We start from the raw sequence: 54,764 nt of genomic DNA on the forward strand, positions 1-54,764 counted from the left end.
CTTCTGCCAAGGTCCTCATGACTCGCGTGCAGTGCCGCGGGAATCCGCCCCGCGAGGGCGGGTGACTTTTCTCTGACGCGCCAGAGAAAAGTCACCAAAAGAGGAGCGCTCAATGCAATCCGCACTCGAGCGGGATGAGGCGCTCGCAAGCTCGAACCGGGCCGCACCCCGAAGCGAACCGCTGCGCTCTCGCACACGACTTGTGAAGAGCGCCAGCGATCGGACCTTCAAGCCAGTTAACGCCGGCTGCACGCCGGGCTCATCAGCAAATACCGAACAGCCGCGTCGCCCGAGCGACGCTGCATTGGGCTGTTTTGATGAGCCCGGCGTGCAGCCGCGCGTCGGACGGGCTGCTGGTACCCGGCCGCCGGGACGGACTCCCGGCAATGCACCGAGCAAAAGGCACAGCCGCAAAAGCAACCCACCCTACAGCGTCGTGCTGCGCTTCCTCGCCATCGGCGGGTTCTTCGCAAAGTACTTGGCGATGCCTGAGGCCAGCGCGTCCACGAGTTCGTCCTGATAGTCCGGGTCGCGCAGCTTCTTCTCTTCTTCCGGATTGGAGATGAAGGCCGTCTCGACCAGGATGCTCGGGATGTCTGGCGCCTTCAGCACCGCAAAGCCGGCCTGCTCGACCTTGGCCTTGTGCAGCTTGCCGATCTTGCCGATCTGGCCCAGCACCTCGCCGCCGAGCTTGAGGCTGTCCTTGATCTGCGCCGTCGTGCTCATGTCGAGCAGAGCACGCAACACATTGGCGTCCTTGGTGGCGGCGCCGACGTTGACGCCGCCGACCAGGTCGGCCGCGTTCTCGCGGTTGGCCATCCAGCGCGCGGCGGCACTGGTCGCGGCGCCGTCGCTGAGGACGAAGACCGAGGCACCGCGTGCCTGCGGCGTGAAGAAGGCATCGGCGTGGATGGACACGAACAGATCGGCCTGCACGCGGCGCGCCTTGTGCACGCGGTCCTGCAGCGGCACGAAGAAGTCGGCATCGCGCGTCATCAGCACGCGGATGTTGGGGTTGGCCTGGAGGCGCTTGCGCAGCTTGAGGCCGACGGCCAGCACCACGTCCTTCTCGCGCAGCCCGGAGGGGCCGACGGCGCCGGGGTCCTCACCGCCGTGGCCGGGGTCCAGCGCAATGATGATGAGACTGTCGATCTTGGGCTCGGGCGCTGGCGCCGGTGCCGGTGGCGGCGCGGGCTTGGAGGCGGCCACGACCGGCGGCGGCAGAGGCGCCGATGCGACCGGGGCCGGTGCAGGCGGGCGCTCGATCTTCTGGATCAGATCGCCCAGCGCGTCGTTGACGGCGCTGGCCGCGGCCGCGGCGCGCTGGGCCGGGGAGGGCGCGGCAGCCGTCGGCGGCTTCTTGTCGCGCTCCTGCGCCAGGGCCAGCAGCGGGTCGGCCTCGAACTTGGGGTGGAGGTCGAAGACGAGGCGGTGCTTGTAGGCGGCCACCGGCGCCAGCGTGAAGATCTGCGGCGCCACGGGCTGGCGCAGGTCCAGCACGATGCGCACGACGGTGGGCGTGTTCTGGCCGACGCGCACGCCGGTGATGTAGGGGTCGTCGGCCTTGACCTTGCCGATCAGCTCGCGCAGCCCCGGGCTCAGCTCCAGGCCTTCGATGTCGATGACGAGACGGTGGGGCGAGTCGACGAGGAAATGCTTGACCGCCAGCGGCTGGTCGGACTCGATGGTGACGCGGGTGTATTCCTGTGCCGGCCAGACGCGCACGGCGACGATGCTGGCCTGGCTGGTCGCGGCCAGCGTGTCGGGCGCCTGCAGCAGCAGCGCGACGAACCCCAAGGTCTCCCGACGCTTCATGCCAGGGCCTCGACGAGCTTGGCCATTCCCACCACACGCACGTGGCGGCTGTCGTCGGGCATCAGCTCGATGAAGAGCTGCAGGTCAGGGGGCGGCAACTGGCCGGCCGCCTTCTCGGGCCATTCGCAGAGCTTGAGCCCCGGCGCGGCGAAGACGTCGCGAAAGCCGGCATCCTCCCATTCGCGCGGGTCGCCAAAGCGGTAGAAGTCGAAATGGCTTGCCGTCATGCCGCCAGGCAGCTCGTAGCTCTCCATGACGGCATAGCTCGGGCTCTTGACCCGGCCCGCGACGCCCAGGGCGCGCAGCAGCAGGCGCACGAAGGTCGTCTTGCCGGCACCCAGCGGGCCATGCAGTTCGATCAAGGCGTTGGGGGAGGGGAGCAGCGCCGCCGCGAGTGCGTCGGCGGTGACTTGGGCCGCGGCCTCGTCGGGCCACAGCAGATCGGTTTCTAGAATCGCAGACAAATGCAAGAGGTCCCGTCCACTGTCGATGCCGCCGCGCTGTTGATGCGTTTGCGCGGTTGGGCGCATGAGCTGGGATTCTCACAGATCGCCGTGGCCGGCGTGGACCTCAGCAGCGCCGAGCCCGGTCTGCAGGCCTGGCTGGAGGCCGGCCACCACGGCCGCATGCACTACATGGCCGCCCATGGCCTCAAAAGGGCGCGGCCAGCCGAGCTGGTGCCGGGCACGCTGCGCGTCATCACGGCGCGCATGGACTATCTTCCGGGCAGCACCGAGCCGGGCTGGCAGGCGGTCGAATGGGTCGGGCTGGCAACGCCTGAGCAAGCCCAGATCTCGATCTATGCCCGCGGCCGGGACTATCACAAGGTGCTGCGCCAGCGGTTGCAGAAACTGGCCGAGAAGCTGGAGGCCGAGGTCGGCCCGCTGGGCTATCGCGTCTTCACCGACTCGGCGCCCGTGCTGGAGGTGGAGCTGGCCGCGCGCTCGGGCCTGGGCTGGCGCGGCAAGCACACGCTGACGCTGCATCGCGAGGCCGGCTCGATGTTCTTTCTCGGCGAGCTCTTCATCGACCTCGACCTGCCGCTGACGGAGGCGACCAGCGCCCATTGCGGCGAATGCCGGGCCTGCATCGACGTCTGCCCGACGGCGGCGATCACCGAGCCCTACCGCGTCGACGCGCGGCGCTGCATTTCCTATCTGACGATCGAGCACGACGGCGCCATTCCCGAAGAGCTGCGCCCGCTGCTGGGCAACCGCATCTACGGTTGCGACGACTGCCAGCTGGCCTGCCCCTGGAACAAGTTCGCGCAGCCGGCCGTGCTGGCCGACTTCGACGTGCGCCCGGGCATGGCGGGAGCGCCGATTGCCGCGCTGCTGGCTTGGGACGAGGCGGAGTTCCTGCGCCGTACCGAAGGCTCGGCCATTCGCCGCATCGGCTTTACACGCTGGCAACGCAACCTCGCCGTCGCGGCGGGCAACGCGTTGCGCGTTCGGGACGATGCCGGCCTGCGCGCGGCTCTGGTGTTGGCGGGGCAGGGGGCCGATGCGCTGGTGGCCGAGCACATTGCCTGGGCCCTTTCCGCCCCGCCGTCATCTGCCGAATTGCCTGCCGCGTTATCGTCCGGCCCGTCCGTTGGAGCCCTTGAATGATGTCGTCCCTCCGCCGCCCCTTCGTTTCCTTGGCTGTCCTCGCGCTGGCCACCGCGGCCTCCCTGCCTGCCCATGCCGTGCGCTACGACGGCCAGGACTTCCCCGACACGCTGCAACTGGATGGCAGCACGCTGGCCCTGAATGGCACCGGCAAGCGCCAGGTGGCCATCTACCCGCTCTACCTGGCGGCGCTCTACCTGCCGCAGAAGGCGAGCAGCCCCGACGCGATCTACGCCCAGGCCGGCCCCAAGCGGCTGGAGATGCGCATCGTCATTCCGCTCGTGAAGGACGTGTCGACCCAGGAGTTCGTCAAGGCCATCAGCAAGGGCGTCAATCGCAACTCCACCGAGGCCGAGAAGGCGGCGGTGGCCGAGCGCGTGAAGCAGTTCAACACGGCCATTGCGGAGGTGGGGCGCGTGAAGAAGGGCGATCTGCTGCACATCGACTACCTGCCTTCCCATGGCGGCACCGTGCTGTCGGTCAACGGCAAGGTCTGGGGCAAACCCGTCGAGGGCCAGGACTTCTACACGGCCTTCCTGAAGGTTTTCCTGGGTGACAACAACAGCGACGCGAGGCTGCGCATCGGCCTGCTGGGGCAGTCGTCCTGAACTAGCATCGCCCCACCAACCAAGGAGACCGACCCCATGCAACGCCGTTCCGTCCTCCAAGCCGCCGCGCTCTCCAGTCTCAGCCCCTTGAGCCAGCTCTCCTGGGCCCAGGGCTACCCGACCAAGCCCATCCGCCTGATCGTGCCGTTCGCACCGGGTGGCACGACCGACATCATTGCCCGCATCGTCTCCGAGCGCATGAACGCCATCCTGGGCCAGACCATGGTGGTCGACAACAAGGCGGGCGGCGGCGGCACGGTGGGCGCGACCGAGATTTCGCGCGCAACGCCGGACGGCTACACGCTGGGCGTGGCCACGGTGTCGACGACGGCGTCCAACCCTGCCATCAACCCCAAGATCGCCTACAACCCGCTGACCGACTTCACGCCCGTCATCAGCATCGCGGCGACGCCCAACATCATCGCGGTGCACCCGAGCTTCCCGGCGCGCGACTACAAGGGCTTCGTGGCCGAGCTCAAGAAGAACCCGGCCAAGCACAGCTATGCGACCTCGGGCACCGGCGGCATCGGCCACATGCAKATGGAGCTGTACAAGACGCTCGCCGGCGTCTTCGTGCTGCACATCCCTTACCGCGGCGCCGGCCCGGCGCTGAACGACACGGTGGCCGGCCAGGTGCCGATGATCTTCGACAACCTGCCGTCGGCCTTGCCCTTCATCAAGGACGGCCGCCTCATCCCCATCGTCGTCGCCGCGCCGCAGCGCGTGGCTTCGCTGCCCAATGTGCCGACCTTCAAGGAAGTCGGCCTGGAGCCCGTCAACCGCATGGCCTATTACGGCATCCATGCGCCCAAGGGCCTGCCGCGCGACATCGTCGACAAGATCAATGCCGCCGTGCGCAAGGCGGTGGAGCTGCCCGACGTCAAGAAGCGCATCGAGGACACCGGCTCGCTGATCGTGGCCAACACGCCCGAGCAGTTCGCGGCCCAGATCGCGGCGGAGTTCGATGTCTACAAGAAGGTCGTGGCGCAGCAGAAGCTCAAGCTTGATTGACCTGAAGCCCCTCGTCCAAGGAGTACCTTGGCCGGGACCGCTCTGTGGCCAACGGCCGCAGAGCTTCGGCAGGCACATGCCGCCCACTGGGCGCCACGTGTCCGGCCGAAGCCCCCGAGGGGACGGCGATGCTTGCCGGATTGACCGGCAAGCACATCGCCATGGCGGGCCGGCTCGGGAGCGGCCCAGCGCTCGGCCCGAATACCTGGTGCGCCATGCCCGTTGATTCCGGTATCGAGGCTTTTGTCGAGGCGCTCTGGCTGGAAGACGGCCTCAGCGCCAACACGCAGGCGGCCTACCGCCGCGACCTGGCCGCCCTGGCGGCCTGGCTGGCGCCCACCGAGCTGGATGCCTGCAGCGAGCTCAAGCTGTTCGAGTACGCGGCTGCCAAGCCGGCGGGCAAGTCGACCAGTGCCAACCGGCGGCTGTCGGTCTTCAAGCGCTATTTCCGCTGGGCGCTGCGCGAGGGGCGCATCCAGGCCGACCCGACGCTCAAGCTGACGGCCGCCAAGCAGCCGCTGCGCGTGCCCAAGCTGCTCAGCGAGGCCCAGGTCAGCGCGCTGCTGGAGGCGCCCGACGTCGACACGCCGCTGGGCCTGCGCGACCGCGCCATGCTGGAGCTGATGTACGCCAGCGGCCTGCGCGTGTCCGAGCTCGTCACGCTGAAGAGCGCCCACGTCGCCTTCAAGGACGCCGTGCTGCACGTCACCGGCAAAGGCAGCAAGGCCAGGCTCGTGCCCTTTGGCGAGCATGCACGCGACTGGATGGCGCGCTATCTGCGCGAGGCGCGTGCCGCCATCCTGGCCGGCCAGAGCAGCGACGACCTCTTCGTGACGGCCCGCGGCGCCGGCATGACGCGGCAGATGTTCTGGACCCTGATCAAGCGACACGCGCTGGCGGCCGGCATCACGGTGCCGCTGTCGCCGCACACGCTGCGCCACGCCTTCGCCACGCATCTGCTCAATCATGGTGCAGACCTGCGCGCCGTGCAGCTGCTTCTGGGGCATGCCGACCTGTCGACGACGCAGATCTACACCCATGTGGCGCGGGAGCGCCTCAAAGCCTTGCACGCCGAGCACCATCCGCGCGGCTGAGTGTTTTCCCGCGGGCGGGTTGCACCGAAGCTTCGATCGTTTCGTTGGTTTCAAACCTGTCGGCAGGCCACAACACCCGCCCTCGCGACCCCTGCTGCGAGGGGCAAACTCCGCCGCCATCACAAATCAGATTCACGGAGTTCACCCATGCACGCCACCCGCCTGCTGCCGACCGCCCTCGCAGCCATCACGCTGTTTGCCACCGCCTCTGCCATCGCCCAGGAGACTGGCAGCCTCGAGCGCGTGACCGTCATCGGCTCGCGCAAGAGCCTGCCCGCCGCCTCCAGCACCGACACCCTGGTGCCCGTGGACATCTACTCGATGAGCAAGGCCACCGAGGGCGGTGGTCAATTCGACCTGGCGCAGACGCTGCAATACCTGTCGCCGTCCTTCAACTCGACGCGCCAGACCGGCGCTGATGGTGCCGACCTGATCGACTCCGCCGCGCTGCGCGGCCTGGGCTCGGACCAGACCCTGGTGCTGGTCAACGGCAAGCGCCGCCACACGGTGGCCCTGGTGAACCTGTTCGGCGCGCGCAACCGCGGCGCGACGGGCACCGACATGAACTCCATCCCGCTGCTGGCCATCGACAACGTGCAGGTGCTGCGCGATGGCGCGGCCGCCCAGTACGGCTCGGACGCGATTGCTGGCGTCATCAACATCCAGATGAAGAAGAAGGCCGGCTGCGAGGCCGTGGCCGGTTTCGGCCAGTACTCGGCCGGTGACGGCAAGAACTACCTCGCCAGCGCCTACTGTGGCGTCAAGCTGGCCGGTGGCACGCTGGGCATCACCGGCGAATGGCAGGACCGTGGCCGCTCCAACCGCGCCGAGGCCGACAACCCCCGCATCATTGGCGACACCAAGGTCACCAACAAGACGGTCTACCTGAACGGCGAGTTCCCGCTGACGTCCGACGACAAGCTCTATGTGACGGCCGGCGCCCAGGACCGCGATGCGTCCTCCGCGGCCTTCGCCCGTGGCGGCATCGGCTCGGACGACATCCCCTCGCGCAACTCCGCAGCGATGTACCCGAACGGCTTCGTGCCCTTCATCAACGGTGACATCACCGACCGCTATGTCATCGTCGGCTGGAAGTCCACCTTCGCCGGCTGGGACACCGACCTGTCGCAGACCTATGGCAGCAACAAGCTGCGCTACAACATCAGCAACACCATCAACGCGTCCATCGCCAACAAGGACCTGCTGGCGGGCGGCAAGGGCGTCAGCGCGACACGCTTCGACGCCGGTGGCTTCGGCTTCAGCCAGGCGACGACCAACCTCGACATCAGCCGCTTCTTCCCCGAGCTGCTCGGCGGCAGCAACATCGCCTTCGGCGCCGAATACCGCCGCGAGAAGTACGACATCGTCGCCGGCGAGCTGGGCTCCTACAACGACGCCGACGGCGTGGGCTTCGGCGGCAATGCCGGCAGCCAGGGCTTCCCGGGCTTCCAGCCGGCCGATGCCACCAACCGCAGCCGCAACAGCCAGGCCCTCTACGCCGACTGGGAAGCCAACTTCACGCCCAACCTGACCGTTGACGCGGCCGTCCGCTCCGAGCACTACAGCGACTTCGGCTCCAGCACGACCGCCAAGCTGGCCGGCAGCTACAAGTTCGGCAGCGCGGTGCTGCTGCGCGGCGCTGCCAGCACGGGCTTCCGCGCGCCCAGCCTGCAGCAGCTCTATTTCTCGTCCACCTTCACCGACTTCATCAGCGGCAAGCCGCTGGACGTGGTGCTGGCCCCCAACGGCAGCAAGATCACCACCGCCGCCGGCGTGCCCAACCTGAGGCAGGAAAAGTCCAAGAACTACACGCTGGGCGTCACGGTCAAGCCCAGCAGCGACACGGCGTTCACGGTCGACGTCTACCAGATCAAGATCAAGGACCGCATCGTGCTGTCCGGCCGCTTCGACGAGGACAACTACCCGGCGCTGGGTGCCATCCTGCAAGGCCTGGGTGTCGGCCAGGCGCAGTTCTTCGTCAACTCGGTCAACACCAAGACCGACGGCGTGGACCTGACCGCCTCGACCCGCGCCAAGCTCGGCGGCGGCACGCTCAACACCTTCCTGGCCCTCAACATCAGCCGCACCAAGGTCACCGGCGTCAACGCGCCGGCGTCGCTCAAGGGCTTCGAGGACGTGCTGCTGTCCGAGCGCGAGCGCCTCTTCATCGAGCAGGGCGGCCCGCGCGCCAAGGCCACGCTGGGCTTCGAGTACTCCGAGGGCGCCTGGACGGGCGAGGCCAAGATCATCCACTTCGGCAGCCAGACGCTGGGCACCTTCACCGGCACGGCGGGCGGCGAGCCCAATGCCTACTACAAGCCCAAGACGTCGATGGACCTGGGCCTGACCTGGCAGGCCACGCCGGCGCTCAAGCTCAGCATCGGCGGCAACAACGTCTTCAACGTGAAGCCGACCAAGCAGAACGACTTCGAGACCGACAACGGCTTCATCTACGACAGCGTGCAGTTCGGCCTGAATGGCGCGTCCTACTTCGCGCGGATGCACTACCGGTTCTGAGTCAGTCGCTGACAATCCGGGCGGATGGACCACAGCTTCCTCTCCGCCCTGATCCTGCTGCTGCTGGTGCTCGACCCGCTCGGCAGCCTCCCCGTCTTCATCCCCATCATGCGTGCGGTGCCCAAGGAGCGCCGCACGCGTGTGGCCTTGCGCGAGGTGGGCATCGCCTTCTGCGTGTTGTTCGCCTTCATGTTCCTGGGCGACAGCTTCCTGCAGGTCATGCACCTGTCCGAGCGCTCGCTGGAAGTGGCCGGCGGCGTCATCCTGATGATCATCTCCATCCGCATGATCTTCGGCAGCTCGGGCGAGTCGGCCTATGGACTGGAGCCGGGCAAGGAGCCCTTGATCTTTCCGCTGGCCGTGCCGCTGCTGGCCGGGCCCTCGGCCATGGCCACGGTGCTGCTGCTGGCATCACGCCAGCCTGACCGCATCTACGCCTGGATTGGTGCACTCAGCGCCGCGCTGCTGGTGTCCGGCCTCGTCCTCGTGCTGGCGGACCGCATCCGCAAGCTGCTGGGTGACTCGGTCGTCTCGGCCATCGAGAAGCTGATGGGCCTGGTGCTGACCGCGATCGCGGTCGAGATGGTGCTGGCGGGGCTGAAGCGCTACTTCATCGGCGGCCTGTGATGCCTCCTGGGTCGGGCTTTCTCCCGACCCGCCCCGCCGCAAGCCGGGCTTATTTGCCCTTCAGCTTGGCTTCCTTGCCCTTGGGCATGACGGATGTCATCGGCGCCACCGGGCGATCCGAGCCCGCCGCCTTGCCGGGGCCGGTGTCCTTCTTGGGCTTCTTCGCCATCTTGTTGCCGCGTTGTTCAGTGTTTGCCATCGGTCCCTCCTGGGTTGGTGAAAATTTGAACTATGCCTCAGCCTCGACCCGCGCACGAGCCGCGCTGGCCGCCCATTCGCTGGCCGTGACGTCGTAACGCTTGCAGTCCATGTCGTACCAGCGGCCCAGGCCGACGAAGCGCATGCCGATCTTCTCCATGACGGCGGAGGAGGGCGTGTTCTCCGGCTGGCAGACGGCGCAGACCAGCTCGGGCTTCAGCGTCTTGAAAGCCCAGCCCACCATGTGCCGGGCCGCCTCGCTCGCATAGCCCTGGCCCCAGGCGTCCTGGCGCAGCCGCCAGCCGGTCTCCAGCGGCCCGGCCGGGTCGCGGTTCAGGTGCTGGATGCAGCCGGTGCCAATCAGGTCGCCGTTGTCCTGACGGATGAAGCCCCACCAGGAATAGCCGAGCTCGGCCCAGCGGGCCTTCACGCGGTCGATCATGGACTGCGTATCCGCCGGCGTGTCGGGGCGACCGGTGATGTAGCGCATGACGACCGGATCGCTGTTCAGTCGGTGCAGCGCATCGAAATGGCTGTCGTTCAAGGGCTCGAGCCGCAGCCGGGGGGTGATCAGAACCGTCATGGAGCAAGGTGGGTGGTGTGGCGGAGCGCCGCATTCTGGAGGGAGCGATTCTCACGATTCGAAAGTCACTTTTCAAATGGTGAAAATCACGCATGCTGCACCGCCGCATGATTTCTCATTATGGTGAATTGCCTTTCGTGATTTGAAAATACAAACGCAACTCATTGTTTTGTAAAGAGAAAGTTTTTTGTCTTATATAAGACTCGGGTCTTCACAAGGCGGGGCTCAAGGCCTAGTCTTGCGGCATCGGTTTTCGATGTTTCAAAGGAGTACTGCATGACCCGCCTCACCCGTGACCAACAGATCGCCGCCCTTGAAAAAGACTGGGCCGAGAACCCCCGCTGGAAGGGCATCACCCGCGGCTACAGCGCCGCCGACGTCGTGCGCCTGCGCGGCTCCATCGAGATCGAGCACACGCTGGCCAAGCGCGGCGCCGAAAAGCTCTGGGGCCTGGTGAACAGCGAACCCTTCGTCAACGCGCTGGGCGCCCTGACCGGCAACCAGGCCATGCAGCAGGTCAAGGCCGGCCTGAAGGCCATCTATCTGTCGGGCTGGCAAGTCGCCGGTGACGCCAACAGCAATGGCGAGATGTACCCCGACCAGTCGCTGTACTCGGTGGACTCGGTGCCCAAGGTCGTCAAGAAGATCAACGCCACCTTCCAGCGCGCCGACCAGATCCAGTGGAGCGAAGGCAAGGACGACATCGACTTCTTCGCCCCCATCGTGGCCGACGCGGAAGCCGGCTTCGGCGGCGTGCTGAACGCCTTCGAGCTGATGAAGGCCATGATCGAAGCTGGCGCCGCGGGCGTGCACTTCGAAGACCAACTGGCCAGCGCCAAGAAGTGCGGCCACATGGGCGGCAAGGTGCTCGTCCCCACCCGTGAAGCCGTCGCCAAGCTCGTCGCCGCCCGCCTGGCCRCCGACGTGATGGGCACGCCCACGCTGCTGGTCGCCCGCACCGACGCCGAAGCCGGTGACCTCGTCACCGCCGACATCGACGACAACGACAAGCCCTTCTGCACCGGCGAGCGCACGGTCGAAGGCTTCTACCGCACCAAGAACGGCTTGGACCAGGCCATCAGCCGCGGCCTGGCCTATGCGCCCTATGCCGACCTGATCTGGTGCGAGACCGGCAAGCCCGACCTGGCCTTCGCCAAGGCCTTCGCCGACGCCATCCACGCCAAGTTCCCCGGCAAGCTGCTGGCCTACAACTGCTCGCCGTCGTTCAACTGGAAGAAGAACCTCGACGACGCGACCATCGCCAAGTTCCAGCGCGAGCTGGGTGCGCTGGGCTACAAGTTCCAGTTCATCACGCTGGCCGGCTTCCACAGCCTGAACTACTCGATGTTCGAACTGGCCCACGGCTATGCCCGCCACCAGATGAGCGCCTTCGTCGAGCTGCAGGAGAAGGAATTCGCCGCCGCCGAGAAGGGCTTCACCGCGGTCAAGCACCAGCGCGAGGTCGGCACCGGCTACTTCGACGCCGTCACGACGACCATCGAGGCCAACGCCTCGACGGCCGCCCTGAAGGGCTCGACGGAGGACGAGCAGTTCTTCGACGCCAAGCACGGTTGATTAGTCAGAGCGTCAACTCCTGACCTTTGTGGCCCGCTTCGGCGGGCCTTTTTCTTTGTCATCTGCGCGTCATACTTGCGTCACAGACTGCGCGCCATGAACACAACAACAAATACAAAGTTCAGTCTCGCGTTCCGGCTCGGCTCCTGGTGGGGGCAGCGGCGTGAAACCAGCCGCCGTGAGGCCTTGCGCAAGTGCTGCCCACCGGCCACCGTCGCGGCCGAGCAGATTCCTCCCGCCATCCGCGCCGCCTGGGCCCATCACGCACCCGACGAATTACCTGGCCTTGCCACCGACGACGGTGCCTGGCTGCGCTGCTCGCTGGGCCTCGCGCAGTTCTTCGAGGCCTGCCGACTGCAACGGGAGCAGGGGGCTTGCGCCCTGCCCAGCAAGGCGGCCGATTCGGTCTGGCATGTCTGGCTGAAGCTGGACCCGGCCGGGTTGGCGGACTGGCAGCAGCGCTACTTCGGCCGTGTCGTCGAGCACCGCGAGGGCGCGGAGCTGGGGGCTCCCCTGGAGGACTGCCTGGCTCGCTCCTGGACGGGTGCCTGCCGCAGCGAAGGCCTGGAACTGCTCGGACCCAAGCTACCGCTGCTTTTTGCCCTCGACGGGCTGCTGCGCCTGCCCACGGGCTGGGCTTACGGCTATCAGCAGGGCACGCTGGCGCACCGCCAGATCGATGGCTTCGGCAAGCCCAGCGGGGATGTCGTGATGCACGCGGCCATGGGCGGCGCCGCCCTGGTGGCCCTGGGCCTGGTCACCCAGTCGGAGCTGGCGAGCGCGCTGCGCCGGCGCCAGAGCAGCGACAGCGGCAGCAGCTGCGGCAGCAGTTGGAGCTCGGACGCCGGCAGCAGCTGCGACACCAGCAGCTCGGACGGCGGCGGCAGCAGCTGCGGGTCGAGCTGCGGTGGCGGTGGCGGCGACTAGCGCCGGGCGACCTGGAAGGTCCCGACGGCGCCGTTGAGCGTCGCCGCCTGCTCGCGCAGGCTTTCGGCCGCGGCCGTCGATTCCTCGACCAGCGCGGCGTTCTGCTGCGTGACCTGGTCGAGCTGGGCGATGGCGATATTGACCTGCGCGATGCCGTCGGACTGCTCGGCCGTCGCGGTCGTGATCTCGCCCATGATGTCCTTGACGCGCTGCACGGCGCCGACGAGCTCGTTCATGGTCTTGCCCGCCTCGGCCACCAGGCGCGAGCCGGCTTCCACGCGCTCGACGCTGCTGCCGATCAGGCTCTTGATCTCCTTGGCTGCATCGGCCGAGCGGCCGGCCAGCGAGCGCACCTCGCCCGCCACGACGGCGAAGCCGCGGCCCTGTTCGCCGGCGCGGGCCGCCTCGACGGCCGCATTCAGCGCCAGGATGTTGGTCTGGAAGGCGATGCCGTCGATGACACCGATGATGTCGGCGATCTTGCGCGAGCTGGTGTTGATCTCGTCCATGGTGTTCACCACCTGGGCCACGACCTCGCCACCCTTCTGGGCGACGCTGGCGGCCGACACGGCCAGCGAATTCGCCTGGCCGGCCGACGCCGCCGAGTTCTGCACGGTGCCGGTCAGCTGTTCCATGGCGCTGGCCGTCTCTTCCAGGCTGGAGGCCGCCTTTTCGGTGCGCGCGCTCAGGTCCTGGTTGCCGCTGGCGATCTCGGCCGACGCGGTGCCGATGGACTCGGCCGAATCACGGATGCTGCCGATGGTCTGGGCCAGCGTTTCGCGCATGCGGCGCAGCGTCGTCTGCAATTTGCCGATCTCGTCGGAGCGCGCCGTCTGACCTTGGCCCGAGCGCATCAGATTGCCGTCCGCGACGCGCTCGGCCAGCTCGTTGGCCGCCGCCAGCGGCACCGTGATGCTGCGCGTGATGGTCCAGGCCGCCGCCACGCCCAGGGCCAGCATGGCCAGGCCGAAGCCCAGCAGCAGCATGCGGCCGTTGCCGTTGGCGGCGTCGATGCCGGCCGCGGTCTGGTCGATGGCCTTGCGCTGGTAGTCCAGGAACTCCTGCATGCGCGCCAGATAGACCTTGGAGCCGGGCACGAAGACGTCCATCAGCAGCTTGTCGGCGGCCTCGGCCTGGCCGTCCTTCTTCAGCTTGACGATCTCGTCGCGTGAATCGATATAGACCTTGCGCGCCTTGCCGACGGCGTCGAACAGCGCCTGCTCCTCGGGCGAGCGGATCAGCGTCTTCAGCTTGTCCTGCATCTCGCTGGAGGTCTTGGTGGACAAGGCCTGGTCGTCCTTGAACAGCTCCACCAGGGAGGCGTCGGAGCTCTTGGCGATGGCCATGGTGCGGCGCACGCCGGAATTGATGTTGCGGTTCCAGTCGGAGATCAGCCTCTCCTTGGCCAGCGGCTCGTCCATCATCTGGCGCGTGGCCGCGGCCGTCGAGGCCAACCGCCACGAAGCCAATGCAATCACGCAGGCGGCCAGCGCCAGCACCAGCGCAAAACCGGCTGCCAACCGTTTGCCGATGGATAGCTTGTTCATGATGTCTCCAGTCCTCTCATCTCTATGTCGCGCAGGCGCGCGGGCAACAGGGGATGCTAGTGCGACGTTACAAGCCGTGTCGGCTTCAAACTGGGACTTCGGTCACGCTCCCTGCGTTGAAAACGATGTTCAGCGCGAGGCCGCCAGCAAGCTCCGGTACTCGTCGGCGGTCGCGATGCGCGGATTGGTCTTGTGGCAGTGGTCGACCAGCGCGCGCTCGATGATGCGGTCGTCCAGGTCAGGGCCGACATCCATGGCGGCCAAGCCTGCCGGTAGGCCGAGACGGGCGTTCATCACCGTGATGGCATTGGCCACCGCGTCGGCATCGCTGCCGGCCAGGTTCATGGCCTGGGCCAGCCGTTCGATGCGCCGGTCGCGCCGCACGCTGTCGGCCTCGGCGTTGAAGCGGATGACGGCCGGCAGGAAGACGGCGTTCAAGGTGCCGTGGTGCAGGCGCGGGTTGAGGCCGCCCAGCGCATGGCTCAGCGAATGCACCGCGCCCAGGCCCTTCTGGAAGGCCATGGCGCCATGCACGCTGGCGCACATCATGTCCATGCGGGCGTCGCGATCCTGGCCGTCGCGCGTCGCGCGCTCGATGGACTGCCAGCCGCGGCGCAGGCCCTCCAGCGCGATGCCGTCGGCCGGCGGATTGAAGGCCGGCGCGAGGAAGGTCTCGATGCAGTGCGCGATGGCGTCCATGCCGGTGGCGGCCGTCAGGGCGGGCGGCAGCTTCAGCGTCAGCGCCGGGTCGCAGATGGCGGCCTTGGGCAGCAGCTCCCAGTTGTGGAAGCCCAGCTTGCGGCCGTCATCCACGATGAGGATGGCGCCGCGCGCCACCTCGCTGCCGGTGCCGGCGGTGGTCGGCACCGCGATCAGCGGCAGCACCCGGGGGCTGATGTTGACGGCGCCACCCTCGATGGTGGCGTAGCTCTTCAGCGGCCCCTCGTGCGTGGCGGCGATGGCCACGCCCTTGGCCAGGTCCATGCTGGAGCCGCCGCCAATGGCGATGAGGCCGTCGCAGTCGAACTCCCGGGCCACCGCCACCGCCAGCCGCACGGCGGCTTCGGTCGGGTTGGCGGGGGTGCGGTCGAAGACGGGTGGCTTGACGTCGAAGGCCGCCAGGGCCTCGTCCAGCACGCCGGCAGCGCGCACGCCGGCATCGGTCACGACCAGGGGGCGGCGGATGCCGATGCGCTCGCATTCGGCAGGCAGCAGCCGGCTGGCGCCGAACTCGAGCTCGATGCGGGTCAGGTAGAGGATCTGGGCCACGGCGCTTTCTCCACACAATGTCTTTCCTCATGGTAGTGCCGCATGTCTAGACTTGCCGTCATGCGTGCGACTACCTCGACCCTGCTGCTCTCCCTCGTTCTCGCGGCCTGTGGCGGCGGTGGGGGAGGGGGCGCATCACCGCCGGTGACGCCGCCGGTCGACAACCAGCCCGGCCTGACCGACGCGACGGTCTATTCCTCGGCGGCCGATGCGTCGCTGACGGGCGCCGTCGAGGCTGCCGCGGTCAGCACGCAGACATTGACGGCCAATGGCCAGACGCTGAGCTACACGGCCACCGCCGGCCACCTGATCGCACGCGACGCAGCGGGTGCCGCCGAGGCCTCGGTGTTCTACGTCGCCTACACCCTGCCCGGCGCCGACGCCGCGACCCGGCCCGTCACCTTCTTCTACAACGGCGGCCCCGGCTCGGCCTCGGTGTGGCTGCAGCTCGGCAGCTTCGGCCCCAAGCGCCTGGTCAGCAATGCCCCCGACACGACGGCGGCGCGGCCCTTCCCGATGATCGACAACGCCGAGCACCTGCTCGGCCAGACCGACCTCGTCTTCATCAACGCGGTGGGCACCGGCTACTCCCAGGCCATCACCCCTTTCACCAACCGCGACTTCTGGGGCGTGGACAGCGACGCGGCGCTGTTCCGCGACTTCATCCAGCGCTATCTGGCCATCAACAGCCGCGCCGCCTCGCCCAAATACCTCTATGGCGAAAGCTATGGTGGCCCGCGCACGGCCGTGCTGGCGCGCCGGCTGCAGGAGGCCGGCGTCATGCTCGACGGCGTGGTGCTGCAGTCGCCGGCCATGGACTACAACAGCAATTGCGGCATCACCGTGGCCCAGGGTTGCGGCGGCTTCCTGCCCAGCTTCGCCACCGTCGGCGCCTTCCACCGCCTGACCCAGCCGATACCGGCCGACACGAATGCCTGGGCGGCGCAGGCGCGGGTCTACGCCGACCAGGTCTACACGGGGGCCCTGCAGGCCTGGCTCGCCGGGGCGCCGACGCCGGCGATCTGGCAGCCACTGGCCGACCTGACCGGTCTGCCTGCGGCGCGCTGGCAGAACAGCCTCAATGTGTCGGCTGACAACTTCCGCATCTGGCTGATCTCGGGCCAGCAGCTCGGCCGCTACGACGGCCGCATGAAGGCGGCCATCGGCAGTGCCCTCGCGGCCGACGGCGATGTGTCTAGCACCTGGATCAGCGACAGCTTCGCCACCGGCATCGCGACCCATCTGCGTGATCACCTTGGCTACCGCAACAGCTCCACCTATGTCGTGCTGAGCAATGCCATCAACTTCTGGAACTTCGCCCATGCCGGCCGGCCCTTGCCCGACACCTTGCCGGACCTGTCCGCGGCCCTGGCCCAGAACGCGCGCCTGCGCGTGCTCGCCATCAGCGGCTATCACGACCTGGCCACGCCCTTCCACCTGACCGAGAGCGACCTGGCCCGCGTGGACGCCAGCCGCGTGAAGATTCGCAACTACCCCGGCGGCCACATGAGCTATCTGGACGATGCCACCCGCGCCGCCCAGCTCGCCGACCTCAAGGCCTTTTACGCCAACACGCTGGCCCTGCGCGCGGCGGCCGACCTCGGTCCCGAGCGGCGTGCGCAGCAAGCCCGGCCCGCCGTGGCCGTCGACCGCGCCGGTGTGCCGCAGCTGCCGGGCAGCGTGGCGCCGACCAACGAGAGCGCCTTCCAGGCGCCGCTGCGCGACCCCTGGGTGCCGCCGACAATGCGGGCCCGATGACCGATCCGAGCCCGCTTTCTCCCCGCATGGCCGAACTGCTGACGCGCATCCAGCGCGCCAAGCGGCCACCGTTCCACTCGCTGACGCCGCGCGAGGCCCGCCTGGCCTACCGCATGGGCGCCGAGATCCTGGACCTGCCGCGTGCGCCGCTGGCCCGCGTCGAAGACCTCGAAGCCGCCGGCCGTCCGGCGCGCCTGTATGCACCCAGCGCCGGCAAGCTGCCCGTGCTGCTCTATCTGCATGGCGGCGGCTTCACTATTGGCGACCTGGAGACGCACGACAGCCTGTGCCGCCAGCTCAGCCAGCGCAGCGGCGCGGCGGTGCTGGCCCTGGACTACCGCCTCGCACCCGAGCACCGCTTCCCGGCCGCCGTCGACGACGCCTGGGCCGGCCTGGCCTGGCTGCACGACCAGGCATCGACGCTGGGCCTGGACGGCAGCCGCCTCGGTGTCGGCGGCGACAGCGCCGGCGGCACATTGGCCGCCAGCGCGGCCTTTTTCGCGCGCGATCGCGGGCTGCCGCTGGCTATGCAGTTGCTCATCACGCCAGGGACCGACAGCGACATGAGCCATGACTCGCACCGTCGTTTCGCCGAGGGCTATCTGCTTGACGCGATGAGCATCGAGTGGTTCTTCAGCCATTACATCGACCCAGACCAGCGCCGCGACTGGCGCTTCGCGCCTTTGCACGCCGAGGACCACAGCGACCTCGCACCCGCCGCCGTGCTGCTGGCCGAGGCCGACCCGCTGGTGGACGAGGGCCTGGCCTATGCCGACGTGCTGCGCGCCGCCGGCGTGCCGGTGCAACTCGAACTCGCGCGCGGCGTCACCCACGACTTCATCAAGATGGGCCGCAGCCTGCCCGAGGCTCTCACGGCCCTGGACTTCTGTGCCGCGGCCATCAAGGAACACCTCCAGCCATGAAACGCCAGGACTTCCGCTTCCTCGAGCCACTGCGCGTGCGCTGGGCCGAGATCGATGCCCAGGGCATCGTCTTCAACGGCCACTACCTGACCTATATGGACACGGCCATCAGCGGCTACTGGCGCGCACTGGCGCTGCCCTATGCCGACACGATGAAGATGCTCGGCGGCGACCTCTTCGTGCGCCGCGCCGCGCTGGACTACCTCGCCTCGGCCCGCTACGACGACCGCCTGGACATCGGCGTGCGCTGCCGCGAGTTCGGCAACAGCTCGATGAAGGTCGACGGCGCCTTCTTCCGTGGCGACCAGCTGCTGGTGCAGGCCGACATGGTCTACGTGTTCGCCGACGCGGTCGCGCAGACACCCCAGCGCCTGCCCGACGCGCTGCGCGACGTCATCAACGGCTTTGAAGCCGGCCAGAGCGTTGTCGACGTCAGCGTGGGCGGCTGGAAAGAGCATGGCGAGGCCGCCGGTGCCATCCGCCGCCAGGTCTTCATCGAGGAGCAGGGCATCCCGGCCGACATGGAATGGGATGCCGCCGACGCGAGCTGCCTGCACGCACTGGCGCGCAACCGCTTCGGCGTGCCCTTGGCCACCGGCCGCATGCTGGAGCACGTGCCCGGCGTCGCCAAGATCGGCCGCATGGCGGTGCTGCGCTCCATGCGCGGCACGCAGATCGGCCGCCAGGTGCTGGATGCGCTGATGGCCGAGGCGAGAAAGCAGGGTTACCGCGAGGTGCTGCTGCATGCCCAGCTGTCGGCCGAGAATTTCTATCTGCGTGCCGGCTTCCAGCGGCGTGGCCAGCCTTTTGAAGAGGCGGGCATCGCGCATGTGGAGATGGTCAGGAACCTGTGAGCAGAATCCCCGAATGATTGAGGCGATCCGCAGGCTGATTGCAGGTCGGGAGGCGCGCGGCAAATCAAGCCCTGCGGCGAGTCTGTGTCGAGGCTATCTGACGCTGTTCGATGCGGTGGAGCGGCCGGCGACGGCGCTGATTCCGTCGCAATGGCTTGATGGGCTCGAGGGCGGTCGGGTCTCGATCAACGACGGCAGCGAACGGCCGATGAAGGACGGGCTCAAGCTGCTCGGCAAGACAAGCCTGGCAAACCTTGAGTCGTTTCTTGTGTTCAATGATCTGGACGCGTTGGTCTTTGCGGCGTCGAGTTGCCCTCGAATTGGACGAGGTGTCTTCGAAATGACGTGGATTGCGGCGGACCCGGCTGCCGAGTTCATGAACGGCGGGCCGCTGGATGATCTGGCGGGTCATGGCCAGCTTCACTACGGCTATTGCAGGCGTCTTGGGCTCGATATGTCGCCCCTCTCCGAAAGCAAGGTCCACAAGTCGCTTCTGGGTGCGACAAGCGTGCGCGTGGACGCCGCAAAACAGGGCTGGCTCAGCGGCCGCGACGATGTGAAGGCCGGCGCCGTTCGTGGCCTGTATCCGATCAACTACTGGTCGACAGAAGCGCTGATGGAATTGAAAGCCCTTGGCATTGTTTGGCCGGCGGACTTGCAAGTCGGCGTTGGATTGAACCGGATAGATGCCGCGGCACAGCTTCTCATCGAGTCCGGCAATCCGGCCCTGCGTCGCTTTATGCGCTTCGGGTCGACCTGATCCGTCCGGCCGGGGCTTCGTCAGAGCTTGTAGGCCAGCTGCAGCAGCACGCCCTGGTCCTGCAGCGTCGCTCCGAGCTTGGCGCCCTGCAGGCGATGCGCCAGGCCCATGTCCAGCGTCCAGCCCTGCCAGCGGGCGCGGGCCTGCAGGCCCAGCGAGGACAGGGTGGTGCCCGGCTCGCCGACGTTGGCGGCGCGGCCCAGGTCGAGGAAGGGCGTGAGGCTCAGGGCCCAGCCGTCGGCCGCGTCCTGGCGCAGCGGGATCTCCAGCTCCAGATTGAGGACGCAGCCGCGGTCGCGCACCAGCTGGTTCTGGCGGAAGCCGCGCACCGTGCCCAGGCCGCCCAGGGCCAGCGCGTCCAGCGGCAGCAGGTGGTCGCTGGTGTGCTGCCAGCTCAGGCGGGCGCCCAGCTGAGCCGCGCGGTCGAAGAGCTGGCGGGTGTAGCTGGCCTGGGCGACCCAGAGCCCGAAGCGCCTGGCGGGCAAGGACGACGGCGGCAGCTCCGCCACGTCCTGCACATTGGTGTGGCCCCAGGCGTAGCTGGCGCGCAGGGCCAGCACCTGGGTCTCGCTGCGCCAGGCACCGCCCAGCCAACTGCGCCACAGCGTCTCGCGCAACTCGCCGTCGGGCACGCCCGGCGTGAAGGAGAAGGGCTGGCCGAGCAAGCTGGTGCGGTTGTCGCGGCTGAGCCAGGTCAGGCCGCCGTCGAGCTTGCGCGCCAGCGTTTCGGACCAGGTGTGGCTGATGCCCAGCTCACGGCTGGAGAGGCGGCTGCGGATGTCGAGCTGATCGACCGGCTCCTCGATGACAGAGGAGCTGCCGCGCTCCAGCCCCAGCTGCAGCTGAGTGTCGGTCAGACCCCAGGTCACCAGCGGCAGTTGCCAGTCCAGCCGGCCATGGCCACCCTGGCCGCCACGCTCGACCGGCGTCTGCAGCGTCAGGTCGAACTGATCACCCCGGCCGCTGAGGTTGCGCAGCGTGCCGGCCACGCCGGCGGCGGTCGAGCCGATGGAGGCGGGCCGGTAGTTGTTGGCGAAGACGCTTAAGCCCCAAGGCCGGCTGCGCTGCACGTCCACTTCCAGACGCGCCTCTCCCAGTTGTTCGCCGGGCACCAGGCGGGCGTTCATGCGCGCGATCTGCGGGTCGGCGAGCAGCAGCTGGTAGCGGTCGCGCATCTGGCCCATGTCGAGGATGGCGTCCTCGCGGCGCAGCAGCCGGGCGCCGACGTAGCGCTCATGCAGGCCGTCCATGCCGCGCAGGTCGACGGCGTTCAGCCGGCCCTCGATGACCTGGAAGACCAGTACGCCGTCGGCCAGGCGCTGCGGCAGCAGCAGGCCGGAGTTGACGTAGCCGCGGTCCACATACAGCCGCGTCAGCTGCTGGCGCAGGGCTTCCAGTTCGTCCACGCCGTTGACGCGGCCCACGTGCGGTGCGGCATGCGCCTGCAGCTCGGCGGTGGTGATGGCACGGTTGCCGCGGAACTCGATGGCGTCGACGCGCACCTGCAGCGGCGCGGCGGTGGCGCCTGCCAGGTCAGCGGGCAGGGGCGGCAGCGAGGGCTCGGCCGCCAAGGCCCCGGCACTCAGCAACAGCAGCAGGGCGGCGCGCATCAACGGCATGCTCCGGGCGAAAAAGCTGCCAGGGTGAGGGCGGTTGGGCGCGGGCCTGCCGTCGCGAGGGCGTCGATGCCCACCAGCCCGCGCATCGAGCCGGGCAGGCCGCCGCGACCGCCCGCCGCCAGCGAACTGCCGCCGCTGGTCAGGCAGGGGTTGCGGCCCAGGCCGCCCGTGTCGATGGGGCGGGCGTCCAGCGCGCTGAGGCTGCCCGACAGGTCCAGCACCGGGCTGGTGATGGCGATCACGCCGCTGACGCCATCAGGCGCCGCCGCCTGGATCACGTTGAGCCCGAACACGCCGGCCTTGAACTGCAGTGGCTGGTTGCCGCCGACGAACAGGCTGTTGCCGCTGGCGACCAGGCTGCGCACGTCCACCCGCACCAGCCCGCCGCTGGCCTGGGCCGCCGCGGTGTTGGCCTGGATGAAGCCGGTGCGCAGCAGCGCGGCATCGGCCTTGACGGCGATGTCGCCGCCGTTGCCCCGGCGGCCCAGCACCGAGGTGGTCAGCACGCTGTTGTCCAGCACCAGCAGGTGGCCGGCGTCCAGCGCGACCGCGCCGCCATTGCCCTCGTTGGCCGTCGTGGAGATGGCGCTGCGCAGCAGCCGCGTAGCGCTGCCGGTGCGGATGTCGATGCGGCTGGCGGCCACATTGCCGCTGGCGTCGGCGGTGATGGCGGCGTCGCTCATGGCCAGCTGATCGGCGCGCACGCTCAGCAGGCTGGGCTGCAGAGTGGCGGGGTTGGCGACCGTGGCCGCGTTGCTGGTGCCCAGGCTGGCGCCGTTGCTCAGGCTGAGCCGGCCGCTGGCCTGCACATCGATGCTGCCGACCTGGCCGCCTGAACCCACCGCCGCGGCCGCGCTGATGCCGGCGAGGGCGCCGTCGAAGCTGATGTCATGCGCCTGCACGCTGACGGTGCCGCCCGCGCCGCTGCCGAAGGTGGTGGTACCCAGCGACCCGGAGCGGGCGCTGAGGTCACCGCTCAGCTTCAGCTCCACATTGCCGCCGCGGCCGCGGCTGCCCGTGCCCGCCAGGCTGAGCAGGCTGGCGTGGTCCAGCAGCATCGAGGCCGCCTCCACCCGCACCAGGCCGGCATTGCCGGCCGACAGCGTGCTGCTGCTGATCAGGCTGTCGTTGGCGAGGCTGACCGCGCCGCTGGCCACCAGCCGGATGGCGCCGGCCTGGCCGCTGCCCTCGGGCAGGGCGCTGCGGCTGGCCATCGAGGCATGGTCCATCGCGATGCTGCCGGCGCTCACCGAGATGCTGCCGGCATTGCCGAGCTTTGAGTAGCTGCTGCTGTCGACCAGGCTGCCTTCGTCCAGCTTGAGCTGGGTGGGTGCGCTGATCTCGACGTTGCCGGCATCGCCCGCGCCCGCGCTGCTTGCCGTCGTGTAGATCAGCGACTGGCCGCCCAGGCTGATGCTCGGGGCCGCCACCTTGACCAGCCCGCCGCGGCCCGCGGCCTGGGTGCCCGAGCCGATGGACGCGCCGCTTGTCAGCGTGATCTGGTTGCTCGYCGCCACGTCGATGCCGCCTGCATTGCCCCGCCCCTCGTAGGTGGTGCTGGTGAGGAAGCTGCTGCTCAGGTTGACGGTCTGGGCGCGCAACTGGATGGCGCCGCCGTCGCTGTCGGAATAGGTGTTGGCCGAGACGTAGGAGCCGCCGCTAAGGCTGACCGTGCCCGTGGCCGTGAGCTGCACATTGCCGGCCGAACCCTGGTTGTCCAGCGAGCCGCTGGAGATGTAGCTGCCGTCAGACAGGCTGAGGTTGCGACCCGCGATGGCGATGCTGCCGGCGTTGCCGCCGGACAGGCCGCTGGTGACGATGTTGGTGCCGGCGCTCAAGCCCAGGTCGCCACCCAGGGTCAGGCTCACGTCGCCCGCCTGTGCGCCAGGGCCGATGGCCACGTTGGCGATGGAGGCTCCGCCGGCCAGATCCAGACCTGCGCCGGCCTTGACCTGGATGGCCCCGGTGCGGCCGGACGTTTGGGTGTAGGACAGCAGCTTGGTGCCGGCGTTGAGGCGGATGCCATTGGTCGCGGTCAGCAGCATGGCGCCGGCGTCGCCGGTGCCCGACAGCGCAGAGTTGGACAGATAGGCTTGGCTGGCCAGGTTGATGCTGCCGGCCGTCAGTGCGATGACGCCGCCGCTGCCGCTGCCATTGACGTCCGAGCTGATGCTGGCGCCGTTGGTGAGGAACAGGCCCTGGGGAGCGCTGACGATCAGGCCGCCGCCGTTGCCGTGGCTGCCGGGCTGGGTGTCGGTGTAGAGGTAGCCGCCGCCGTCCATCTGGACGCTGCCCGCCTGCACGGTGACGGTGCCGCCGGCCCCGCCGCCACGGGTGGAGGTGTAGACGTTGCCGCCATTGCTCAGGACGAGCGTGTCGGTGGCCTGCAGCAGCACGGCAGCGCCTTTGCCCGTGGTGCCGGCGCGCGCGAAGCTGGAAACGCTGGCGCCGCCGTCCAGGGCGATGGTGCCGGCGCTGAGGCTGATGAGGCCGGCGTCCTGGCCGCCGAGGTTGGAGGCACCGACCAGGGCGTCATTGCTGAGCACGATGAGGCCCGAAAGACCGGGCGTGGCACCGCTCAAGCCGAGGTCCATGGCCTGGGCACCCACGGCCGCGAGCCTCACGTTGCCGCTGCCGACCAGGGTGGCATGGTCGATGGCTATATCGCTTGCAACGATGCTGATGGCCTGCTGCGGGTTGGTGGCGATGACGGCGCCGTCCCTCACCTCGATCAGGCCGTGCTTGCCGCCCAGGAAGCCAAAAGCCTCGGGTGCGGCCGACGAGAACGTGCTCGCCTTGGACAGGTCGGCGTGGAAGCGGCTGCCGTCGCTGAAGCGCAGCGAGTCGGTCGTGCTGACATGGAAGGCGCCGGGCACGTCGATGCTGGTGCCGGCGCCGAACAGCACGCCGGCCGGGTTGATGAAGAAGAAGCTGGGCGTGCCCGATGCGGCCTGCAGGCTCAGCTTGCCGTAGATCAGCGAGGCATCGCCGCCGGTGACCCGGCTGATCACATTGGCGATGCCGGGCGTGCTGGTCGTGAAGGTGGCCGACTCGCCGGTGGCGAGGTTGAAGGTCTGGAAGCTGTGGAAGAGATTGCTGCCGGCAAGCTTGCCCAGCTGCTGGGTGATCAGATAGCTCGGCCCCTGCAGCGTCTGGGCCGACTGCCCCAGGCTGGCGTCGGTGCGGATCTGGGCCAGCGCGGGCAGGGCAGCGCAGGCGAGGGCCAATGAGAGAGAGGACGGTAGGTACTTCACAGCCAGTTCCCGATCAGCGTGAAGGGCGCCCAGAAGAAGGGGTGGGCGAACTGAGGCTTGGCGAGCAGCTCGCGCTGGGCCTGGCGCAGCGCCTGGGCCTTGCTCGTGTGGCCTTCGGCCAGGCCGCCGTAGAAGCGCTGCATCAGCGCCACGGCGGCGTCGTCGTCCACCGGCCACAGCGTGCCCAGCACGCTCTTGGCGCGGGCGCGGATGGCCGCACCCGAGATGCCCAGCGGCGCACGCTCGTTGCCCTCGGCGGTCTCGCAGGCCGACAGGGTCAGCAGCTCCAGCGGCTGGCGGCGCAGCGCATCGGCGCCCAGCAGCTGCTGCAGACCGTCCAGCGTGAGCAGGTCGTCATAGGCCAGCATGAAGCTGCTGCGCGCATCGCCACCGAACACGCCATGCGAGGCCACATGGAGCACGCGATAGCGCCCCGAGCGCGCCGCGCGGCTGAAGGCATCGACGGTGAAGCCCGAGTTCAGCAGCTGCTCGCCCGGCAGCAGCCGGCCCAGCGCCGTGATCTCGCGGCTCACGCCCGGCAGGGCCAGGGACTCGCGCAGCGAGCGCGGCGTGCCGTCGGTCTGGGCGACCAGATCCTGGCCGGTGCGGGTCAGCATGAGCTTGTCCACCACCGGCCCGAAGTCGGACACGCCGGCCAGCAGGTTGCTGGCAAGCTGGGCCTTGGGCGCGGTGGTGTTGGTCATCGACAGCCCGGCCATGCTGCCCAGGGCGTACTTCTCGATGGCGAAACGCTGGCCGTCGTGCAGGGCGCCGAAGGGCACCATGCGCAGCGCACCGTCGGGCACCAGCACCAGCGTGTCGGCCTGCAGCTCGTTCAGCAGCCCCTCCAGCGGGCGCAGCAGCCGGTCGTAGAGCCGCTGAGACAGCGGCAGGAAGCCGGCGCCCTGGTCGCGCAGCTGCTTGGCGAAGCGGCCGGCCAGGTCGCGCATGTCGTCGCGCGCAAAAGGCTGGCTCACGCGGCGCAGGCCCTGGGTGGTCTCGACGAGCAGCTCCAGCCGCCGCGGCAGCAGCACGGCATGGATCACCGCCGTGCCCGCCGGGATGACGGTGGCGCTGCCGCCCTTGACCGCGTCGACGGCGCAGCGGTCGCCGAGGAAGTCCTGCATCTCGGTCTGGCGCAGCAGCTCCACCGCGTCGCGTGCCCGGCGCAGCAGCGCGCCCGCGCGGTCGGGCGGCAGGCCCTCGGAGGCGTCCAGCAGGCTCTCGGCCAGGCTCAGGTAGATGGGCTCGAACCAGCGGCCGTAGGAGGAACTGCCGTCGTCCAGTTCGATGGGGATGTCGGCGCGCAGGGCCTCCAGCCGGTCGGCGGCGCGCTGGTAGGCGGCCAGCGCGGCGCCGGCCTGGCCCTGGGCCTTGTGGAGGCGCGCATTGCGCCATTCGAGCTCGATGGCCAGTTCACCCACGCTGGCGACGGGTTGGCCGGCCAGCGCCGCCAGGCCGGCGTCGTCCAGGCTCAGCGCCTCGGCGAAGCGGCCCTGGGATTCATAGAGGCCGGCCAGGCCGTCCAGCGCGTCGAGCTGGGCGCGGCTGCCCGGCGCGGCGGCGCGGCGCGCCTGCTCCAGGCTGCGCCAGGCCAGCTCGGTGGCCCCGAGAGCCTGGGCCTGGCGGCCGACGCCGACGAGCAGCGCGGCATCGCCCTGGGCGGCGACGGCGGGGGCCAGGGCCTGCAGGGCCGGCAGGCGTTCGGCTTCGGGCGCGATGAGGGCCAGGTTCAGTGCCGCGGCCAGGCGCACGCGCGCATCGCCCGAGCGTGCAGCCTCGGCCAGATAGCTTGCTGCGGCGGCGTCACGATCGCGGGCGGCCAGCCGGCCCAGTTCCAGCGCATAGGCCGCGCGGGGCTCGCCTTGCGCCAGTTGGTAGGCCTGGGTCAGCGCTGCCCGGGCTTCGTCGAAGCGCCGCTCCTGGGCCAGCGTCAGGCCCAGTTCCGCCGCGGCCCGCATGCGCTGCTGCGGGTTTGTCGCGGCCTTGGCGGCGGCCGTCAGCAGGGCCAGGGCTTGGTGGGTCTGCCCGGCGCGGCGCCACTGCGCGCCCTGGGCGATGCGGGCCTCGAAGTCATCCGCAGCGGCGCAGGCGCAGGCCGACGCAACGAGTGCGAGGAGGACCCACAACCCACGGAGCATCTCCCTCATGCCGCCCGACCCCCAGAAGTCCGGGCGAGGGTAGCCGTTTGCGGGACCTCAGGCCAGGGCCTGGTGGACCTGTGAAACCCCCGCAACGGGGGGCTTCAGCCCAGCATCTCGAAACGTTCGACCTTGCGCTCGCTGGCCAGCCAGGGCGTCATCGCCGCGGCGACCTGCGGCTCGCGGTGCCCCCAGCCCTCGGGATAGATCTCCATCCACGTCCATTGGCCGTCCGCGTTCGGCTCGGGCCGCTGCAGCAGTTCGATGGGCGCCTCGACGCGCGCCTTGCGGAAAGCGATCAGGGCCGACTCGACGTTGTCGGCGGCGACGCGGTAGTAGACGTAGAGCTGCACGGTCAGTCTTGGGGCGGAATCTCGTAGGGCAGGGTGCGTGGGCGCAACTGGGCTCCCGTGGCGCTGCCCAGATGCAGGCTGCCGCCCTCCAGTGCCGCCAGCTTGATCTCCGCGGCGATGGCCGTGCGGCCGTCCTTGGCGCCGCTGCTGGCGACGATGCCGGCCGGCTGCTCGGGGTCGGCGTTGTGGAAGATCTCCTGGCCGATGGTGGCCGCCGCATCGGTCTCGAAGACCTGCAGCCGGCGCTTCAGCGTGCCGCGGTACTGGCTGCGCGCGACGATCTCCTGGCCCGGGTAGCAGCCCTTCTTGAAGTTGACGCCGCCCAGCACCTCGAAATTGATCATCTGCGGCACAAAAGCCTCGACGGTGGCGCCGCGCACCCAGGCCACGCCGGCCTCGGCTTCGGCAAACGCCCAGTCATCGGCCGTCATCGCTGCACCCGCCGGCGCGGGCGCATCGGCCGGCTGCACACGAAGCGCGCGACCCGAGCCTGGCAGGGCGATCTGCACCGCATCGCCATCGCGGGCCAGCATCCAGGCCTCGGTGGCCGGCGTGCCGAGCAGCCCGTAGACCGCGAACTCGGCGCTGGCGTCGCTGAGCTTGCACTTGGCACGCATGACGAACATGGACAGGCGCTTCAGCGTGGCCGCCAGCGTCTCGGCCGGCAGGGCCAGCAGGATCTCTTCCTCGCCGCCACGCCAGCCCACCAGCGTCGCCAGCAGCCGGCCCTTGGCCGTGCAGAAGCCGGCCAGGCGGGCGTGATCGCGGTCGAGCAGGGCGAAGTCCTGGGTCAGCTGGCTGTGCAGGAAGCTGGCGGCGTCGGCGCCCTGGGCGCGGATGACGCCCCAGTCGGCGAGGCGGAGTTGGGAGGCTTGGGACATGGCGGGAATTATCATCGGCCCCCTTTTCACCGGGCCATTCACAGGTCATCACAGGGCATGAAGTGGTTGTTGCGAGCGCTGCTCGTCTTGTTGTTGATCGCCGGCCTGGCCGCAGGCGCCGTCTGGCAGTGGCTGCGCAGCCCGCTGAGCCTGGCCACGCCGTCGGTGGAACTGTCCGTCGAGCCGGGCACCAACCCGGCCGAAGTGGCCCGCGCCTGGGTGGGCGCCGGTGTGCAGACCGATGCCCGTTTCCTTTACCAGTGGTTCAGATGGTCGGGCCAGGCCAAGCAGATCCGCGCCGGCAGCTATGAGGTCCACGCCGGCATCACGCCGCGCGAACTGCTGGACAAGATGGTGCGCGGTGACCAGATCCTGGAGCAGCTGCGCCTCATCGAAGGCTGGAACTGGCGCCAGGTGAGGGCGGCCCTGGCCGCCGCGCCGCAGCTGAGGCCCAAGACGGCGCAGATGAGCGATGCCGACATCATGGCGGCGCTGGGCGAGCCCGGCGTGGCGCCGGAGGGCCGCTTCTTCCCCGACACCTATGCCTACAGCCGCGGTGTCAGCGACCTGACCGTGCTCAAGCGCGCCCATGCGGCCATGCGGGGGCGCCTGGCGGCAGCCTGGAGCAAGCGATCGAGCGACCTGCCGCTGAAGTCGGCCGACGAGGCGCTGATCCTGGCTTCCATCGTCGAGAAGGAAACCGGTGTGTCCTCAGACCGCTCCAAGGTCGCGGCCGTCTTCGTGAACCGGCTGCGCGTCGGCATGCCGCTGCAGACCGACCCCACCGTCATCTACGGCCTGGGCGAGGCCTTCGACGGCAATCTGCGCAAGCGCGACCTGCTGGCCGACACGCCCTACAACAGCTACACCCGCGGCGGCCTGCCGCCCACGCCCATCGCCATGCCGGGCGCGGCCTCGCTGCAAGCGGCGCTGAACCCGGCGCCCATCAAGGCGGTCTACTTCGTCGCCCGCGGCGACGGCAGCAGCGAATTCAGCGATGACCTCGCCGCGCACAATCGCGCGGTCAACAAATACCAACGTGGCGGCAAGTGAAACAGATGCGATCAGCGTACCGGCGGGCCGAGCGCCGGGCCGCCCCTAGCCGGCCCGCCATCCCCTCGGGGGATCGGCCGGCGTACTCGACGGACGAGGGGTGGACATGACTGCTGGTCGGTTCATTTCATTCGAGGGCATCGACGGTGCCGGCAAATCCACCCACATCCAGGCGGTGGCCGACTGGTTCCGCACCCGCGGCGCCGATGTGCAACTGAGCCGCGAGCCGGGTGGCACGCCGCTGGCCGAGACGCTGCGCGACATCGTGCTGAAGGAGCCCATGGGCTCGCTGACCGAGCTGCTGCTGATGTTTGCCGGCCGGCGTGACCATGTCGAAACCGTCATCAAGCCGGCGCTGGCCGCCGGCAAGACGCTGCTCTGCGACCGCTTCACCGATGCCAGCTTTGCCTACCAGGGCGGCGGCCGCGGCCTGCCGCTGACCGTGCTGGACCCGCTGGCCGATTGGGTGCAGGAAGGCACCGAGCCCGAGCTGACGCTGTGGTTCGACCTGCCGGCCGAACAGGCTGCGGCTCGTCGCGCCAGTGCCCGTAAGGCCGACCGCATCGAGCAGCAGGACCTGGCGTTTTTCGAGCGCGTGCGTGCCGGCTATGCGGCCCGCGCGGCCAAGGCGCCGGGCCGCATCGTGCGTATCGACGCCAGCGGCTCCGTCGAGCAGGTGGGCGCGAAGGTGCTCGCCGTGCTGGCCGAGCGCTATCCATGCTGAACGCCGATCTCCCCTGGCTGCAGGCGCCGCTGACCGACGCCCTGGCGCGGGCGCGTTCGCATGCGCTGCTGGTGCAGGGGCCGGCCGGCGTCGGCCAGCTCGAACTGGCCGTCAAGCTGGCGCAGAGCTGGCTCTGCGAAGCCCGCGCCGAGGGCCAAGCGGCCTGCGGCCACTGCGCCAGCTGCAAGCTGTTTGCCAGCGGCACCCACCCGGACTTCCAGCTTTTGATGCCGGAAGCCCTGGATGCCTCCGCGCGCGAGTCTCTCGGCCTGCCTTTCGAGGAACCCGACGCGCCCAAGGCCGGCAAGGCCAAGCCCAGCAAGGAAATCAAGGTCGAGGCGGTGCGCAACCTGCTCGCCTTCGCCCAGGCGACATCGGCGCGCGGCCGGGCCAAGGTGGTCGTCATCTTCCCGGCCGAAGCGCTGAACGGCATCGCGGCCAATGCCTTGCTGAAGACGCTGGAGGAGCCCTCCGGCCTGCTGCGCTTCGCGCTGGCCAGCCATGACAGCGCCGCGCTGTTGCCCACCATCCGCAGCCGCTGCCAGCCGCTGCCGTTGCCGCTGCCCGAGCGCGCAGCCGCGCTGGCCTGGCTGGCGTCCAAGGGCGTCGACGGCGCCGAGGGCCTGCTCGACGCCACCGGCGGCCGGCCGCAGCAGGCGCTGGCCTGGCACGAGGCCGGCCTGACCGACGCCGCCTGGCAGGCCCTGCCCAAGCGGGTCGCCCGCGGCGAAGTGGCCGCCCTGTCGGATTGGGCGCCGCCGCGCGCCATCGACGCGCTACAGCGCCTGTGCCACGACCTGGTGCGCCGCAGCCATGGCCGGCCGGGCCAGTTTTTTGCCGCCACCTCCCTGCCATCGCCGAAGCGTCCGGCGCCGCTGCTGGCCTGGGATGCCGAACTGCGCCGCGCGTCCCGCCATGCCGAACACCCGCTGAACGCCGGGCTGTGGATAGAGGCTCTCGTCGCACAAGCCCAGACTGCCATCTCGGCCGCGGCGCGCTGACTACACTCGGACCTCATGAGCGACGACACCTCCAAGCCCGCGCAGTTCCAGCCCAGCAAGATGAGCGGCAACCTGCCTTTGCCCACGGTGGGCGGCGTGGGGGCATCGTCCGGTGCGCGGCCCAGCGTCATCCAGCTCGTCTTCCGCGAGAAGTCGGCGCTGTATGCCGCCTACATCCCGGCCTTCGCCGAGGGCGGCCTGTTCGTGCCGACGACGCGCGACTACAAGCTCGGCGAGGACGTCTATCTGCTGCTGGCCCTGCCCGAGGACAACCAGCGCTACCCCGTCGCTGGCAAGGTGGCCTGGCTGACGCCGGCCAATGCTTCGGGCGGCCGCACCCAGGGCGTGGGTGTGCGCTTCCCCGGCGACGAGAAGACGCGGCTGATCCGCGTGCGCATCGAGGAAATCCTGGGCACGGCGATCTCGTCGAGCAAGCCCACGCAAACGCTCTGATGTTCATTGACTCGCATTGCCACCTCAGCTTCCCCGAGCTGAAGCAAAACCTCCCGGCCATCCTGGCCGACATGCAAACGGCCCAGGTCGAGCAGGCCATCTGCATCTGCACGCAGATGGAGGAGTTCGAGGCGGTGCATGCGCTGGCCCTCGAACACGCTCAGCTGTGGGCGACCGTCGGCGTGCATCCCGACACCGAGGACATGCGCGAACCCGACGTGGCCGAGCTGGTGGGCCTGGCGGCGCTGCCACGTGTCGTCGCCATCGGCGAGACGGGGCTGGACTACTACCGCCTGAACGGCCGCAGCATCGACGACATGGAGTGGCAGCGCGAGCGCTTCCGCACCCATATCCGCGCCGCGAAGCAGGCCGCCAAGCCCCTGGTCATCCATACCCGCTCCAGCGCGGCCGACACGCTGCGCGTGCTGGACGAGGAGGGCGGCGAACAGGCCGGGGGTGTCTTCCATTGCTTCACGGAGACGGCCGAGGTGGCCCTGGCGGCCGTCGAGCGCGGCTACTACATCTCGTTTTCGGGCATCGTCAGCTTCAAGAACGCCCAGGACCTGCGCGACCTGCTGAAGCTGCTGCCGCTGGACCGGGTGCTGATCGAGACCGACAGCCCCTATCTCGCCCCCGTGCCCTACCGCGGCAAGACCAATTCGCCGGCCTATGTGCCCCACGTCGCGAAGGCGGTGGCCGATGCGCTGGGCTTGCCGGTGGCGGAACTGGCGGCGCGCACGACGGCGAACACGCGGCGGCTGTTCGGCCTGCCGGAGGGCGCTTGAACCGCATGAACCGCATGAAGCGGGGGCTGACCGCGCTGGCCTTGCTGGCCTCCATGGCCGTCCAGGCAGCGACCATCGACGACTTCGTCACCGCCGCCGAGCTGAACGACCCGCGGACCGTGCTGGGCCTGCTGCTCAAGGGCGTGGACCCCAACCAGGCCGACTCGCGCGGCCGCAAGGCCATCTTCATTGCCGTGCGCGAGGAGTCGCTGCGCGCGCTGGACAGCCTGCTGGCCTCGCCGCTGACGCAGGTGGACGAGGCCAATGCCCAAGGTGAGACGCCACTGATGATTGCCGCCGTGCGCGGCTCGCTGCCGGCCGTGCAGGCCCTGGTGAAGCGCGGCGCGGCCGTCAACCGCAAGGGCTGGACGCCGCTGCATTACGCCTGCAGCGGGCCGGACAACGGCGTCGCGGCCTTCCTCATCGCCCAGGGCGCCGAACTCAATGCGCGCTCCGAGAACGGCACGACGCCGCTGATGATGGCGGCGCGCTACGGCAACAGCGATCTCGTGCCCCTGCTCATCCAGGCGGGCGCCGAACCGCGCGCGGCCAACGAACAGGAGCTGACGGTGGCCGACTTTGCCGAGCGCGGTGGCCGTGACGTGATGGCCAAGGAGCTGCGCCGCCTGATCAAGGAGCGCCAGCAGCGCGCGGCCGCAGCGGCAGCTTCAGCAAGAAGCGCCAGCAGCGCCAACTAGTTCTCGCCCTGAGGGCCGTGTAGGGAAAAGTCTTACAGCGCCTAGGGCGCTGAGCCGACTGTTGCGCCGAGGCGGCGCTGCCTACAGTGGAGTCATCGTCAAACACGAGGCCCACCATGCTGTCCACCACCCCGAATCTGGCTGACCCTTTCGCGATGCTGATCGCCCCCGAGGCGGTGATGAACGCCATCGAGCGCTCCGACCGCCTGGCCCGCCTGCAAAGCCGCGTCTATCGTCCGCTGGACCGGCCCTGGATTCCCGTCAAGGGCAGCGCCGCCGATTTCGACAGCGAGATCGACGCCGAATTGGAAGTTCCCGACCTTTCTGACGACGCCGAATAAAGCAAAACGCCCGCTTGAAGCGGGCGTTCTGTTGTGAGGCCGCGGCCGTCGCGTCAGACGCGCTTGCGGTACTCGTGGGTGCGGGTGTCGATTTCGATCTTGTCGCCGTTTTCGACGAACGCCGGCACGGAGATTTCGAAACCAGTGCCCTTCAGGCGAGCAGGCTTCATGACCTTGCCCGAGGTGTCGCCCTTGGCGGCCGGCTCGGTCTCGATCTCGCGAACGACGCTGGTGGGCAGTTCGATGGAGATGGCCTTGCCGTCGTAGAAGGTCACTTCGACGGCCATGCTGTCTTCCAGGTAGGACAGCGCGTCGCCCATGTTCTCGGACTCGACTTCGTACTGGTTGTACTCGGTGTCCATGAAGACATACATCGGGTCGGCGAAGTAGGTGTAGGTGCAGTCCTTCTTGTCGAGGATGATCTGCTCCATCTTGTCATCGGCCTTGAAGACCAGCTCGGCGCCGGCGCCGTTCAGCAGGTTCTTCATCTTGATGCGCACGGTGGCGGCACCGCGACCACCACGGCTGTATTCGGTCTTCAGGACGACCATCGGGTCCTTGCCCTGCATGATCACATTGCCGGCGCGGATTTCTTGAGCGAGTTTCATGGTGAATTGCGGTGTGAGGCGCCGGATATTCCGGCTGGACGGCGCACCAGACTCCAGGAGAACCCGTCTCGGGTTGGCGCGGCAAAGCCCGACATTCTAGCTGGAAACCCCTAAGAAGCCCTGCAATTGCGCCAGCAGATCGGGCTGAGCCGCCAATTGCGCACGCCACTTCGGGGCGTGGCTGGCCGCCATTTCCAGCCCGCGGAGCGAGTCGGGCAGGGCGGCCAGGCCGTTCCAGCCGCGCCAGACTTCACGCCAGCCGGAAGGCAGTTCGGCGCGCGCCATGAAGGCCTCGAGCTTGGCGTGGTGGGCGTTGTCGTCTTGAGGGTAGATATGCCAGACGAAGGGCTTGCCGGCCCACTGCGCGCGGACGAATGAATCCTCGCCGCGCACGAAGTTCAGGTCGCAGGCCCACAGCAGGCGGTCGTAGTCGTCCTGGGGCAGATACGGCAGGGCGATGGTGCGCAGGCCGGGGCGATCGCGGATCTGCGCCTGCAGCGGCCCGGGGCAGGCGAGCAGCAGCGTCGGCTGGGTAGCCAGCGTGTCCAGCAGCGCAGGCAGGGCCGGGTTGGCATAGGCGAACAGGCTGACGACGCGCTCGCCCGGCCGAGCCGCCCAGCCGCGGGCGGCCAGCCAGGCGGGGCCGTCGAAAGCCGCCTGGCGATCGAGCAGGTCCGGCTCGCGCAACAAGCCGCCGGTGCGCGGCGTGAAGCCCGGGTAGAAGAAATGCTTGGTCAGCCCGGCACCCGGGCCGCTGAACTGCGGCGAGGCGAGGCCGTGGCTGCGCTCCACATAGTCCTCAGCGCTGAGGTATTCGAGGTTGATCCAGCGTGGTGCGGGTTGGCGCGCGGCCATGCGGGCGACGAAGGCCGGTGGCAGCTCGCAGCCGAAGGCTTCGATGACGACGTCGCCAGGTTGCGCGGCCACCTCGCCGTCGGGCCAGGCAAGCACTTCGACCGCTGCGGGGCGCTCGGGCGCCATCCAGGCCAGTGCCGAGGCATCGTCGACCCAAAGCCGCACCGCGTCGCCGCGCCCGGCCAGGTCGCGCGCGAGCCGCCAGCAGACGCCGAGGTCGCCATGGTTGTCGATGACGCGGCAGAAGATGTCCCAAAGCATCGGCGCTCTCATGGGCCAATTCTCCCAGGCCACAATTCCCTGCATGTCGAGCACGACCCCTTCCAACACCGAAGCCGTTGACCAGCAGCAGGCCTCGAACGAAAAAGATCTGGCCGCCGAGCGCGCGGTCATCGAAGCCGCCGAGAAGCAGCGCGGCGCCGAAATGGAGGCCGCCGCCCGCGAGGCCCGCGAGCGCCTGCAGGCCGAAGTCAATGCCCTGCCGCCCCTGCCGGGTGTCTATCGCTATTTCGATGCCCGGGATGAGGTGCTCTATGTCGGCAAGGCCAAGGACCTGAAGCGCCGCGTCAGCAGCTACTTCCAGAAGAACCACGGCGGCACCCGCATCGGCCTGATGGTCGCGCGCATCGCCCGCATGGAGACGACGGTCGTGCGCACCGAGGCCGAGGCCCTGCTGCTGGAAAACAACCTGATCAAGACGTTGAACCCGCGCTTCAACATCCTGTTCCGGGACGACAAGAGCTACCCCTATCTGAAGATCACCTCGCACGCCTGGCCGCGCATGGCCTATTACCGCGGGGCGGTCGACAAGCGGCATCACTATTTCGGGCCCTTCCCGAGCGCCTGGGCGGTGAAGGAGTCCATCCAGCTGATGCAGAAGGTGTTCAAGCTGCGAACCTGCGAGGACAGCGTCTTCAACAACCGCAGTCGGCCCTGCCTGCTGCACCAGATCAAGCGCTGCTCCGGGCCCTGCGTGCCGGCGGGGCAGACCGGCGAGTACGCACGCGATGTGCAGAGCGCCGAAGCCTTCCTGCGCGGCGAGACCGACGAGGTGATGGCCTCGCTGCAGCAGCAGATGGGCGCCTACGCCGAGCGCTTCGAGTACGAGCTGGCGGCGGAGGTGCGCAACCAGATCCAGGCGCTGTCCAAGGTGCTGCAGCAGCAGGTCATCGAGGAGAGCAGCGCGACGGGTCGCGACCGCGATGTGGACATCCTGGCCGTGAAGGTGCAGGGGGGGCGGGCCTGCGTCAACCTCGCGATGGTGCGCGGTGGCCGGCATCTGGGCGACCGCGCCTTCTTCCCCAAGCATGTCGACGATGCGACGGCGATCCGCCTCGACGACGAGGAAGTGGTGTCGGCCGAGCGCCAGGTGCTCGAGGCCTTCATGGCCCAGCACTATCTCGCGTCGCCGGTGCCCGGGCTCATCATCGTCAGCGAAGCGGTCGACGCCAGCCTGGCCGAGGCGCTGGCCCAGCAGCTCGGCAGCCGCGTCACCGTGCAGGCCCAGCCGCGCGGCCAGCGGCGCATCTGGCAGGAGATGTGCATCAAGGGCGCCGAACTGGCGATCGCCCGCCTGCTGGCCGAGGAGGGCTCGCAGCAGGCTCGCACGCGCGCACTGGTCGAGTCGCTGGACCTGTCGGTGGTCGAGATCAACAAGTTCCGCGTCGAATGTTTCGACATCAGCCACACGGCTGGCGAAGCGACGATGGCGAGTTGCGTCGTCTTCGAGAACCACCAGATGCAGAGCAGCCAGTACCGGCGCTACAACATCGAGGGCATCACCGGCGGCGACGACTACGCCGCCATGCGCCAGGTGCTGACGCGCCGCTACAGCAAGATGGCCGAGGCGGCCCAGCTCGGCACCGGCCGCCTGCCCGACCTGGTGCTGGTGGACGGGGGCCGCGGCCAGGTCAGCATGGCGCGCGAAGTCTTCGAGGAACTCGGGCTGGACCTGGGGCTGATCGCCGGCGTCGAGAAGGGCGAGGGCCGCAAGGTCGGGCTGGAGGAGCTGGTATTTGCCGACGGCCGTGAAAAGGTCTACCTTGGCCGTGATTCGGCCGCGCTGATGCTGATTGCGCAGATCCGTGACGAGGCCCACCGTTTCGCCATCACCGGCATGCGCGCCAAGCGCGCCGCCACGCGCACGGGGGGGTCGAGGCTGGAGGACGTGCCGGGCGTCGGCCCGAAGAAGCGCGCCCAGCTGCTGCAGCGCTTTGGCGGCGTGCGCGGCGTGGCGGGGGCGAGCGTGGACGAGTTGTGCGGCGTCAAGGGCATCTCACGGGAACTCGCCGAAGAAATCTACCGCGCGCTGCACTAGGTACAGAACGCTTACCCTGCGTTGCATTGCGCTACGGCTACGGCGGTTGCGGCGAGAAATCCGTCGCACCTCGTGCCGGGTACGAGCCAGAACAATTCGAGCCATGAGGAGAACGCCGTGCCCACCATCGCCCCTTTGAAGCGCGCCGCCCGCTGGCTGATCGGCCCGCTGCTGGCCGGCTGCGCGGCAGCGCCGCGTGCGCCGGCGCCTGCGGTGCCCACCGACGGCATTCCACGCGCCGTGGTTCTCGAGCCTGCCCCGCAGCCTTCGCCCACCGTGGTGGCGGCCCCGAAGCCCGCCGGCTTGCCGCCGCCCAAGCCAGTACGCACGCAGGCGGAGCTGCGCCACCAGGCCGCCGAGCGCCTCGTCATGGCCAACCCTGAGGGCAGCTTCATGACGAAGGCGCCTTCGCATGTGCTGAGCGTCGTGGTGCTGGAAATCGAGGTCAAGGCCGACGGCAGCGTGCGCCGCGTCAACGTGGTCCGGCCACCCCGGTTTGCGCCGGAAACACTGCAGCTGGCCATCGACGCCATCCACCGCGCCGCCCCCTTTGGCGACGTGCGGCGCATGCCCGAGCCCTGGAAGTTCACCGAGACCTTTCTTTTCGAGGAAGACCGACGCTTCAAGCCGCTCAGCCTGAACTGAGGGCTGGCCGCCACAGTCGCGACTGCGGCGCCCCAGAAGTGGGCGTCGACATGGGCACAATGCCGGCATGTTCCTGACGCTGCCGACTCTGCTGACCTGGGCTCGCATCGTGGCGATCCCGCTGATCGTCGGCGTCTTCTATCTGGAAATGACGCCGGCGCACCAGAACCTGTTTGCGACGGTGCTGTTCGTTGTCGTGGCGCTGACCGACTGGCTGGACGGCTATCTGGCGCGCAAGCTCAACCAGACCTCCTCCTTCGGCGCCTTCCTCGACCCGGTGGCCGACAAATTCCTGGTCTGCTCGGCCTTGCTGATCCTGCTGGAACTCGGCCGCGTCAACGCCTTTGTCGCTCTCGTCATCGTCGGCCGCGAGATCGCCATCTCCGCGCTGCGCGAATGGATGGCCCAGATCGGCGCCTCGCGCAGCGTCGCCGTGCACATGGTCGGCAAGCTCAAGACGACCGTGCAGATGGTCGCCATCCCCTTCCTGCTCTATGACGGCCAGCTCTTCGGCCTCATCCCGACCCGGCTCTGGGGCACCTGGCTGATCTATGCCGCCGTGGTGCTGACCATCTGGTCCATGGTCTATTACCTGCAGAAGGCCCTGCCGGAAATCCGCGCCAAAGCCCGCTGAGACGCTGTTCCGACGCACGTCGGACACCGAGTTGTATCGGGACTTTTCCCGCCCTGCCCAGCGCCGGACGCGCGTCTAGAATCCGCTTCCCCGCGCGCGCCTTGGCCGTTTGTCGTCGGCCTGTCACAGGCTGCGCAGTGCGCGGGATCGACATCTGCAACGCAGTCCTGCGCCCCTCACGGTGCAGGGCTCAACAGTCCGCTGAATCGTCATGAGGGGGCACGAGTGAACAAGTCAGAATTGATCGAGCACATCGCCAAGCAGGCCGACATCTCCAAGGCCGCTGCAGGCCGCGCGCTCGAAGCCGTGATCGGCGGCGTCAAGACGACGCTGAAGAAGAATGGCACCGTTTCGCTGGTGGGCTTCGGCACCTTCAGCATCACCAAGCGCGCCGCGCGCGCCGGCCGCAACCCGCGTACCGGCGATACGATCAAGATCAAATCGGCCAAGGTGCCCAAGTTCAAACCCGGCAAGGCGCTCAAAGACGCCGTGAACTGAACCTTCAGCCGGTCCCGCGATTTCCCGGTTTCTCCCGGGCGCTTAGCTCAGTTGGTAGAGCACCTCCCTTACACGGAGATTGTCGGCGGTTCGAGCCCGTCAGCGCCCACCACCCGACCCCAGGGCGGCGTCCGCCGTCTCGCATTTAGAATGCGACTCCCTCGAAGGCGAACCTCGGTTCGCCTTCGTCGCGTTTGATCCTCAAGGCTCCTCGAGATGTTTGAATTCGTCCGCCAGCACAACCGCCTGCTCCAGTTCCTGTTGACGCTGCTGATCCTGCCGTCCTTCGCCTTCGTCGGCATGCAGGGCTATACCAGCATGATGGGTGGCGCCAATACCGCCGTGGCGAGCGTCGATGGCCGCAAGATCACCCAGGGTGAATGGGAAGTTGCACAACGCGACCAGGCCGAGCGCATCCGGCGCCAGAACCCGGGCGTGGACCCCAAGCTGCTGGACACGCCGGAAGTGAAGCGCCAGGCGCTTGAAGGCCTGGTTACCGAGCGCACGCTCAAGGCCGCTGCCGAACATCAGCATTTCAGCGTCAGTGATGAACGTCTCGACGCGCTGTTCAAGCGCGACCCGCAGTTCGCCTTCATGCGCAACCCCGACGGCTCGGTCAACAAGGCCATCCTGGCTGCCCAGGGCATGAATTCGGCCATCTTCCTGGAGAAGCTGCGCCAGGACATGTCGCTGCGCCAGGTCACGTCGGGTGTCGAGTCTTCCGCCGTCGCTGCGGCCGCCAACGCCAAGCTCGCTTTCGACTCGTTGCTGCAGCAGCGCGAAGTGCAAGTGCAGCGCTTCGACATCAAGGACTTCGCGGCCAAGATCAACCCGAGCGATGCCGACATCGAGGCCTTCTACAAGGAATCGGCCAACGCCAACAAGTTCCAGCTGCCCGAATCGGCCCAGATCCAGTACGTCGTGCTCGACCTGGAAGCGCTGAAGAAGGACGTCAAGTTCAGCGAAGACGACCTGCAGAACTACTACAAGGAAAACGCCGCGCGCTACGGCGTGCCCGAAGAGCGTCGCGCCAGCCACATCCTCATCAAGGTGGAGCGCAGCGCCTCGGCCGAGGAGCACGCCAAGGCCAAGGCCAAGGCGGAGGAGATCCTGGCCCAGGTTCGCAAGAACCCGGCCGAGTTCGCCGCGCTGGCCAAGAAGAATTCCCAGGACGAGGGTTCGGGCGCCAATGGCGGCGACCTCGACTTCTTCAGCCGCGGCGCCATGGTCAAGGAGTTCGACGCTGCCGTCTACGCGATGAAGCAGGGCGAGATCAGCAACCTCGTCGAGACCGATTTCGGTTATCACATCATCCAGCTGACGGGCACCCGCGGCGGCGACAAGAAGCCCTTCGAGGCCGTGCGCGCCGAGGTCGAGAACGAGGTGCGCAAGCAGCTCGCCCAGCGCCGCTATTCCGAGGCCGCCGAGCAGTTCGGCAACCTCGTCTACGAGCAGTCCGACAGCCTGCAACCCGCCGCCGACAAGCTCAAGCTGCAGCTCCAGACCGCCACCGTGCAGCGCCAGCCCCTGCCGGGTGCCGCCGGCCCGCTCGCGTCGCCCAAGCTGCTGGAAGCCGTCTTCGGCAACGACGCGCTGCGCAACAAGCGCAACACCGAAGCGGTCGAGACCGGTACGAGCCAGCTCGTGTCGGCCCGCATCGTCCAGCACAACCCGGCCCGTGTGCCGCCGCTGGCCGACGTGAAGGTCAAGGTGCGCGACCAGCTCGTCAGGAAGCTCGCCACCGAGCAGGCCAAGAAGGCCGGCGAAGCGCGCCTGGCGGCGCTCAAGGCCAACCCGGCCGACACCGCCGGCCTGGAAGCCGCGGTTTCCGTGTCGCGCGCCAAGCCGCAGAACCTGACGCGTGGCCAGCTCGAAGCCGTGCTCGGCGCCGATGCCGCCAAGCTGCCGGCCGTCGTCGGTGTGGCTGCCGAAGATGGTGGCTATGTCGTCGTGCGCATCAACCAGCTCCAGCCGCGCGACGCCGCCATCATCGACGACAAGCGCGCCGCCCAGCAATATTCCGGCGCCTGGGCCCGTGCCGAAGGCCAGGCCTATCTGGCCGCGCTGAAGTCGCAGTACAAGGCCGCCATCAAGGTCGAGGCACCGGCCTCCGCGGCCAGCGCACCCTGATTTATCGGTTATACTTTTTGGCTCTGCGGTGGCTGTAGCTCAGTTGGTAGAGTCCAGGATTGTGATTCCTGTCGTCGTGGGTTCGAGTCCCATCAGCCACCCCAAATAAAGCAAGGACCTGGAAGCGAAAGCCTCCAGGTCCTTTTTCTTTGTCTGCGGTCATGTAGCGCCGAGCCTGAACCCACTTCGGTGTCACCTTGAGGCCTGCTCAAGGAGATCAAGCTCGAGGCAAAAGGCACGCCGCTTCTTGCATGGCCTTTCGATAGTCGGAGAACGCCGCTGCCAGGCGATTGCCAAACCCCGGGCCGGTGGCGACGCTCATGACCAGGTTCCCGTCGCCATCGCGGGCGCGGATCAGTCCTGGGGCCTGCTCAAAAGCCAGCTGGCCGACGCCTGGCACTGGGCCAAAGCTGCGATTGAAATCAAACAACGCCATGGTCTTCTCCCACTCTGGCATTGAACTCGGCTACGGTGTCCCGTAGGGCGCAACGACGGGACGGCGTCGTCAGATGAAACGGATGTGGCGCCCCTCGAAGCTCTCGAAGATGTCGCGCCATGACTCCCCGTTGAGTTCTTCGGTCTCAACGGCGTGCAAGAACTGAACTTTCCTAAACTCATCGCGCATGGCCTCTGGCCACTGTTCGTTGTGGGTCCGGTCGATAGTGCGACGCTCGGCGAGGTGCATGGCGTTCTCCTGGTGGCTTTCTGGATTTGTTGGCGGCTGGTTCATTGCGTCGCCAGTGTCTGAATGCGCTTCATRCCATCAAGCCGGTCAGCGCGTATGCCGACAGGCCCGTGCGCAGGCCATTGCTGCATGGCCGGCGCATTGAACGCCGCGGCGAGTCGTGGCCCGAAGAGCGGATCGATGGAAAACGCCATCACCAGGTTCCCGTAGGTGTCGCGGCCGCTGATCCGCCCGATGGCGCTGTCAAAGGCCCATTGGCTGACGCCGGCGTCCGAGCCGCGGTCACGGTTTACTTCAAGCAATGCCATGGTCTTCTCCTGACTTGGTGTTGAACTGGGCAACGGTGTCCTGCCACTCGTCCCGGTCGCTGTCCTTGACCTCGGCGACGGCAGCGGGAAGTTCCTCGAAGCGCCTGGCCTGGGCCTCTCGCCTCAGCCTGGCGCGTTCTTCGACCCGCTTGGCCCGGGCCACGAAACGCTTGGGCAACTTTTCCAGCAGTGCCGCGAAACCCACCGGGGTGTTGGGCTTCACAGCACCGTTCGGAGCACGTCGAGCTCCGTGCCTTCCCAGGCTTTTTCGTCCGCCGGGAGGGTGATGCAATGCCGCGCGGCTTCCGTTTCCCAGGCGCGCAGCTGGCTGACGGTGATGCGCAGCACTTCGGCGCTCGCCCAACGAAAGTCGTCGGGAGCGGGTGGGGATTGAACTTGCATGACGGCTCCTGTTTCGATGGAGCCAGTCTCGGCGCCGGCCGCCGAGGGGCCTATCGCCCTTTGGGGGTGCCGAGGGGGGAGTGGGTGTGGGGGCACCCCCGCCGTCTCCCCCTTAAGAGGGATAGCAAGGGCCCAAAGAAACAAGGACCGGGAAGCGCGAGCCTCCAGGTCCTTGTGGTTTGTGCGGTGGCCGATAAAGGCCGAAGACCGTTGTCTTCAGCGCATCGTGTAGCCGCGACCGTCCATGCAGGCTTCGACGGCGCGCTGGAATACGCCGGCGTCGGACATCGCAGCCTGCTGCGTCGTCGCCCAGCGGTTGCATTCACGGCTGTCGGCCTCCAGCTGGGCACTGCCCTGGCCGTTGCGCGGGTAGATGATGGGCACCGCCCGCGATGGCTGCGCATAGACGGGTTGCACCGGTTGCTGCACGTAGACGGGTTGAGGCGGCGGCGGGGGCGGCTGCACATAGACCACCTCGCGGTCGGCGTGATTGGCCATGGCGATCAAGGGTACGGCCACTGCCAGGCCGAGGACCAGGCCGCCCAGACCGGGGCCGCGGTGATGATGGTGGTGGTAGTAGCGGGGGCCGGCGCTTGCCAGGCCTTGGGCGGCCAGCAGGGCGAGAACAACGGAGGCGCGGACAAAAGTCTTCATGGCGGGCTCGCTCGAGGTCGAATGYGGTGAACTTAACGCCGTAGCGCCTGGTCGGTGTACTGCGGCCGCCCGCAATTTGCAACACGCGGTAGCAAATGTCGTGTCAACCGACATAGCCCAGTGGCAACGCCGTCGTCAGCTTGAGCTCCTCCATCGCGAAGCTGGAGCTGACGTCATGGAGCTGGGTGCCGGCGATGAGGCGCTTGTAGACCCGGTCATAGGCGGCGATGTCGGGCACCACCACGCGCAGCAGATAGTCGACGTCGCCGCTCATGCGGTAGAACTCGACGACCTCGGGAATCGCCTGCACGGTGGCCTTGAAGGTCTCGAACCACTCCTGGGAGTGCGTGCTGGTGCGCACCGACACGAAGACGGTCACGCCGACATTCACCTTCTGTGCATCCAGCAGCGCCACCTGGCGCGTGATGACGCCCGACTCCTTGAGGCGCTGGATGCGCCGCCAGCAGGGCGTCGTCGACAGGCCGACCTGTTGCGCGATCTCGGCCGTCTGGAGTTCGGCGTTCTGCTGGAGGATGTCGAGAATGCGGATATCTATGGAATCCAGTTTCATGAATCCAATGATACGCAGCATGAAATGCTCTTCTGCGGGCGGCGGGAGGGTGCTTGCGCAACCCGTTTGTGCGCGATGGTGGCAACAATACCGCCCATGGAAATCTATCTCGACGCCAACGCCACGACGCCCGTCCTGCCCCTGGCCCGTGAGGCCGCGATGGCCGCGATGGCCGAGGACTTCGGCAACCCGAGCAGCATCCACAGCACCGGCCTTAAGGCGAGGGCGCTGATGGACGGCGTGCGGGCCCGCGCGCGCCGCGTGCTCGGGGCGAGCATCGGCAAGCTGCTCTTCCTCAGCGGCGCCACCGAGGGCATCCAGACCGCGGTGCTGTCGGCGTTGAGCGCGCTGCGCGACCGGCCCCAGCGCCCCGAGCTGCTGCTCTACGGCGCCACCGAACACAAGGCCGTGCCCGAAGCCATCAAGCACTGGAACGCGCTGCTCGGACTGAATCTGCAGGTGCTGGCCATCCCCGTCGGCCGCGATGGCCGCCACGACCTCGCCTGGCTGCGCGAGCATGCGCCGCGCGCCGGCCTGGTCTGCACGATGGCGGCCAACAACGAGACCGGCGTCATCAGCGACCTCGACGGCATCGAGGCCGCGCTGGCCGGCAGTTCGGCGCTGTGGATGGTCGATGGCGTGCAGGCCCTGGGCAAGCTGCCGCTGCGCCTGGCCGAGCGCCGTATCGACTACGCGCCTTTCTCGGGCCACAAGCTTTATGCCCCCAAGGGCATCGGCCTGCTCTATGTGCGCGAGGACGCGCCTTTCACGCCGCTGCTGGCCGGCGGTGGCCAGGAGGGCGCGCTGCGCTCGGGCACCGAGAACATGTCGGGCATTGCCGCCCTGGGTGCCGTGCTGGCAGCGCTGGAAGACGGCAGGACCTTTCGCGACCACGCCACCCTCGTCGCCTTCCGCGACCGCCTCGCCGCCGCGCTGCAGCAGGCCTTCCCCGGCCTGGTCTTCAACGCGCCGCCCGAGGTCTGTCTGCCCACGACACTGAACTTCGCCGTGCCGGGCATCAGCTCCAAGCTGCTGCTGGACCTCTTCGACGCCGCCGAGCTGCGCGTCAGCGGCGGCTCGGCCTGCAGCGCGGCCAAGGCTGCACCGAGTTATGTCCTCGAAGCCATGGGCCTGCCGGCCTGGCAGACGGCCTCGGCCGTGCGCCTGTCCTTCGGCCCGGTGGCCGACGCGGCCTTCATCGACGAGGCCTGCGCGCGCATCCGCATCTGCGGCGAATCGCTGCGTGAAAGCTGCCTGGACCCGAGCGCCCCCGGCCAGGCCCTGCCTGCCGATGGCCTGACGCGCTTCATCGTCGACGGCGCCTGCTGCTATCTGCTGGCCGACGCCACCAGCCGCCGTGCTGTCGTCGTCGACCCGCTGCCCGAGCTGACCGAGCGCCTCGCGCAGTGGCTGCGTTGCCAGAACTACGAGTTGGCCGCCGTGCTGGACACCCACAGCCATGGCGATCACGCCTCGTCGGCGCCCGAGCTGCTCACCGCCGCGGGCCAGGCGCGTGGCGACGTTGATGGCCTGGGCTGGCCGCGTGGTGTCGACGTCCTTGAACTGGGCGCGCTGAAGCTGAGCCGCATGCCCATCCCGGGCCATACCCTGGACTCGACGGCCTATCTGCTCGACGACGCCGACGGCCTGCGCCTGGCCTTCGTCGGCGACACGGTCATGCCCGGCGCCCTGGGCCGCAGCGACTTCGAGCAGAGCGCGCCGCAGCACTACGGCAGCTCACTGCGCCGCCTGCAGCAAACCGTGGGCGCCAACACCTTGCTGCTGCCGGGCCACGACTACGACGACCGCTTTGCCAGCACGCTGGCCGTCGAGTCAGTCGCCCAGCCCTTGCTGGGCGACGTGCTCGGCGGCCGCGTCGACGACGCCGGCTTTGCGGCCGCCAAGGCCCAGCTGGAGCAGGGCCTGGCGCTGACCGAATACCAGACCGTSGCCTGCGGCGCCCGCGTCGRCAGCGCCTGCCCGCTGGCCTCCAGCGAGTTGAGCCTTGCCGCGCTGTCGCAACTGACGCGCGAGCATCCGGGCCTGGTGCTGGTGGATGTGCGCGAGCCCTATGAGCAGCGCCTGGGCCAGGCGCCCGAGCTGGGCACAGTCGTGCGCCGCGAGGCGGTGGCCTTGTCGGGCCTGCCGAATGCGCTGGCGCGCTGGATGGCCCTGCCGGCCGGCACGCCCGTCGTCTTCTTCTGCCGCAGCGGCAACCGCAGCGCCCAGGCCGCGCAGGCGCTGCGCCGCCTGGGCCATGAGCAGGCCTGGAGCCTGAGCGGCGGCCTGGCCCTGTGGCCGCGAGCGCTTGCCGGCGCGGATGCGGCCTTGGCGATCTGATCGCCGCAACTGGGCCGGCATGACGGCCCAGTTCAGCGCACCAAAACCTGCTTTATGTCCGCCTCGACACAGAGCAGCTACAGAGCCTTGACCGGCCCTTTGAAGAATCGGATCACCCGTCGCCAACAGGTCGCGGGTGAACCTCAATCTCTTCCAAAGGAGTAGCCAATGAGCACGATCAGCGGCCTGGGCGGTGCAGACCGATCCTGGCAAAACGCTCAGAGCAGTTCGACCCGCCGGACCGAGCACGAAGCCCGCATGTTCGCCAAGGTGGACAGCGACGGCAGTGGCGGCGTCGACGCCACCGAACTGGCAGCCATGCTGGAAAAGGGGCCGCTCAGCGGCCAGTCCGGCGACAGCGCGGAGCTGTTGAAGAAGATGGACAGCGACGGCGACGGCAGCCTGAACAGCGAGGAGCTGAGCCAGGGCATGCGCGACCTGATGCCGCCGCCGGCGTCGACGCTGGAGTTCGCGCAGTCGCGCGGTGCGGCCAACGACGAGGGCGGTGAAGACAGCGATGCCTTCACCCAGCTCGACGCCGATGGCGACGGCCAGCTGTCGCGCGCCGAATTCGAGGCAGGCAAGCCGCAGCGGCCCGAAGGAGGCCCGCGCGGCCCCGGTGGCCCGGGTGGCCCACCACCGGCGGCAGCGTCAGGCAGCAGCGCAACCAGCTCGACGTCGACCAGCTACGACCCGCTGGACGTCAACCAGGACGGCGCCGTGTCGCAGATCGAGAGGCTGGCCGGCCAGTTGAAGGAGCTCGCCCAGACCTCGGGTTCTGGCGACGCCTCCAACAGCGGCAGCAACAGCGAGATCGCCGCGCTGGCGCAGAAGCTCTACGACCAGCTCAGCAGGAACTGGTTGCAGCAACCCACCACCGAGTCCCAGCTCAGCGTCTCGGCTTAAAGCCGATTGGCGACCTCCTCGGCCAGGGCCAGGGAGGCTGTCAGCCCGGGTGATTCGATGCCGAAGAGCTGCACCAGGCCTGGCGTCGCGCTGTCGATGCGAAAGTCCGCCGCCGCTTCGCCCGGCCCGCTCAGCTTGGGCCGTATGCCGCTGTAGGCCGGCTGCGGCGCACCGGCCGGCAGGCCTGGCCAGTAGCCGCGCACCTCGGCCTCGAAGGCCGGTGCCAGGGTCGGGTCGACGGCGTAGTCCAGCGCGGCCGGGTCGGTGTCGGGCAGCCACTCCACATCCGGCCCGAAGCGCGCCTGGCCGCCCAGGTCCAGCGTCAGGTGCACGCCCAGGCCGCCGTCCACCGGCAGCGGGTAGATCAGGCGCGAGAACGGCGCCCGGCCGGCCAGCGAGAAATAGTGGCCGCGCGCAAAGCGCAGGCGGGGTGCGGGCGTGCCGAGGGATTCGGCCAGCCGCGCGGCGAACAGGCCGGCCGCGTTGATGACGCAGCGCGCCTTCAACTCGAAGTCCGAGCCGACGCGCAGCCGCCAGCCATCGCTTTCGCGCTCGCCGCCGCTGACCGGGCTCGCCAGGGCCAGCGTCGCGCCGGCGTTCTCGGCATCGGCCAGCAGCGCCGTCATCAAGCCATGGCTGTCGACGATGCCGCTCGATGGCGACGCCAGCGCGCCGGCGGCATTCAGCGCCGGCTCCAAGGCCAGGGTCTCGGCCCGGTTCAGCAGGCGCAGGTCGTCGACGCCGTTGGCCGCGCCGGCGGCGGCGATCTTGTCCAGCCGCGGCAGATCCTCCATGCGCGTCGCCACGACGAGCTTGCCGCAGCGACTGTGCTCGATGCCGCGCGCCTCGCAGTAGGCGTAGAGCAGGGCCTTGCCGCGCACGCACAAGCGGGCCTTCAGGCTGGCTTGCGGGTAGTAGAGGCCGGCATGGATGACCTCGCTGTTGCGCGAGGAGATGCCCGTGCCGATGGCGCCCGCCGACTCGATGACGACGACCTCGCGCCCGCGCAGCGCCAGCTCGCGCGCGATCGCGAGCCCGACGACACCGGCCCCGATGACGGCAATATCCACCTCGTCCATCGCCGCAGTTTGCCTTGCCTAGAATGGCTGCCGTGCTGCGGTGGTTGTCGCGGCATCGTCTCGCCGAGGGGTGCTGCGACGGGGGCAAGGATGCTTTCGCCACGCTCGGTGTTGACGTCGGACAAGGGCGCCCTCTGTGAAGAAGAGGCTCCCTCATGCATTCCCCTCCCGCTTCTGCGTCGATACGCACCATCCTGCCGCTGGCCTTCGTCACCGGCGTCAGCATGGCCGCCATGGATCTCTACCTGCCCGCCGTGCCCGCCCTGCAGGCTGGCATGGGCATCAGCGTGCCGCTGGCCCAGGCCACGGTGGCCGTCTACCTCGCCGGCCTGGCGGGCGCCCAACTGCTGTGGGGCGAGCTGCTGAACCGGCTCGGCCCGCGGCTGTGCATCCAGGCCGGCCTGTTGCTGCTGGTGTTCACCAGCCTGGGGTGCGCACTGGCGCCCAATATCGAGACCCTGCTCGTGCTGCGCCTGCTGCAGGGCGTGTCCGCCGCCGCGGCCACCGTCGTGGCGCCGAGCGTCGTGCGGGCCACGCTGGGTGACGCCGACGTCGTGCGCGGCATCGCGGCCATCTCCATGGTCGAGGCCATCGTGCCCGCGGCCGGGCCGGTGATCGGCGCGGTGATGCTGCGCGTGGTGGACTGGCGCGGCACCTTCTGGGTGCTGGCGGGCTTGGCCCTGCTGGTGCTGCCCTGGGTCGTGAAGATCGCGCCGCGCAGATTGCCCGGCCTCGACATGAAGCACGACGCCGGCTACGGCGCCATCTTTCGCAACCGCAGCTATCTGCGCCTGGCCGGCTCGCATGCGCTGTGCATCGGCGCCTTGCTGACCTTCCTGGCCAGTGCGCCGCAGCTGTTGCACAACACGCTGGGCCTGGGCTCGGCGGCGTTCGCGATGCTGCAGGTGCTGGGCGTCAGCGCCTTCATGCTGGGCGCCACGCAGTCGGGCCGGCTGGCGGCCAAGCTGGGCCACGCGCGCGTCGTGCAGTGGGGCAATGCGGTCCAGCTCGTGGCCTGCGGCCTCGCCCTCGTCGGCGCGCTGGTGGCGCAGCAACTGCCTTTTGCAGCCATCGCGGCCTACTGGGTCTGCTTCTGTGGCGGCCTGGCCATCCGCGGCCCGGCGACCTTTGGCGATGCGCTGGCCGTGCCGCCGGCGCAGATGGGCCGCGCCACCGCCATGCTCATCCTCGCGCTGCTGGCGGCGGGCGCCGTCGGCACCCAGCTCGTCGCACCCTTCATGGGGCATGCCGACAGCGCGGCGCCGCTGTTCGCCAGCGTGCTGCTGATGCTGATGGCCAGTGCGGCCCTGGTGTGGCCTTACCCCGGCGTGCAGCGCACCGAGGCAGTGACCTAAGGACTCCGCCCGATGGCGAGGCCGAGCGCCCGCGCCTAGGCTGCCTGCTTTGCCAGGGAGCCTCAAGAACATGCCTCCGCCTTCTTCCAGCCGTGCTCGTGTCTTGTCGTGGCGGCTGAGCCTCGTCTCGCTGTGCGTGCTGGCCTCCTGCTCGGGCATGCCCATGCAGGTGGACCGCAGCGCGCGTGCGCCTCGCCTGGACGGCTACGGCAGCGTCGAGCTCGCCGTGACGACGCGCTCTGAGGAAGCCCGCCGCCTCTTCGGCCAGGGCATGGCCCAGGCCTATGCCTTCAACGAGAACGAGGCGGTGCGCATGTTCAAGGCCGCGCTGGCGGCCGACCCCGACTGCGCGCTGTGCGCCTGGGGCGTGGCCTGGCAGCTCGGCCCCAACATCAACGCACCGGACCGTGGCGACCTGGGCGAGGCCAGGCGCTATGTGGACCTGGCCGTGCGCCAGCGTGCCAATGCCAGCCCGCGTGAGCGCGAGCTGATCGACGCGATGGCGCTGCGCTATGGGCATGCCAGCCAGCGCGCCGAAGTGGCGGTGCTCAGCGCGCCGGTCTGCGGCCAGAAGTCGGGCAGCTCGGGCAAGCGTGCCGACCCGCTCGACATCGCCTATGCCGACCGCCTGCACGCGCTGGCCGACAGCGCGCCGAACGACCCCGACCTGCTGTCGCTGTGGGCCGAGGCCGAGCTGGTCGCCACCCGTGACGACTGGTGGGACGACGACAGCGGCAAGCCCCGTGGCCGCATCGGCGACCTGGCCACGCGGCTGGAGGCCGCCGCCGCCCGGCATCCGCAACACACCGGCATCAACCACTACCTCATCCATGCGGTGGACACGCCCACGCAGGCCCGCCGCGGCCTCGTGGCGGCCGAGCGCCTGGGCGGCCTCGCGCCGCAGTCGCCCCATCTGGTGCACATGCCCTCGCACACCTTCGGCCTGCTGGGGCGCTATGCCGACGCCGCGGCCGTCAACTAGCGTGCGCTGGCCCTGGACGACGCGCGCGAAGCCGAGCTCGAGCGCCAGGGCTTCACTGTCGGCAAGGACTGGCGCATGCACAACCGCTCCTACCTGTGGTTTGCCGCGCTGATGCAGGGCCGCGGCGACGTGGCGCTCGCCAATGCACGGCGCGGCGCCGAGAGGGCCGAGCATTGGACCTTCGCCTACGGTGAGTACCTGCGCAGCCTGCCCGTGCTGACGCTGCTGCGGCTGGAGCGCTGGGACGCCGTGCTGGCCGAGCCGCTGCCCAGCGACAAGCTTGGGGTGGCCCTGGTGCTGGGCCAGCAGGCGCGCGGCGTGGCCCTGCTGCGAACGGGTCGCCTTGCCGAGGCGCAACAGGCCTATGCGCAGCTCGCGCCCGTCGCGGACCGGCTGGTCAGCGAGAACGCCCGTGATGACTACAGGGAGAAGGTCGTTCGCGGCCTGGCCCAGGTGGCCAAGGCCCGGCTGGCGGCCGAGATCGCGCTGGCCGAGGGGCGTACTGACATGGCATTCGAGCTGCAGGCGCAGGCCGTCGAGGCGGGCAAATTCATCGACCGCAGCGAGCCGCCGATGCTCGCGGCGGGCTCGCGAGTGGCGCTGGGCGACATGCAGCTCAAGGCCGCGCGCTGGGCGCAAGCCGAGGCCAGCTTCCGCGCCGATCTGGCAGAGCATCCGACCAGCGGCTGGGCGCTGCGCGGCCTGCTGCAGTCGCTGCAGGCCCAGGGCAAGCCGGCGGCCGAAGTGGCCGGCGTGAAGGCGCAACTGGCCACCAGCTTCGGGGGGGCGGATACCGCGCTCAGGCTGGCGCTCTGAGCGCCGCAAAACGTCAGCACTCGTGCATGTAGTGCCCGATCCGGCCCTGCAGTTCCCCTGCGGGCACCCAGCGCCTCGGGGGTAGTGAGGACGGGGAGGTGCTTCTAACTTGGACATGTCTTCAACCTGGGAGCGCAACATGTCCTTCACCACCTCCGTCCTTGCCCGTGCCGCTGCTGTCCTCGCCCTGGGCTTGGGCGGCACGGCCTTCGCCAGCCCCGTGACCTTGCAGCTCAAGGCCTCGGGCTTCCAGGACGCCGGCACGCAATATCCCGGCTTCAATGGCGAGGTCGACGCCCGCCTGACCTGGGACACGGCCAACAAGGCCGACCCCATCGCCAGCTTCCTCAGCATCGACATCGAGATCGCCGGCCACCAGTACACGCTGGCCGAAATCGGCATCGCCAACCAGGGCACGACGCAGACGGCGATCGGTGCCATCGTGCGCGGCGCCAATGCCGTCGTCGGTGACGGCGCGTTCAACGATTTCCTGATCGTCTTCGATCGCGTCAACCCCGCCATCAACGCCTTCGCCTATTCCATCCAGGGCAAGACCAATGCGATCTGGTGGACGCCTGCGAGCACCAGCGCGGCCTACATCACCAACAGCGTGCCCGAGCCGTCGACGCTGGCCCTGCTGCTGCCTGCGCTGGCGGGCTTGGTGCTGAGGCGGCAGCGCCGGGCTAAGGCTTGACGTCCAGCGCGCGGAAGGCGCGCTTGCCCTTGTCCACGTCCTTGCAGGCCTTCTTGCCCACCATCACGCCGCCGTCGTCGCTGAGCAGGGTGATCTGCCCATCGGGCCAGGCGAACAGCGCCTCGGGCCGCAGCGTGCCGAGCCCGGCCTTGACGGGCACCGGCATGTCGGTCGGCTTGCCGCTCCAGCGGAACATCGCGAAGCTGCCTGCATCGGCCGGCGGGCCGGCGACGATGAGGTAGCCGGCGCCGATGCGGTCGATGGAGCGCACGCCGCGGCCGCCCAGGTCGAGGCGGATGGCGCTGCCAAAGCGGGCCGGGCCTTTGCCGCCCACCAGCTCGGCGGGGTTGAGCAGCGGGATGACGAGGGCGCGGCCCTGCGGGATGGGGTTGCGCAGGCCGATCAGCAGGCTGCCGTCCGCCGCGGCGGCCAGGCCTTCGATGTTGAAGCCACCCTCGGCCTCGGCCGCACGGCCGGCCGCGTCGGACAGCTTCAGCGGCGCCAGGGCCGGCGCCGCCAGCAGGTCGGCCAGCAGCGCCGCGTAGGGCTTGCCGACGGGCTCCACCGTCGTGCCGCGGATCTCGGTCGCGAAGAAGCGCTGCCGGTCCTCGCGCAGCTTGCCCGCGCTGTTGCGGGCATGCGAGGCGATCCAGTAGATGCGGCTGCCGACCTGGGCCGCGCCTTCGAGGTCGGCTTCCTTGTCCGTCTTCAGGAACTTGTCCAGCTCGACTTGGCCGACGGGCCTGGCCTCGCCGCGCCGGTAGATGACCAGGGTGTTGTGCTCGTCATCGGCGACGACGAAATGACGCGCATCCAGCGCCACCGCCGCCGACGCGTCGCACAGGCCTTCGTAGCGCGTCTGTGCGCCGGCCGCCGCCGCCAGCAACAACAGCAGGGCGGCGGCGCTGCGCATCAGGCAGCCAGGGGTTGGGTGCGTTCGACCAGCCAGGCCAGGGCCGCGCCGCTGACCTTGGGCGAGAGGCGCTCGCGCACCGTCGCGTGGTAGCGGTTCAGCCAGTCGACCTCGTCCGCGCGCAGCAGGCTCATGTCGATGCAGCGCGTGTCGATGGGGCAGAGCGTCAGCGTCTCGAACTCCAGCATCTCGCCGAAGGCGTTCTTCTCCGGCGTGTCGAGGGCGACGTTGAGCACCAGGTTCTCGATACGCACGCCCCACTGCCCTGGCCGGTACAGGCCCGGCTCGATGGACGTGATCATGCCGGGCTCCATGGCCATGGCCGGCTCGGCAATCGCCTTGGAGATGCTCTGCGGGCCTTCATGCACATTCATGAAGTAGCCCACGCCGTGGCCGGTGCCATGGCCGTAGTCCAGGCCGTGCTCCCACAGCGGCGCGCGGGCGATGGCGTCCAGCATGGGGCTCAGCGTGCCGCGCGGGAAGCGGGTGCGCGACAGCGCCAGCGTGCCCTTGAGCACCAGCGTGTAGTCGCGCTTCTGCGCGGCGCTGACCGTGCCGATGGGCCAGACGCGCGTGATGTCCGTCGTGCCGCCGAGGTACTGGCCGCCGGAGTCGATCAGCAGCAGGCCGTTGCCCTCGATCTGCGCGAAGGACTCGGGCGTGGCGCGGTAATGGGGCAGGGCGCCATTGGCCATCCAGCCGGCAATCGTCGAGAAGCTCAGGCCCACGAAGCCGGGGCGCTTCCTGCGCTGGGCGCTCAACTTGGTGTCGATGTCCAGTTCGCTCCAGCGCTCGCCGCGGGCCATCGAGGCCTCGAAGTCGGCATAGAACTCGCACATGGCCGCGCCGTCCTCGGCCATGGCCTCGCGGATGAAGGCGGCTTCGGCGGCGGTCTTGCGGCTCTTCAGCAACGTGCTGGGGTTGATCTGCTCGACGACGGCCACCGTGGCCGGCACGGCTTCGCGCAGGCCCAGCGTCACGCGGCGCGGGTCGATCAGCAGCTTGGCGGTGGCGGGCAGGGCGGCCAGGGCCTTGGCGGCCTGGTCATAGGGCGCGAGCTGGATGCCGTCGGCGCCCAGGCGCGCGGCCACGTCGGCCGGCACCTTGCCATCGGCGATGAAGAGGCGGCCGCCCTGGGCATCCATCAGCAGGTGGGCGATGAAGACGGGGTTGCACTCCACGTCCGAGCCGCGCAGGTTCAGCAGCCAGGCCACGTCGTCCACGGTGGAGACGAGGTGGTGGGTGGCCCGCACCGTCGCCATCGCGGCGCGCACGCGGGCCAGCTTGTCGGCGCGGGACACGGCGGCCTGCGGCGCGGCGTGCTCGTAGACGGCTTCGGTCGGCAGGCCGGGGCGGTCGTCCCAGGCGTCCTGCACGAGGTCGAGGTCGGTGCGAACGGTGATGCCGGCACGCTGCATGGCCGCGCGCAGCGCATTGGCCAGCGACAGGCCCAGCACCTGGCCGTCCACGGCCAGCACCTGGCCGGGCTGCAGGGTCTTGGCGATCCAGTCGATGTAGATGGTCGACGCGCCGGTCGCCATCTTCTCGAGCGTGATGCCGCTGCCGGCGATCTGCGCCTCGGCCTGGGCCCAGTAGCGGCTGTCGGCAAACAGGGCGGCGCTGTCGCGCGTGACGACGAGGCTGCCGACCGAGCCGGTGAAGCCCGACAGGTACTCGCGGCCCTGCCAGCGGCCGGGCAGGTACTCGGACAGGTGGGGGTCGCTCGAGGGCACCAGCACGGCATGGGCGCCGGTGGCCTTCAGGGCATCGCGAACGCGCTCGATGCGCAGGCGGGTTTCGTGGGTGCGGGTGTCCATGGTGGCGGACCTTGTCGGTGAAGCGGTGGCGGGATTTTAGGAGCCGGTTGGCTTGGGTGCCGGAGGCAATGGCTCCCACACTTTGACGCAATGCCCGCTCAGCACGAAGGGCCCGCCCGGCTGGTCGCCGCCGCCGGGCGGCTCGAAGCTGACGGCCAGGCGGCCGACCTTGGCAAAAAGCGCCTCGCTGGTAGCGCTCAGTTCCAGCCTGGCCTTGTTGCCGGCGGGCACCACGCCCAGCGAAAACGGCGGTCGGCCGTCAGAGGGAATCGCCCACAGCCGGGCGACCTGGCCCTGGGGCGGCACCACGGGCTTGAGCATCTTCAGCGTCAGCAGCTTGCCATGGCGCAGCGACGAGGCCAGCACGACGGGCTCGTTGGCCGCGTTGGTCAGGATGCCGACGTAGGCGGGCGCCACCGCCTCGGTGGACTCGGGCGTGATGCCCACCCACTGCGGCTGCTGGCGCACGACGCCCACGGCCATCACCACGCCGAAGGCCGTGCCCAGCAGCGGCCACCACCAGGGCTGGCGGCGGCGCTGCGGTGCGGGGGCGATGCGCTGCTGGATGCCTTGCCA

General features: G+C 69.0%; 54 protein-coding genes, 2 tRNA genes and 1 riboswitch (1 of these 57 running past the window's edge). Of the genes, 32 read left to right on the forward strand and 24 right to left on the reverse strand.

Annotation, left to right across the window (positions count from 1 at the left end):
* Positions 1-426 precede the first annotated feature (426 nt).
* The gene (locus tag AC1D2H_RS24175) at positions 427-1,815 is read right to left on the reverse strand and encodes an N-acetylmuramoyl-L-alanine amidase (RefSeq protein ID WP_478012706.1); all 1,389 of its coding nucleotides are present in this window, start codon (positions 1,813-1,815) and stop codon (positions 427-429) included.
* Complete coding sequence (gene tsaE / locus AC1D2H_RS24180) at positions 1,812-2,285, reverse strand: tRNA (adenosine(37)-N6)-threonylcarbamoyltransferase complex ATPase subunit type 1 TsaE (protein ID WP_478012707.1); 474 nt, start codon at positions 2,283-2,285, stop codon at positions 1,812-1,814. The genes AC1D2H_RS24175 and tsaE overlap by 4 nt, the downstream gene beginning before the upstream one ends.
* Here tsaE and queG point away from each other — a divergent pair.
* From queG to AC1D2H_RS24210, 6 genes are all read left to right on the forward strand, one after another.
* Positions 2,280-3,425 (forward strand): tRNA epoxyqueuosine(34) reductase QueG, encoded by a 1,146-nt coding sequence (gene queG / locus AC1D2H_RS24185; RefSeq protein ID WP_478012708.1) that lies wholly within the window; start codon positions 2,280-2,282, stop codon positions 3,423-3,425. The genes tsaE and queG overlap by 6 nt on opposite strands.
* On the forward strand, positions 3,422-4,033 hold the full coding sequence (locus AC1D2H_RS24190) for a chalcone isomerase family protein (RefSeq protein ID WP_478012709.1): 612 nt from the start codon (positions 3,422-3,424) through the stop codon (positions 4,031-4,033). Before queG ends, AC1D2H_RS24190 begins: the two co-directional genes overlap by 4 nt.
* Positions 4,034-4,069: 36 nt before the next feature.
* Complete coding sequence (locus AC1D2H_RS24195; protein WP_478012710.1) at positions 4,070-5,044, forward strand: tripartite tricarboxylate transporter substrate binding protein BugE; 975 nt, start codon at positions 4,070-4,072, stop codon at positions 5,042-5,044.
* A 215-nt stretch (positions 5,045-5,259) separates the two neighbouring features.
* Complete coding sequence (gene xerD, locus AC1D2H_RS24200) at positions 5,260-6,138, forward strand: site-specific tyrosine recombinase XerD (protein ID WP_478012711.1); 879 nt, start codon at positions 5,260-5,262, stop codon at positions 6,136-6,138.
* A 147-nt stretch (positions 6,139-6,285) separates the two neighbouring features.
* Positions 6,286-8,655: a TonB-dependent receptor plug domain-containing protein gene (locus AC1D2H_RS24205; protein ID WP_478012712.1), complete on the forward strand. Its 2,370-nt coding sequence runs from the start codon at positions 6,286-6,288 to the stop codon at positions 8,653-8,655.
* Between the two features lie 24 nt (positions 8,656-8,679).
* Positions 8,680-9,282 (forward strand): MarC family protein, encoded by a 603-nt coding sequence (locus AC1D2H_RS24210; protein WP_477931567.1) that lies wholly within the window; start codon positions 8,680-8,682, stop codon positions 9,280-9,282.
* A gap of 49 nt (positions 9,283-9,331) precedes the next feature.
* Here the strand turns inward: AC1D2H_RS24210 and AC1D2H_RS24215 are convergent, their stop codons facing one another.
* Positions 9,332-9,481, reverse strand: coding sequence for a hypothetical protein (locus tag AC1D2H_RS24215; protein ID WP_477931566.1), 150 nt, complete (start codon positions 9,479-9,481; stop codon positions 9,332-9,334).
* 30 nt (positions 9,482-9,511) lie between these two features.
* Complete coding sequence (locus tag AC1D2H_RS24220; protein WP_477931565.1) at positions 9,512-10,063, reverse strand: GNAT family N-acetyltransferase; 552 nt, start codon at positions 10,061-10,063, stop codon at positions 9,512-9,514.
* A gap of 276 nt (positions 10,064-10,339) precedes the next feature.
* On the opposite strand from AC1D2H_RS24220, the gene aceA reads away from it, so the two are divergent.
* Complete coding sequence (aceA, locus tag AC1D2H_RS24225; protein ID WP_478012713.1) at positions 10,340-11,638, forward strand: isocitrate lyase; 1,299 nt, start codon at positions 10,340-10,342, stop codon at positions 11,636-11,638.
* Between the two features lie 186 nt (positions 11,639-11,824).
* Positions 11,825-12,565, forward strand: coding sequence for a hypothetical protein (locus tag AC1D2H_RS24230; protein ID WP_478012714.1), 741 nt, complete (start codon positions 11,825-11,827; stop codon positions 12,563-12,565).
* Here AC1D2H_RS24230 and AC1D2H_RS24235 read toward each other — a convergent pair.
* Both AC1D2H_RS24235 and AC1D2H_RS24240 read right to left on the reverse strand, forming a co-directional pair.
* Positions 12,562-14,112, reverse strand: coding sequence for a methyl-accepting chemotaxis protein (locus AC1D2H_RS24235; RefSeq protein WP_477931562.1), 1,551 nt, complete (start codon positions 14,110-14,112; stop codon positions 12,562-12,564). The two genes, AC1D2H_RS24230 and AC1D2H_RS24235, sit on opposite strands and share 4 nt — an antisense overlap.
* Before the next feature lie 129 nt (positions 14,113-14,241).
* The gene (locus AC1D2H_RS24240; RefSeq protein WP_478012715.1) at positions 14,242-15,381 is read right to left on the reverse strand and encodes an iron-containing alcohol dehydrogenase; all 1,140 of its coding nucleotides are present in this window, start codon (positions 15,379-15,381) and stop codon (positions 14,242-14,244) included.
* Positions 15,382-15,441: 60 nt separating this feature from the next.
* On the opposite strand from AC1D2H_RS24240, the gene AC1D2H_RS24245 reads away from it, so the two are divergent.
* Genes AC1D2H_RS24245 through AC1D2H_RS24260 form a run of 4 tightly spaced genes read left to right on the forward strand, consistent with a single transcriptional unit; the run spans position 15,442 to position 19,676 of the window.
* The gene (locus AC1D2H_RS24245; RefSeq protein WP_478012716.1) at positions 15,442-17,139 is read left to right on the forward strand and encodes a S10 family peptidase; all 1,698 of its coding nucleotides are present in this window, start codon (positions 15,442-15,444) and stop codon (positions 17,137-17,139) included.
* Positions 17,136-18,062 carry an alpha/beta hydrolase gene (locus AC1D2H_RS24250; protein ID WP_478012717.1) on the forward strand — a complete coding sequence of 309 codons (927 nt, stop codon included), beginning with the start codon at positions 17,136-17,138 and terminating at the stop codon, positions 18,060-18,062. The genes AC1D2H_RS24245 and AC1D2H_RS24250 overlap by 4 nt, the downstream gene beginning before the upstream one ends.
* Positions 18,059-18,916 (forward strand): YbgC/FadM family acyl-CoA thioesterase, encoded by an 858-nt coding sequence (locus tag AC1D2H_RS24255; RefSeq protein ID WP_478012718.1) that lies wholly within the window; start codon positions 18,059-18,061, stop codon positions 18,914-18,916. The genes AC1D2H_RS24250 and AC1D2H_RS24255 overlap by 4 nt, the downstream gene beginning before the upstream one ends.
* 13 nt (positions 18,917-18,929) lie before the next feature.
* Positions 18,930-19,676: a hypothetical protein gene (locus AC1D2H_RS24260; protein ID WP_478012719.1), complete on the forward strand. Its 747-nt coding sequence runs from the start codon at positions 18,930-18,932 to the stop codon at positions 19,674-19,676.
* 20 nt (positions 19,677-19,696) lie between these two features.
* Here the strand turns inward: AC1D2H_RS24260 and AC1D2H_RS24265 are convergent, their stop codons facing one another.
* The 5 genes from AC1D2H_RS24265 to ygfZ form a co-directional block, all read right to left on the reverse strand.
* Entirely contained in the window at positions 19,697-21,286 is a 1,590-nt protein-coding gene (locus AC1D2H_RS24265) for a ShlB/FhaC/HecB family hemolysin secretion/activation protein (RefSeq protein WP_478012720.1), read from the reverse strand.
* Positions 21,286-24,549, reverse strand: a complete 3,264-nt coding sequence (locus AC1D2H_RS24270) for a beta strand repeat-containing protein (protein ID WP_478012721.1) — start codon at positions 24,547-24,549, stop codon at positions 21,286-21,288. Before AC1D2H_RS24270 ends, AC1D2H_RS24265 begins: the two co-directional genes overlap by 1 nt.
* Positions 24,546-26,699, reverse strand: a complete 2,154-nt coding sequence (locus AC1D2H_RS24275; protein WP_478012722.1) for a CHAT domain-containing protein — start codon at positions 26,697-26,699, stop codon at positions 24,546-24,548. The genes AC1D2H_RS24270 and AC1D2H_RS24275 overlap by 4 nt, the downstream gene beginning before the upstream one ends.
* 95 nt (positions 26,700-26,794) lie before the next feature.
* The gene (locus AC1D2H_RS24280) at positions 26,795-27,043 is read right to left on the reverse strand and encodes a DUF4936 family protein (protein WP_478012723.1); all 249 of its coding nucleotides are present in this window, start codon (positions 27,041-27,043) and stop codon (positions 26,795-26,797) included.
* Between the two features lie 2 nt (positions 27,044-27,045).
* Entirely contained in the window at positions 27,046-27,924 is an 879-nt protein-coding gene (ygfZ, locus tag AC1D2H_RS24285; RefSeq protein ID WP_478012724.1) for a CAF17-like 4Fe-4S cluster assembly/insertion protein YgfZ, read from the reverse strand.
* Between the two features lie 57 nt (positions 27,925-27,981).
* Here ygfZ and mltG point away from each other — a divergent pair, with 57 nt between their 5' ends.
* The 7 genes from mltG to AC1D2H_RS24320 all read left to right on the forward strand — a co-directional run bounded on the left by mltG (position 27,982) and on the right by AC1D2H_RS24320 (position 32,979).
* Entirely contained in the window at positions 27,982-28,977 is a 996-nt protein-coding gene (mltG, locus tag AC1D2H_RS24290) for an endolytic transglycosylase MltG (RefSeq protein ID WP_478012725.1), read from the forward strand.
* A 106-nt stretch (positions 28,978-29,083) separates the two neighbouring features.
* A complete protein-coding gene (gene tmk, locus AC1D2H_RS24295) occupies positions 29,084-29,701 on the forward strand; it encodes a dTMP kinase (RefSeq protein WP_478012726.1) in 618 nt (205 codons plus the stop codon).
* Positions 29,695-30,702, forward strand: coding sequence for a DNA polymerase III subunit delta' (locus AC1D2H_RS24300; protein WP_478012727.1), 1,008 nt, complete (start codon positions 29,695-29,697; stop codon positions 30,700-30,702). The genes tmk and AC1D2H_RS24300 overlap by 7 nt, the downstream gene beginning before the upstream one ends.
* A gap of 60 nt (positions 30,703-30,762) precedes the next feature.
* Complete coding sequence (locus AC1D2H_RS24305) at positions 30,763-31,155, forward strand: PilZ domain-containing protein (protein WP_477931578.1); 393 nt, start codon at positions 30,763-30,765, stop codon at positions 31,153-31,155.
* A complete protein-coding gene (locus AC1D2H_RS24310) occupies positions 31,155-31,940 on the forward strand; it encodes a TatD family hydrolase (protein WP_478012728.1) in 786 nt (261 codons plus the stop codon). The genes AC1D2H_RS24305 and AC1D2H_RS24310 overlap by 1 nt, the downstream gene beginning before the upstream one ends.
* A 5-nt stretch (positions 31,941-31,945) precedes the next feature.
* On the forward strand, positions 31,946-32,638 hold the full coding sequence (locus AC1D2H_RS24315; RefSeq protein WP_478012783.1) for an ankyrin repeat domain-containing protein: 693 nt from the start codon (positions 31,946-31,948) through the stop codon (positions 32,636-32,638).
* Positions 32,639-32,754: 116 nt separating this feature from the next.
* Complete coding sequence (locus AC1D2H_RS24320; RefSeq protein ID WP_477931546.1) at positions 32,755-32,979, forward strand: hypothetical protein; 225 nt, start codon at positions 32,755-32,757, stop codon at positions 32,977-32,979.
* Positions 32,980-33,032: 53 nt separating this feature from the next.
* On the opposite strand, the gene efp is transcribed toward AC1D2H_RS24320, so the two are convergent.
* Both efp and earP read right to left on the reverse strand, forming a co-directional pair.
* Positions 33,033-33,587 (reverse strand): elongation factor P, encoded by a 555-nt coding sequence (efp, locus tag AC1D2H_RS24325; protein ID WP_478012729.1) that lies wholly within the window; start codon positions 33,585-33,587, stop codon positions 33,033-33,035.
* A 96-nt stretch (positions 33,588-33,683) separates the two neighbouring features.
* Positions 33,684-34,715 (reverse strand): elongation factor P maturation arginine rhamnosyltransferase EarP, encoded by a 1,032-nt coding sequence (gene earP / locus AC1D2H_RS24330; protein WP_478012730.1) that lies wholly within the window; start codon positions 34,713-34,715, stop codon positions 33,684-33,686.
* A 151-nt stretch (positions 34,716-34,866) separates the two neighbouring features.
* Between earP and uvrC the strand changes: the two genes are divergently transcribed.
* The 7 genes from uvrC (at position 34,867) to AC1D2H_RS24365 (ending at position 40,770) form a co-directional block, all read left to right on the forward strand.
* Entirely contained in the window at positions 34,867-36,759 is a 1,893-nt protein-coding gene (uvrC, locus tag AC1D2H_RS24335; protein WP_478012784.1) for an excinuclease ABC subunit UvrC, read from the forward strand.
* Between the two features lie 117 nt (positions 36,760-36,876).
* Complete coding sequence (locus tag AC1D2H_RS24340) at positions 36,877-37,404, forward strand: hypothetical protein (RefSeq protein ID WP_478012731.1); 528 nt, start codon at positions 36,877-36,879, stop codon at positions 37,402-37,404.
* 67 nt (positions 37,405-37,471) lie between these two features.
* Positions 37,472-38,038 carry a CDP-diacylglycerol--glycerol-3-phosphate 3-phosphatidyltransferase gene (gene pgsA / locus AC1D2H_RS24345; protein WP_439462939.1) on the forward strand — a complete coding sequence of 189 codons (567 nt, stop codon included), beginning with the start codon at positions 37,472-37,474 and terminating at the stop codon, positions 38,036-38,038.
* Positions 38,039-38,263: 225 nt separating this feature from the next.
* Positions 38,264-38,536, forward strand: coding sequence for an HU family DNA-binding protein (locus tag AC1D2H_RS24350; protein ID WP_056201680.1), 273 nt, complete (start codon positions 38,264-38,266; stop codon positions 38,534-38,536).
* A 36-nt stretch (positions 38,537-38,572) separates the two neighbouring features.
* A tRNA-Val gene (locus AC1D2H_RS24355) sits at positions 38,573-38,648 on the forward strand.
* Between the two features lie 104 nt (positions 38,649-38,752).
* Positions 38,753-40,666 (forward strand): SurA N-terminal domain-containing protein, encoded by a 1,914-nt coding sequence (locus AC1D2H_RS24360; RefSeq protein WP_478012732.1) that lies wholly within the window; start codon positions 38,753-38,755, stop codon positions 40,664-40,666.
* A 28-nt stretch (positions 40,667-40,694) separates the two neighbouring features.
* Positions 40,695-40,770, forward strand: a tRNA-His gene (locus AC1D2H_RS24365).
* A 113-nt stretch (positions 40,771-40,883) separates the two neighbouring features.
* Here the strand turns inward: AC1D2H_RS24365 and AC1D2H_RS24370 are convergent.
* The 7 genes from AC1D2H_RS24370 to AC1D2H_RS24400 all read right to left on the reverse strand — a co-directional run bounded on the left by AC1D2H_RS24370 (position 40,884) and on the right by AC1D2H_RS24400 (position 43,286).
* Positions 40,884-41,102, reverse strand: a complete 219-nt coding sequence (locus tag AC1D2H_RS24370; RefSeq protein WP_477931517.1) for a hypothetical protein — start codon at positions 41,100-41,102, stop codon at positions 40,884-40,886.
* 69 nt (positions 41,103-41,171) lie between these two features.
* Positions 41,172-41,351, reverse strand: a complete 180-nt coding sequence (locus AC1D2H_RS24375) for a hypothetical protein (protein ID WP_478012733.1) — start codon at positions 41,349-41,351, stop codon at positions 41,172-41,174.
* 41 nt (positions 41,352-41,392) lie between these two features.
* Entirely contained in the window at positions 41,393-41,659 is a 267-nt protein-coding gene (locus AC1D2H_RS24380; RefSeq protein ID WP_478012734.1) for a hypothetical protein, read from the reverse strand.
* On the reverse strand, positions 41,646-41,882 hold the full coding sequence (locus AC1D2H_RS24385) for a hypothetical protein (protein ID WP_478012735.1): 237 nt from the start codon (positions 41,880-41,882) through the stop codon (positions 41,646-41,648). Before AC1D2H_RS24385 ends, AC1D2H_RS24380 begins: the two co-directional genes overlap by 14 nt.
* Positions 41,879-42,061, reverse strand: coding sequence for a hypothetical protein (locus AC1D2H_RS24390; protein WP_477931513.1), 183 nt, complete (start codon positions 42,059-42,061; stop codon positions 41,879-41,881). The genes AC1D2H_RS24385 and AC1D2H_RS24390 overlap by 4 nt, the downstream gene beginning before the upstream one ends.
* A 216-nt stretch (positions 42,062-42,277) precedes the next feature.
* Positions 42,278-42,715, reverse strand: a complete 438-nt coding sequence (locus tag AC1D2H_RS24395) for a hypothetical protein (protein WP_477931512.1) — start codon at positions 42,713-42,715, stop codon at positions 42,278-42,280.
* Between the two features lie 103 nt (positions 42,716-42,818).
* Positions 42,819-43,286 (reverse strand): Lrp/AsnC family transcriptional regulator, encoded by a 468-nt coding sequence (locus AC1D2H_RS24400; RefSeq protein ID WP_477931511.1) that lies wholly within the window; start codon positions 43,284-43,286, stop codon positions 42,819-42,821.
* Positions 43,287-43,382: 96 nt separating this feature from the next.
* On the opposite strand from AC1D2H_RS24400, the gene AC1D2H_RS24405 reads away from it, so the two are divergent.
* Both AC1D2H_RS24405 and xopAW read left to right on the forward strand, forming a co-directional pair.
* The gene (locus AC1D2H_RS24405; protein ID WP_478012736.1) at positions 43,383-45,626 is read left to right on the forward strand and encodes an aminotransferase class V-fold PLP-dependent enzyme; all 2,244 of its coding nucleotides are present in this window, start codon (positions 43,383-43,385) and stop codon (positions 45,624-45,626) included.
* Between the two features lie 168 nt (positions 45,627-45,794).
* On the forward strand, positions 45,795-46,532 hold the full coding sequence (xopAW, locus tag AC1D2H_RS24410) for a XopAW family type III secretion system calcium-binding effector (protein ID WP_478012737.1): 738 nt from the start codon (positions 45,795-45,797) through the stop codon (positions 46,530-46,532).
* Here xopAW and AC1D2H_RS24415 read toward each other — a convergent pair.
* A complete protein-coding gene (locus tag AC1D2H_RS24415) occupies positions 46,529-47,611 on the reverse strand; it encodes an NAD(P)/FAD-dependent oxidoreductase (RefSeq protein WP_478012738.1) in 1,083 nt (360 codons plus the stop codon). The genes xopAW and AC1D2H_RS24415 overlap by 4 nt on opposite strands.
* Before the next feature lie 59 nt (positions 47,612-47,670).
* Positions 47,671-47,751, forward strand: a riboswitch (S-adenosyl-L-homocysteine riboswitch).
* Positions 47,752-47,766: 15 nt separating this feature from the next.
* Here AC1D2H_RS24415 and AC1D2H_RS24420 point away from each other — a divergent pair.
* The 4 genes from AC1D2H_RS24420 (at position 47,767) to AC1D2H_RS24435 (ending at position 51,458) form a co-directional block, all read left to right on the forward strand.
* Entirely contained in the window at positions 47,767-48,966 is a 1,200-nt protein-coding gene (locus AC1D2H_RS24420; RefSeq protein WP_478012739.1) for an MFS transporter, read from the forward strand.
* Positions 48,967-49,069: 103 nt separating this feature from the next.
* The gene (locus AC1D2H_RS24425) at positions 49,070-49,948 is read left to right on the forward strand and encodes a hypothetical protein (protein WP_478012740.1); all 879 of its coding nucleotides are present in this window, start codon (positions 49,070-49,072) and stop codon (positions 49,946-49,948) included.
* 75 nt (positions 49,949-50,023) lie between these two features.
* Positions 50,024-50,764: a hypothetical protein gene (locus AC1D2H_RS24430; protein ID WP_478012741.1), complete on the forward strand. Its 741-nt coding sequence runs from the start codon at positions 50,024-50,026 to the stop codon at positions 50,762-50,764.
* A gap of 139 nt (positions 50,765-50,903) precedes the next feature.
* The gene (locus tag AC1D2H_RS24435) at positions 50,904-51,458 is read left to right on the forward strand and encodes a PEP-CTERM sorting domain-containing protein (protein WP_478012742.1); all 555 of its coding nucleotides are present in this window, start codon (positions 50,904-50,906) and stop codon (positions 51,456-51,458) included.
* On the opposite strand, the gene AC1D2H_RS24440 is transcribed toward AC1D2H_RS24435, so the two are convergent.
* The 3 genes in view from AC1D2H_RS24440 to AC1D2H_RS24450 are tightly spaced (at most 36 nt apart) and all read right to left on the reverse strand, a layout consistent with a single transcriptional unit that may run on beyond the window.
* The gene (locus AC1D2H_RS24440; protein WP_478012743.1) at positions 51,448-52,371 is read right to left on the reverse strand and encodes a DUF3616 domain-containing protein; all 924 of its coding nucleotides are present in this window, start codon (positions 52,369-52,371) and stop codon (positions 51,448-51,450) included. The genes AC1D2H_RS24435 and AC1D2H_RS24440 overlap by 11 nt on opposite strands.
* The gene (locus AC1D2H_RS24445) at positions 52,371-54,188 is read right to left on the reverse strand and encodes an aminopeptidase P family protein (RefSeq protein WP_478012744.1); all 1,818 of its coding nucleotides are present in this window, start codon (positions 54,186-54,188) and stop codon (positions 52,371-52,373) included. Before AC1D2H_RS24445 ends, AC1D2H_RS24440 begins: the two co-directional genes overlap by 1 nt.
* Positions 54,189-54,224: 36 nt before the next feature.
* Positions 54,225-54,764, reverse strand: the 3' portion of a protein-coding gene (locus tag AC1D2H_RS24450) for an anti-sigma factor (protein ID WP_478012745.1). 198 nt of this gene lie beyond the right edge of the window; the window shows 540 of its 738 coding nt (coding positions 199-738); its start codon lies beyond the right edge, outside the window — the gene reads right to left on this strand; its stop codon occupies positions 54,225-54,227.

This window comes from Roseateles sp. P1_C1_2 (assembly GCF_056406535.1).

Bases quoted from the DNA above. Each gene is read 5' to 3' on its own strand.
- AC1D2H_RS24415 (WP_478012738.1), bottom strand. From the start codon at position 47,611: ATGGACGAGGTGGATATTGCCGTCATCGGGGCCGGTGTCGTCGGGCTC.
- queG (WP_478012708.1), top strand. From the start codon at position 2,280: ATGCAAGAGGTCCCGTCCACTGTCGATGCCGCCGCGCTGTTGATGCGT.
- AC1D2H_RS24300 (WP_478012727.1), top strand. From the start codon at position 29,695: ATGCTGAACGCCGATCTCCCCTGGCTGCAGGCGCCGCTGACCGACGCC.
- AC1D2H_RS24275 (WP_478012722.1), bottom strand. From the start codon at position 26,699: ATGAGGGAGATGCTCCGTGGGTTGTGGGTCCTCCTCGCACTCGTTGCG.
- AC1D2H_RS24190 (WP_478012709.1), top strand. From the start codon at position 3,422: ATGATGTCGTCCCTCCGCCGCCCCTTCGTTTCCTTGGCTGTCCTCGCG.
- AC1D2H_RS24265 (WP_478012720.1), bottom strand. From the start codon at position 21,286: ATGCGCGCCGCCCTGCTGCTGTTGCTGAGTGCCGGGGCCTTGGCGGCC.
- AC1D2H_RS24430 (WP_478012741.1), top strand. From the start codon at position 50,024: ATGCACAACCGCTCCTACCTGTGGTTTGCCGCGCTGATGCAGGGCCGC.
- xopAW (WP_478012737.1), top strand. From the start codon at position 45,795: ATGAGCACGATCAGCGGCCTGGGCGGTGCAGACCGATCCTGGCAAAAC.
- AC1D2H_RS24440 (WP_478012743.1), bottom strand. From the start codon at position 52,371: ATGCGCAGCGCCGCCGCCCTGCTGTTGTTGCTGGCGGCGGCGGCCGGC.
- AC1D2H_RS24315 (WP_478012783.1), top strand. From the start codon at position 31,946: ATGAACCGCATGAAGCGGGGGCTGACCGCGCTGGCCTTGCTGGCCTCC.
- uvrC (WP_478012784.1), top strand. From the start codon at position 34,867: ATGGAGGCCGCCGCCCGCGAGGCCCGCGAGCGCCTGCAGGCCGAAGTC.
- AC1D2H_RS24235 (WP_477931562.1), bottom strand. From the start codon at position 14,112: ATGAACAAGCTATCCATCGGCAAACGGTTGGCAGCCGGTTTTGCGCTG.
- AC1D2H_RS24255 (WP_478012718.1), top strand. From the start codon at position 18,059: ATGAAACGCCAGGACTTCCGCTTCCTCGAGCCACTGCGCGTGCGCTGG.
- AC1D2H_RS24375 (WP_478012733.1), bottom strand. From the start codon at position 41,351: ATGCACCTCGCCGAGCGTCGCACTATCGACCGGACCCACAACGAACAG.
- earP (WP_478012730.1), bottom strand. From the start codon at position 34,715: ATGAGAGCGCCGATGCTTTGGGACATCTTCTGCCGCGTCATCGACAAC.
- ygfZ (WP_478012724.1), bottom strand. From the start codon at position 27,924: ATGTCCCAAGCCTCCCAACTCCGCCTCGCCGACTGGGGCGTCATCCGC.
- AC1D2H_RS24205 (WP_478012712.1), top strand. From the start codon at position 6,286: ATGCACGCCACCCGCCTGCTGCCGACCGCCCTCGCAGCCATCACGCTG.
- AC1D2H_RS24305 (WP_477931578.1), top strand. From the start codon at position 30,763: ATGAGCGGCAACCTGCCTTTGCCCACGGTGGGCGGCGTGGGGGCATCG.
- AC1D2H_RS24250 (WP_478012717.1), top strand. From the start codon at position 17,136: ATGACCGATCCGAGCCCGCTTTCTCCCCGCATGGCCGAACTGCTGACG.
- AC1D2H_RS24260 (WP_478012719.1), top strand. From the start codon at position 18,930: ATGATTGAGGCGATCCGCAGGCTGATTGCAGGTCGGGAGGCGCGCGGC.
- AC1D2H_RS24395 (WP_477931512.1), bottom strand. From the start codon at position 42,715: ATGAAGACTTTTGTCCGCGCCTCCGTTGTTCTCGCCCTGCTGGCCGCC.
- AC1D2H_RS24360 (WP_478012732.1), top strand. From the start codon at position 38,753: ATGTTTGAATTCGTCCGCCAGCACAACCGCCTGCTCCAGTTCCTGTTG.
- AC1D2H_RS24320 (WP_477931546.1), top strand. From the start codon at position 32,755: ATGCTGTCCACCACCCCGAATCTGGCTGACCCTTTCGCGATGCTGATC.
- AC1D2H_RS24420 (WP_478012739.1), top strand. From the start codon at position 47,767: ATGCATTCCCCTCCCGCTTCTGCGTCGATACGCACCATCCTGCCGCTG.
- mltG (WP_478012725.1), top strand. From the start codon at position 27,982: ATGAAGTGGTTGTTGCGAGCGCTGCTCGTCTTGTTGTTGATCGCCGGC.
- AC1D2H_RS24390 (WP_477931513.1), bottom strand. From the start codon at position 42,061: ATGCAAGTTCAATCCCCACCCGCTCCCGACGACTTTCGTTGGGCGAGC.
- AC1D2H_RS24175 (WP_478012706.1), bottom strand. From the start codon at position 1,815: ATGAAGCGTCGGGAGACCTTGGGGTTCGTCGCGCTGCTGCTGCAGGCG.
- AC1D2H_RS24435 (WP_478012742.1), top strand. From the start codon at position 50,904: ATGTCCTTCACCACCTCCGTCCTTGCCCGTGCCGCTGCTGTCCTCGCC.
- pgsA (WP_439462939.1), top strand. From the start codon at position 37,472: ATGTTCCTGACGCTGCCGACTCTGCTGACCTGGGCTCGCATCGTGGCG.
- efp (WP_478012729.1), bottom strand. From the start codon at position 33,587: ATGAAACTCGCTCAAGAAATCCGCGCCGGCAATGTGATCATGCAGGGC.
- AC1D2H_RS24370 (WP_477931517.1), bottom strand. From the start codon at position 41,102: ATGGCGTTGTTTGATTTCAATCGCAGCTTTGGCCCAGTGCCAGGCGTC.
- tmk (WP_478012726.1), top strand. From the start codon at position 29,084: ATGACTGCTGGTCGGTTCATTTCATTCGAGGGCATCGACGGTGCCGGC.
- AC1D2H_RS24310 (WP_478012728.1), top strand. From the start codon at position 31,155: ATGTTCATTGACTCGCATTGCCACCTCAGCTTCCCCGAGCTGAAGCAA.
- AC1D2H_RS24245 (WP_478012716.1), top strand. From the start codon at position 15,442: ATGCGTGCGACTACCTCGACCCTGCTGCTCTCCCTCGTTCTCGCGGCC.
- AC1D2H_RS24215 (WP_477931566.1), bottom strand. From the start codon at position 9,481: ATGGCAAACACTGAACAACGCGGCAACAAGATGGCGAAGAAGCCCAAG.
- AC1D2H_RS24400 (WP_477931511.1), bottom strand. From the start codon at position 43,286: ATGAAACTGGATTCCATAGATATCCGCATTCTCGACATCCTCCAGCAG.
- AC1D2H_RS24445 (WP_478012744.1), bottom strand. From the start codon at position 54,188: ATGGACACCCGCACCCACGAAACCCGCCTGCGCATCGAGCGCGTTCGC.
- xerD (WP_478012711.1), top strand. From the start codon at position 5,260: ATGCCCGTTGATTCCGGTATCGAGGCTTTTGTCGAGGCGCTCTGGCTG.
- AC1D2H_RS24220 (WP_477931565.1), bottom strand. From the start codon at position 10,063: ATGACGGTTCTGATCACCCCCCGGCTGCGGCTCGAGCCCTTGAACGAC.
- AC1D2H_RS24210 (WP_477931567.1), top strand. From the start codon at position 8,680: ATGGACCACAGCTTCCTCTCCGCCCTGATCCTGCTGCTGCTGGTGCTC.